The organism is Bradyrhizobium diversitatis, assembly GCF_016031635.1.
Lineage (GTDB): Bacteria > Pseudomonadota > Alphaproteobacteria > Rhizobiales > Xanthobacteraceae > Bradyrhizobium > Bradyrhizobium diversitatis.
This window is the reverse complement of sequence record NZ_JACEGD010000012.1, coordinates 225,523-282,469: the sequence shown is the minus strand read 5'-3', so window position 1 is coordinate 282,469 and position 56,947 is coordinate 225,523. Positions and strand designations below refer to the sequence as shown.

Below are 56,947 nucleotides of genomic sequence, written 5' to 3'. Positions count from 1 at the left end.
GGAAACCACCATCGACACCGGCACCAGTGAACTCCTCTGCGTTGTCCGCGACCGCGTCGCGATCATCACGCTGAACCGGCCGGAGGCGCGCAATGCGCTATCCGATAGCCTGACGCCGGCGCTGCGCACGATGATCCGGACCTGCGGCGAGGATCCCGGTGTCGGCGCGCTGCTGCTCACCGGCGCGGGCGAAGCGTTCTGCGCCGGCGGCAACGTCAAGGGCATGGGCGCGCATCGCGATCCGAAGAAGCTCGAAATGTCCTTTGACGACAAGGTTGCCGACCTTCAGGAGCGGCAACGGCTGCTGACCGGCGCGCTGGTGTCGGTGCGCAAGCCGACCATCGCCGCGCTGCCCGGTCCCGCGGTCGGCGCCGGGCTTGCCATCGCCATGGCCTGCGATATTCGCATCGCCGCACAATCGGCCTTCGTCGCGACCGGCTATGCCCGCATCGCGCTCAGCGGCGATTACGGCATCGCCTGGCTGCTCACCCGCCTCGTCGGCACCGCGCGGGCGCGCGAGCTGATGTTCACCGGCGATCGCGTCGATGCCGCGCGTTGCGAAGCCATCGGCCTCGTCAACCGCGTGGTGCCTGACGACACATTGCAGGCCGAGGCGTTCGCGCTGGCAAGATCGCTCGCCGAAGGCCCGCGCCTGGCGCTGCGCTACATGAAGGACAATCTCGACGAGGCCGTGCTGTTCGATTTCGAAACCGCCAGGGATCACGAAGCCGAGCGCCTGATCCGCCTGACCACGACCGCGGATCACAAGGAGGCGGTGCAGGCCTTCATCGAGAAGCGCAAGGCGGTGTTCACGGGGAAGTAGCGGCACTCCATCCGGGCTACGCGGTCCGAACCATTCGACCATTCCATATAGTAGAGACCCTATTTTGAGAGTGCTGAATGGATTGGTCTGAAGTGGTCCGAAAGGCCGCCATCCTGGCGGAGAAGACGGGCTATGTTACGTTCGATCAACTCAACGAGTTGATCCCGTCAGCTGAGGCGGAACCGGAAGACATCGATGCCATACTCACCGCTCTAAGCGAGCGGGGTATCTGGATCGAGGAAGAATAGGCCTCATCGTAGCTCGGATGGAGCGAAGCGTAATCCGGGAAGGTCTGCGCTTGGGGCCCGAATCCCGGATTGCGCTACGCTCCATCCGGGCTACGAAGAACAAAAAAAGCCCGGCTCTGGCTTTGCCAGGCCGGGCTGCAGTGGTGTCAGGCCGAGGCTGAGGGGCTGTCGGCCTGACGGGAAAGGGCGGCGAGGCGCCAGCTCGCGCAGGGAATGTCCTTCGGCGCGACGCTGATCTCCTTGTCGAAGCGCACCAGCTTCCAGTCGTCGGGATGGTTGACGAAAGCGAAGCCGGATTTGCGCGCGAGCGAGACCATCGCCTCGTTGGAACGCAGCGTGTCGCCGAACATGTGCTCGGCGCCAAGCGCGGCGGCGCGGCATTCGAGGTTCTTCATCAGCGCGGTGGCGATGCCGCGGCCCTGCCAGCGATCGTCGACCGACAGGCCGAACTCGAGAGTCGCGGTCTCGGCATGGAAGGCGTAGCGCGCTTCGGCCACGATGGTCTCGAAGCCGTCGACCATCATGGTCGCAACGATCGTGAAGCGCTCGCCCTCACCGACCCGAAGGAAGTCGTGCAGCAGGCCCTGCGGCAGCTCGCTGATCGCGCCGAAGAAACGGTTGTAGCGGGAACGGGTCGAGAGCGAGCGGAAATAGTGCTGGAGCTCGTCGGTGTCGCGCGGCTCGACGAAGCGAACGTTGAGCGCCGTGCCGTCGCTTGTGCGCAGCCTGTCCGAATATTGCTTCAGATCTTCGAGGCGAAGGATGCTCATGACACATGCCGTTCAAAAAGGGACCGCCGGCGCCCCACAGTCAGGCGGCGCCGGCCTGGCGGCCTATCAGGCCCGCCAGAAGGGCTTGTCGGCCTCGTAGGCAATATCGGACCAGGACAGCCCGACGTCGTGGAGGTCGCGGGCGGTCCAGTTGGTCAGCTCGCGCCGGGTCCGGTAGCGCTCGTGCCAGACATGGAGGACCTCGCCGATCTGGTAGAGGAGGCCGTGTGCATGATGATTTGTCATCGAATTGTCGGTCAATGTAGACATTTTCAGCTCCTGGAGCTAAGTTGACTGCTAATATCTGCCTTCTGCTGCGCCGCGACAAACGACAATTTGTACCTTTTCGCATGAAATAACGTCATGCATCCTGCTGCCAAATGACTGCCAGATTGCCCTCCCTGAACGGATTGCGAGCGTTCGAGGCCGCCGCGCGCCATCTCAGCTTCACGCTGGCAGCCAGTGAGCTGAACGTGACCCAGACCGCGATCAGCCATCAGATCCGCAGGCTGGAGGAGGAGCTTGGCATCCGCCTGTTCATCCGGCAGAACCGCGCGCTGGCGCTGACGCCGGAGGCGCGCGATTACCTGCCGGGCGTCCGCGCCGCCTTCAACGATTTGCGCCTGGCCACCGACCGCCTGTTGCGGAAGGAGGACGACAAGGTGCTGACGGTGTCGACGCTGGCATCGCTCGCGGCCAAATGGCTGCTGCCGCGGCTGACCGTTTTCCAGGAGCAGCACCCCGGCATCGACGTGCGCATCACCACCTCGACCAGCCTCGTCGATTTCCAGCGCGACAATGTCGATGCCGCGATCCGCTATGGCCGCGGCCAGTGGCCGGGCCTGCGCGCCGACTGGCTGATGGCGGACGAGCTGTTTCCGGTATGCAGTCCGTCACTGCTGCGCGGCGACAAGCCGCTGCGCCGGCCCGAGGATCTGCGCAACCATCCGCTGCTGCACACCTCGAACGCCAACAGCGACGACTGGCGGCTGTGGCTGACCGCGGCGGGCCTGCCGGCGGACATCGCGCGGCATCCGGGCATCACCTTCGACATGATCTTCATGACCATCCAAGCCGCGATCGACGGCATCGGCGTGGCGATGGGACGGACCTCCTACGTCCAGGACGACATCGCCAAGGGCCGCCTCGTTGTGCCTTTCAAGATCGCGCTGCCGGCCGATGCCGGGTTCTACCTGGTCGCGCCGGAGGGCCGCCGCGAGGCGCCGAAGCTTGCCGCGTTCCGGCAATGGATCGTCGCTGCAACGCAAAATAAAGTCTGAAAAATCACCAGCTTCCTCCGGAATACCGGTTGACTCGCTCCGCTGCGCGCGGGATGGGGTATGACAGATTGTCGCAGCATCAATCTGTCGCCTTGCCGTGCAATGCATTTCGGCCCGGCCGCGTCTTTCCAAGGGAGCAACGTCATGGCTGGACCAGCCGCCTCAACCAATCCGGCCGCGATCAAGTCGCGCGTTGGCGCTATCCTGCGCGCAACCAGCGGCAATTTCCTCGAACAGTTCGACTTCTTCCTGTTCGGCTTCTATGCCGCCGCGATCGGCAAGGCGTTCTTCCCCTCGACCAACGAGACCGCCTCGCTGCTCAACACGTTCGGCGTGTTCTGGCTCGGCGCCTTGATGCGACCGGTCGGCGCCATCGTGCTTGGTGCCTATATCGACCGCATCGGCCGCCGCCAGGGCCTGATCGTCACGCTCGGCATCATGGCCTTCGGCACGATCGTCATCGCGTTCTGCCCGAGCTATGCAACCATCGGCATCGCAGCGCCGATCATCGTGCTGATCGGCCGGCTGCTGCAAGGCTTCTCGGCTGGCGTCGAGCTCGGCGGCGTGTCGGTGTATCTCGCGGAGATCGCCACGCCCGGCAAGCGCGGCTTCTACACCTCGTTCCAATCGTCGAGCCAGCAGGTCGCGATCTTCGTGGCCTCGATCCTCGGCTACATCCTCTCCGAGGTGATGCCGGCCGACACCGTGGCCGCCTGGGGCTGGCGCATTCCCTTCTTCGTGGGATGCCTGATCATTCCGCTGATCTTCCTCCTGCGGCGGACGCTGGAGGAGACGCCGGCCTTCCTCGCCATGAAGAAGCATCCGACCGCGAACGAGGTGTTCGCCTCCGCGCTCGCCAATTGGCGCATCGTCGTTCTCGGGATGATGATCGCGATCCTGACCACGACGACGTTCTACTTCGTCACCGTGTACACGCCGACCTTCGGCAAGACCGTGCTGAAGCTGTCGACGCATGACGCGCTGCTGGTCACGCTGCTCGTCGCGGTGACCAACTTCATCTGGAATCCGGTCGGCGGCGCGCTCTCCGATCGCATCGGCCGCAAGCCGGTGCTGATTGCGATCGCCTGCCTGTCGCTGGTGACCGCCTATCCAGCATTGCACTGGCTGGTGGCGGCGCCGACCTTCGGCAAGCTGCTCGCAGTCGAGATGATGTTCTCGTTCTATTTCGGCGTCTACAGCGGCACCATGTTGGGTGCCCTCGTCGAGATCGTGCCGGCGCATGTCCGCACCACGTGCTTCTCGCTGGCGTTTGCGCTTGCCGCCGCCCTGTTCGGCACCTTCACGCCGTTCGCCTCGACCTGGCTGATCGAGCGGACCGGCGACAAGGCCTCGCCCGGCTTCTGGCTGATGTTCGCCGCCCTGCTCGGCATCATCGCGGCCTCGACCGTGTATCGCGGCGGCAAAGCGGTGCCGGCCTATGATGCGGTGCCGGAGCCGGTCGCGGGACGTTGATGGCTCTTCACCTCTCCCCGCTTGCGGGGAGAGGTCGGATCGCTCTTGCGATCCGGGTGAGGGGGTACAGGTCCGGCGGGAATCTCATGCGCGGAGAGAGGCCCCTCACCCCAACCCTCTCCCCGTAAGAACGGGGCGAGGGAGCGCACTGCCGGTGCAGCTACAATTCCACCACCACGTAATCGCTCTCGACACTCACCGGAATCGTCTCAGCGATGTAAGGCCCCTTCACCACGCTCGCGCCCGGCTCGACATGGGCCGGATAGGCCTTCACGCGGAAGCGGCGGGGGTCGCAGTAGGATTGGCCGGTGCGGATGTCGAATTCCCAGCCGTGCCAGGGACAGCGGATGATCTCGCCGAGTTTCGTGTACTCGATTTCGCCGGGATTGTTCGATTGCGCAAGCCCGATCAGCGGGCCCTCGCACAGCGCCGCGCCCTGATGCGGGCAACGGTTCATCAGGCCGAAATACTCGCCCTTGACGTTGAAGATTGCGATCGGCCGTCCGTCGATCTCCAGAAACTTTCGCGTGCCCGGCGGAAGCTCGTCGACCGGCGCGATGACGTGTCTTGCCATCAGGAAACGCCGTAAAGCTTCTTCGCATTGCCGAGATAGAACGCCTCGCGATTGGCTTCGCTGACGCCCGCCGGCAAGACGCGCGAGGGCTCATCGTAATCCCAATGCGGATAGTCGGTTGCGAACAGGAGCCGATCCCAGCCGATCCATTTGATGACGTCGAACAGGTCCTCGCGGCTTTCAGGATCCTCCATCGGCTGCGTCGTCCACCACACCTGCTCGCGGATATATTCCGACGGCGGCCGCTTCACATGCGGCACCTCGCTCCTGAGCCGCTGCCACGTCTTGTCGAGTCGCCACGCCAGCGAGGGCGCCCAGCCGAAGCCGGCCTCGATCATCACCATCTTCAATTTCGGGAAGCGCTCGAACACGCCTTCCAGCACGAGGCTCGCCAAAGCCGATTGCTGGCACTGCGAGTGGCCCACCATCTCCTCGATGTAGTAGGACGGCCAGCCCGAGGGCGTGATCGGGTTGCCGCCGAAGCCGAAGGCGTGGACGCCGACGGGAAGGCCTGCCTCCTCCGCGGCCTGGTAGATCGGCCAATAGCGGCGCTGGCCGAGCGGCTCGACATTGCGGCTGAGCAGCAGCACCTGCACAAAATTCTTGTCGCCGGCGCGCTCGCGGATTTCGGCGGCGGCCGAAAGGCCGTCCTCGTTGCCGACGACAATCGAGGCCTTCAGCCGCTTGTCCTTGCTCGTCCATTTGTCGATCTGCCAGTCGTTGATCGCCGAGCACAAAGCGGCCGAGAGCTCGTGATTGCGGATGCCCTGCCCGGTGTTGAGCGGATTGAGCACGCCCAGTTGCACGTTGTTGGGATCGAGCAGCTGCTTCTGCATAAAGGCGAGCGAGGAGCCCTGCGGTCCGCCCTCCGGCGGATAGGCATCGCGGCGCGAGGCGTTGGGCTGGGCCTTTGGATAGGGCGGGCCTTCCATCATGCCCTGATAGGCATGGACGCCGTAGACTTCGAGGTGATGCTGCCAGCGTTTGGCGAGGTAGGGGTAGAGCTCGGTGCGGGTGGCGCGTGCCGGATGGATGTCGCAGTCCGCGATCGCGGTTTTGACGGTCAGTGGGGAAGCGGCTTCTTGGTTCTCGCGGAACTGGATATTCATCGCCTTGCCTCCTTTGGCAGCGGGCTCATTTCAGGCGGGGATAGGTTGCATGCGGATTGTCGATCATGATCTTGCGCACGAGATCGGGGGACAGACCTTCGGGCAGCGCGTCCTGGCCGTCGAACTGCCAGTGCGGATAGTCCGTGGAGAATAGGACCAATTCGTCCGACTGCATATGATCAAACAGGCGAATTAATGTCTGAGGTTCCGGCGGCGCATCAAATGGTTGTAACGAGAAGCGGATGTTGCTGCGCACAATCTCCAGCGGCGCGCGATCGACCCATGGGGTCTCCATCCGCACCCCGCGCCAGAACTTGTGCAGGCGCCAGAGATAAGGCGAGATCCAGGACACGCCCGACTCCAGCAGCACCATTTTCAGCCGCGGATATTTGGCGAACACGCCTTCGACGATCAGGCTGGTGAGCTGGGTCTGGAACGCCTGGGCCTGCCCCACATAATCCTCGATGTGATAGGATCCCCACCCCACAGCGGTCGGCGGATTGTGATAGGCGGAACCGGCGTGGATGCCGACCGGGAGTTCCAGCCGCTCCGCGGTCTCGTAGATCGGCCACAGCGCGCGCTTGCCGAGCGGCGTGTCGCCCATCACCAGCATCAGGACCTGCACGAAGCGCTTGTCCAGGGCGCAACGCTCGATCTCGGCGACGGCCTTCTCGACGCTTTGCGTCGGGATCACGATCGAGCCGCGCAGCCGCGCATCGCGATCGAGCCATTCCTTCGCCAGCCAGTCGTTCAGCGCGCGGCAGAAGGCGGCCTGCATGTCCTCGGAGAACACCATCTGCACGCCATAGATCGGATTGCAGATGGCATGCTTGAGCTGGAAGGGATCGAGCACATGGCGCTGCATGTCCGCCACACTCTCGCCCGGCTTGCCCTGCTCGGGCCGCCAGTCGGGCCGTGCCGTAATCGGCGAGTTCTGCGGATAGGATTGCGAGACGAGGTCGACCATGCCGCGCGTCGTCACCTGATCGCGCCAATAATCGTTCAGGTACGGCAGCAGGCTGGTCAGATGCGGCACGGCCGGATGCACATCGCAGTCCACCCCGCCGGCGATCAGGGACGCCATGACGTCTCCTTCACGTTTCCTCGTCAATTCTTGTCTCGTGCCCGCATTCAAGCAGGCCTGCCCGCCGCCCGCAACTCAGCCGGGGCCGCCGGCATATGCTAGGAAGGCGCAGCTCGGTTGCGAAGGAATGAGAGGTTTCAGCGATGAAAGAGCTCGTCGACATTGCGGAACGGGTCGCGGCCCAACTAATCGCGCGCAAGCAGACCATCGCGGTTGCGGAATCATCGGCCGGCGGCCTGATCTCGGCCAGCCTGCTCGCAGTGCCCGGCGCCTCCGCCTACTACCTAGGCGGCGCGGTGGTTTACACCCGCGATGCCAGACGGGTGCTGATGGATATTTCGGATGACGGCATGAAGGGCTTTCGGTCGTCGTCGGAGCCCTACGCGCAGTTGCTGGCCGAGCAGATGCGCAGCCGCTTCAAGTGTGATTGGGGCCTGTCCGAGACCGGTGCCGCCGGCCCCACCGGCAACCGCTACGGCGATGCAGCGGGCCATAGCTGCATGGCGGTCGCAGGACCCGCCACGGAGGTGATGACGCTGGAGACGGGCAGCGATGACCGGTTTGCGAACATGCAGGTGTTCGCAGCGACGGCACTGAAGTTGCTGCTGAGGAAGCTGGAGGGGTGAGATGGTGTGCTGCGAGCGAAGCGAGACATTCTCACTACCAACACCACTGTCATCGTCCGGCTTGACCGGGCGATCCAGTACGCTGAGACCGTTGTAATTGAAACGATACGCCACGCGTACTGGATGCCCCGGTCAAGCCGGGGCATGACAACGGAATATATAAGCCTACTTTCCCAAATGCCGCATGAAAATCCGCACCACATAGCCGTGAAAGCGCGGCGCTTCGTCGTAGAGGTCCGACGCAATGCGTTCGATGGTTTCGCGCAGCGACAGGAATTGGGCCTGACGTGCGCTGCTTTCGGTGCCCTGCATGCCCGCGAGCTCGTCCATGGCAGCGTCGCTGATCTGGCACTGCACGACCTCGCCATCGTTCAGCATGGTGAAGCGAAAGGCCAGACGTTCGAGATCATGGCCAATGATCTTGTCGCGCGTGAGCGGCATTGCAAGCGTCCCGGTCGGCCCCCTCGCGGACAATGCGAAAAATTCTCCGGCTTGTCAGCAAAGATGAAAGGGGGCCCGACCTACTGGAACGCGACTTCGGCGAAACTGCGGAGCTTTCGCGAATGCAGGCGCTCCGATTCCTGCTGCTTGAGCCGCTCCAGCGCCTTCAGGCCGATCTCGAGATGCTGGCCGACACGGCGGCGGTAGAATTCGCTGGCCATGCCGGCGAGCTTGATCTCGCCGTGCAGCGGCTTGTCCGAGACGCAGAGCAGCGTGCCATAGGGGACGCGGAAGCGGTAACCGTTGGCGGCGATGGCGGCTGATTCCATATCGAGCGCGACCGCGCGCGATTGCGACAGGCGGCGGATCACTTCAGGCCCGGAAATCTCCCAGTTGCGGTTGTCGACGCTCGCCACCGTCCCCGTGCGCATCAGGCGCTTCAGCTCGAAACCCTCGAGCCCGGTGACATCCTCGACCGCCTCCTCGAGCGCGACCTGCATCTCGGCGAGCGCAGGAATCGGCACCCACAGCGGCAGCTCGCGGTCGAGCACGTGGTCCTCGCGCACATAGCCGTGCGCGAGCACGTAGTCGCCGAGCCGCTGCGTGTTTCGCAGGCCCGCACAATGGCCGAGCATGAGCCAGGCATGCGGCCGCAGCACGGCCACATGGTCGGTGACGTTGCGTGCATTGGACGGACCGGTGCCGATGTTGATCAGCGTGATGCCGCGATAACCTGGCGCGACCAGATGGAAGGCCGGCATCTGCGGTGTGCGCGCGGGGGCAGCGCCCGTCGTCACGCCGCCGCTGCGCGTGACGACGTTGCCCGGTGCGACGAAAGCGTCGAGGCCCGCCTCGCCGGACTGAAGACGCTGCTGGCAGAGCTGCGCGAAGGCGTCGACATAGAACTGGTAATTGGTGAAGATCACGAAGTTCTGGAAATATTCGGAATCGGTGCCGGTGTAGTGATAAAGCCGGCGCAGCGAGTAGTCGATGCGGGCGGCGCGGAACAGGGACAGCGGCTTGGGTGTCCCCGGCTGCAGCTCGAAGGTGCCGTCGGCGATCGCATCGTCCATCGTCGCGAGATCAGGCACGTCGAACGCATCGCGCAGCGATCGCGTGACGGCGGAATTCTCGCTGGTCGTGATGGCGGCTTCGATGTTGATGTCGCGGCGATAGGCGAAGTGGATCGGGATCGGCTCGGTGGATTCGCCGATCTCGACCGGCACGCCGTGGTTCTGGATCAGCAATCCGATCTGCTCGGTGAGATAGCTGCGGAACAGATCCGGCCGCGTCACGCTGGTCTCGTGCACGCCGGGCCCTGCGACGAAGCCGTAAGACAGGCGCGAATCCAGCCGCGCATGCGTCGCGGTAGTGATGCGGACAAAGGGATAATAGGCCCGCATTCGCGTCGTGACGGTCTCGCCATTGACATAGGCCTCGAACCGGTCGCGCAGGAACTTGGTGTTGCGCTCGTAGATCTCTTCGAGACGGGCGACGGCGAGGGACGCGTCGGAGAAGGATTCGGTGGCGATGGAGGGGGGAGATTGCATGGTTCGACCGCCGCTTTGCTTGAAACAAGCGCACTATAGCAGGATCGTAGCCAAGTCGTCATTGCGAGCGTAGCGAAGCAATCCAGAAATCCCACCGCGGAGACAATCTGGATTGCTTCGCTACGCTAGCAATGACGAAAGATGACGCGCGTTCGCGCGTCACTTCTCCCGGAAGGCGCGCATCAGCTGGTCGTGCAGCGGCTTCATCAGATAGGACAGCATGGTGCGGTCGCCGGTCTGGACGAAGGCTTCCACGGGCATGCCGGGGATCATCTTGACGTCGCCGAGCCGGGCGATCTCTTCCGGGGGCATCGAGACGCGGATGGTGTAGTAGCCCTGGCCGGTGCGCTGGTCGGTCGTGACGTCGGGCGAGACGCGGCTGACGACGCCGTTGAGCTCCGGCGTGGTGCGCTGGTTGAACGCGGAGAGGCGCAGCAGCGTCTTCTGGCCGATCTGGAGCTTGTCGATGTCGACCGGATTGACCTTGGCCTCGACCTGGAGATCGTCGGTCTGCGGCACGATCAGCATCAAGGTATCGCCGGCCGTGACGACGCCGCCGACGGTATGCACGGTCGATTGCAGCACCATGCCGTCCTGCGGCGCGCGGATGTCGATGCGGCGGAGCTGGTCTTCGGCAGCGACCTTGCGCTCGATCAGCTCGCCGATCTTGTCGTTGGTCTCGCGCAGGTCCTTGGAGACCTCGCTGACCACGTCCTTGTCGATCTGGATGATCTGGAGCTCGGTCTCGGTGATCTTGCCCTTGGCCTGGGCGCGCGAGGCGATGTACTGCGCGCGCTCGCCGTTGAGACGCGCCGAGTCGCGTTCGAGCTGGGTCAGGCGCGAGATCTGCACCAGGCGCTTTTCGTAGAGCTCGCGCACGCCGGTGAGCTCGTTCTGCACCAGCGCGATCTCCTGGTCCTTGGCCTTCTCCTGGGCGCTGAGACCGGAGATTTCCTCGTTGAGCTGCGTGATGCGCTCGCGCAGCTGCGCCTTCTGCCCGGTGCGGCCGTTGACGCGAACGTCGAACAGCTTGGTTTCGGCCGAGAGCAGCACCTTGACGTCGGGATCGCTGGTACGCTCGAGCAGCGTTTGCGGAAACTCGATGCTGTCGAGTCCGCGCTGCTCGGCCTGGAGTCGCGCCGCGCGCGCCTGCGCGGCGTCGAGATTCTTGGTGACGATGGCAAGGTTGGCCTTGGTCACGGTGTCGTCGAGCCGCACCACGATGTCGCCGGCCTTGACCCGATCGCCGTCGCGGGCGCGCACCTCGCCGACCACGCCGCCGGTCGGATGCTGCACCTTCTTGACGTTCGATTCGACCACGATCTGCCCCGGTGCGATCAGCGCGCCCGAGATCAGCACGGTCGACGCCCAGCCGCCGAGTCCGACGACCAGGACCAGCACGATGACGAGGCCGAGGACCAGATGAAACCTGATGGAATCACCTACAGTCTTCTTGGCGGGGGGCTTCGTTCCGCCGATAGCCAACGTGCTCATCTTTCACCTCTCCCCGCCTGCGGGGAGAGGATCGCGCAGCGATCGGGTGAGGGGGACTCTCCACGAGTCCAACTCTCACCTCCCCTGTCGAGACTCCCCCTCACCCCGACCCTCTCCCCGCAAGCGGGGAGAGGGAGAGGATAAACCAGTGATCGCAGCCTCATGATTTGGCCACTCCGCCTTCGCTGACGATCTTGATCGGTGCCGGCGGCGTCGCGCGCGGCTGCAGCACCTGGGCGAGCACCTGCTCCTTGGGGCCGAACGCCTGCATGCGGCCGTCGCGCAGAACCAGGATCTGGTCGACCGCCTCGACGCCGATCGGGCGGTGCGCCACCACGACGACGATGGCACCGCGTTCGCGCGCGGCACGGATGGCGCGGGTCAGCGCCTCGTCGCCTTCGGTGTCGAGGTTGGAGTTGGGCTCGTCGAGCACGACCAGGAACGGCCTGCCGTAGAGCGCGCGCGCCAGCGCCACGCGCTGCGCCTGGCCCGCGGAGAGCGCTGCGCCCTGCTCGCCCACCTGGGTATTGTAACCCTCGCGCATCTTGATGATCATATCATGCACGCCGGCTTCTTTCGCAGCCGCGATGATGTCCTCGGAGGTCGCCTCAGGATCGAACCGGCTGATGTTCTGCGCGATGGTGCCGCCGAACAATTCGACGTCCTGCGGCAGATAGCCGATGTGGCGGCCGAGCGCGTCGCTCGACCACTGATCGAGCGCCGCGCCGTCGAGCCGTACCTTGCCGCGCACCGGCTGCCAGACCCCGACCAGCGCGCGGATCAATGACGACTTGCCGGAGCCGCTCGGGCCGATCACGCCGAGGCCGTTGCCTGCGGCGAGCGCGAAGGTGACGTCCTGCACCACGAGCCGCTGATCGCCGGGAGGCACCATGGCGACGCCTTCGACCGAGAGCCGGCTGGTCGGCGCCTGCAACTGGGTCGGCATCGCCTGCGCCGGCATCTGCTCCAGCAGGCGGGTGAGGCGGTGCCAGCTCTGGCGTGCGGCGACGAAGGATTTCCAATGCGCGATGGCGAGATCGACCGGAGCGAGCGCGCGGGCGGAGAGGATCGAGCCGGCGATGATGATGCCGGCCGTCGCCTCCTGGTGGATGACGAGATAGGCGCCGACCGCGAGCACGGCCGATTGCAGCATCATCCGCAGTACCTTTGCGATCGCGCCGAGACCGCCGGCGACGTCGCTCGCACGCTGATTGCCGGCGAGATATTTTTCGTTGGCCTCGCTCCAGCGCTGGTTCATCCGTCCGGCCATGCCCATCGACACCATCACCTCGGCGTTGCGGCGGCTGGCCTGGGCGAGATCGTTGCGCTGGGCGGCGAGGCCCATCGCCTCCTTCGCCGGCTGGCGGGACATGAACTCGGTGACCAGCGTCAGGCCGACCAGGATGATGGCGCCGACCAGCGCGGTGACGCCGATCAGGACGTGGAAGGCGAAGCAGATGGCGAGATAAAGCGGCAGCCAGGGCAGATCGAAGAACGCGCTCGGGCCCATGCCGCCGAGGAAGGAACGGACGTTGTCAAGATCGCGCAGCGGCTGGAGGCCCTCGTTGCGGCTGCCGACCAGAAGCGGCAGGCGCACGATGGTGTCGAACACGCGCTTGTTGAGGGCCTCGTCGAGCGACGTACCGATCCGGCCCAGGATGCGGTTGCGAATCATGTCGAGCACGCCCTGCGCCATGTAGAGGAAGCTGGCGAGGATGATGAGGCCGACCAGGGTCGGGATGCTGCGGCTCGGCAGCACCCGGTCGTAGACCTCCAGCATGAAGATCGACCCGGTCAGATAGAGCAGGTTGATCATGCAGCTCATCAAGCCGACGCCGATGAATGCCGTGCGACAAGCGCGCAAGGCGTCACCGAGCTCCGAACGGCGGACGCCAGGGATGGCTGCCATCAGTCTGATCTCTTTCGACTAAGGGGGCAAAGCCCCTGATTTCACGGGCAATTCAGGGTACTTGCCCCGGATTAACATCATGTTTGCCCGGCGTCCAACGCAGCCAAGCTCATCCAGAGCCCTGATGAGGCCACATCTACCCCTGATGCCCCCCCGCGCAAGTCCGGAATTTCACAGGCTTGCGGCTTTTTCTTGCAGGCTTTCAGTCTCTTCCGGGAAAACGGCGGGGCTGGAAGTTCCCGCCGCCGAATGCGGGGCTAAAGCGCGATGCGATCAGGATGAATCGTCATCGCGCTTTAGCTTGTTGTTTAAGCATGATCTTTTCGGAAAACCGCTGCGCACTTTTCCGGATCGTGCCTAGAACCTGCCCCCGCCACGCACCAGGCGCACGACGACCAGCAGAATGACGGCGCCGATGGCGGAACGCGAACCGGGATGAATAGGTGTGAATACTGGCGGCAAGGCTCGCGCACCTGGCCCAACTCATCCGGGACTATGACACCACGGTGACCGGCTCCGCCAGCACGCATCTCGCCGCCCTGCCCGGTCCGACCTCGACATTCCCAGGCAATTGCTCCAGGCAGCGCGGCTCTGCGAGCTTGCAGCGGGGAGCGAAGGAGCAGTTGTGCGGCTTCTCCGCCAGCGAGGGCGGAGTGCCGGGAATGGTCTCCAGGCGGGCGCCGCGCTTGGCGCCGTGGATGGTCGAGGCGAGCAGGCCCTTGGCGTAGGGATGCACGGGCGAGCGGACGATGTCGCGAAGCGTGCCCTGCTCCACGATCTGGCCGGCATACATCACCGCGACGCGGTCGCAGATCTCGATGGCGACGCCGATGTCGTGGGTGACGAAGATGACGGACATGCCGAACTCGCGCTGCAGCTCGCGCAGCAAGAGCAGGATCTGGATCTGCACGGTGGCATCGAGCGCGGTGGTCGGCTCGTCCGCCAGCAGGATCTTGGGACGGCAGGCGAGCGCGAGCGCGATCATCGCGCGCTGACGCATGCCACCCGACATCTCGTGCGGATAGGCGTCGAGCCTTCGTTTGGCCGAGGGGATGCGCACGACCTCGAGCATCTCGAGCGCCCGCGCCCTTCCTTCCGCGAAACTCTTGCCTTCGTGGCGCACCACGCTTTCGGCGATCTGCGCGCCGATGGTGTAGACCGGATCGAGCGCGAGCGCCGGCTCCTGGAAGATCATCGACACGGTCTGGCCGCGAAACGACGACAGCTCCTCGTCGTTCATGGCGAGCACGTCGCGGCCCAGCACGTTGACCGTGCCCGTGATCTGCGTGCGCTTCTTCGGCAGCAGCCGCATCAGCGCACGCAGTGTCACGCTCTTGCCCGAACCGGACTCGCCGAGCAGGCCCAGCACCTCGCTGTTGCCGAGCGAGAGGCTGAGATCGTTCACGGCATAGACCGTGCGCTCGCCGGTGAAGCGGATGCTGAGGCCTGAGATCTCGATGAGCTTTGTCATGACGGCAGTTTCGGTAATCGATCGTGATAGTCGGTGGCGCGCTGGAAGGCCGCGCCGATGGTGAGCAAGGTCGCTTCGTCGAAGGAGCGACCGATCAGCTGCATGCCGACGGGCAAGCCGCTTCGGGTGAAGCCGGAGGGCACGGTGAGCGAGGGCAGGCCGAGGAAGTTCACCGGGCGGGTGAACAGCGTCAGCCGCTGCACCATGGCCGGCGCGCTCGGGCCGCCGCCGACATCGCTCTCCTCGATCGTCGGCGCCGGCACCGGCGAGGCTGGCGCGATCACCGCATCGACGCCTGATGTCGCCGCGTTGTGCGCGGCGAGCGCCGGCCCGCGCCAGCGCATCGCTTCGAGATAGGTGATGGCGGGAACGGCGAGGCCGTTCTGGAGCCGCATCAGGACCTGCGGGCCATAATCCTGCGGACGCTCGATCATCCAGCGCTTGTGGAAGGCGGCGGCTTCCGCGGCGAGCACGAGCTGGCTCGCCGAGGACAATTGCCGCTGGTCCGGCAGTTCGACCTTGACGATGTCGGCACCCTCGCGCTTGAGCACCGCGATGGTCTCGTCCAGCACGCGCGCAACCTCGCTGTCGAGATCGTCGACATAGAAGGAGACCGGCACGCCGATCTTGAGGCCCTTCAGCGCGCCTTTCGTCGCCCCGACGTAGTCCGACAGCGGCTCGTGGCTACAGGTCGAATCGGCGGGATCGGGGCCGGCCATCAGCCCCAGCAACAGCGCGCAGTCCTCGGCAGTGCGGGCCAGCGGGCCGACGGTGTCGAGCGATTGCGACAGCGGCATCGCGCCGGCACGGCTGACGCGGCCCACCGTGGTCTTGAGGCCGGTGACGCCGCAGAAATGCGCGGGCATGCGGATCGAGCCGCCGGTATCCGAGCCGAGCGCCGCATAGGTCAGGCGCGCGGCGACCGCGGAGCCAGAGCCGGATGACGACCCGCCAGTGATGTGGGCGACATTCCAGGGATTGCGCACCGGGCCGTAATGGGCGTTGTGCCCGGTCGGCCCATAGGCGAACTCGGCGAGATGCAGCGTGCCGAGGCGGACCTGGCCGGCGTCCTTCAACCGCTGCAGGGCCGTGGAGGTCACGGTCGGCACGAAGTCGCGGCGGATCAGCGAGCCACAGGTCGCGACGTGGCCCGCGTCGTAATACATATCCTTGTGCGCGAGCGGCACGCCGTGCAGCGGACCACGGACGTTGCCCTTGGCAAGCTCGGCATCGGCTGCATCGGCCGCCTTCAACGCAGCCTCCGCCTCGATCGACATGAAGGCATTGAGGTGCGGCTGCCACTGCGCGATGCGATGCAACAGCGCGCGCGTCACCTCATGCGAGGACAGCTGCTTCGTCGCGATCGCACGCGCGACCTCAGTGAGCGTCATCAATGCGGGTTCGGTGCTCATTTCGACACCTTCTGCGTCTGCGCGAGCACATAGCCGGCAGGCTCGAGGTCGAACGGCAGCGTGCCGGCGATGACCGCGAAGCCCTCGAAGGCAGGTCCGATGGCATTGGAAATGCGGGTTGCGATCTCGTCATCCACGGGCACGCCTGCAACCAGCGCGATCGGCTTGATGTCTTTCGGTGTCGGTCTCGTCATGCGGTCTTCTCCCTGGGCGCGCGGCTATGGCCTGAACCCGGTATCGCCATGTAGCACGCGGCCTCGTGGCCCATTCTATCGAGCGCGGTGAGCTTTGGTGTCGCGTTTGCGCAGAGCGGCTCCGCAAACGGACAACGGGTGTGGAAGCGGCAGCCCGGGGGCGGATCGATCGGATTGGGCGGATCGCCTGATATCGGCGGCGTCTCGGTACGCTTGTCGGGATCCGACGACGGCATCGCCGCGAGAAGGGCACGCGTGTAGGGGTGGGCAGGCGCGTCCCAGACCTGGTCGACCGGGCCGAGCTCGACGACCTCGCCGAGATACATCACCAGCACGCGATCGGAGATGTAGCGGACCACGTTGAGGTCGTGGCTGATGAACAGATAGGTCAGGCCGAACTCGCGCTTGAGATCGGCCAGGAGGTTGAGCACCTGCGCCTCGACGGATTTGTCGAGCGCCGAGACGGCTTCGTCCAGGATCACCAGCCGCGGCGACAGCGCCAGTGCCCGCGCGATATTGACGCGTTGGCGCTGGCCGCCGGAGATCTCGTGCGGATAGCGGTTGGCGAAGGTTTCCGGACGCAAGCCGACCTTGCCGAGCAGCTCGCGCGCGAGCGCGCGTGCCGCGGCGTCGGCCATGCCGTGCACCTTGGGGCCGAAGGCGATCGATTCCTCGATGGTGAGGCGCGGATTGAGCGAGGCGTAGGAGTCCTGGAACACCATCTGCATGCCGCGGCGCAATTCGCGCAGGCTCAGCGATTGGCCGACGGTCATGCCATCATAGATGATGTCGCCGGTATCGCGCGGCATCAGATGCATGAGGAGACGCGCCGTGGTGGACTTGCCGCAGCCGGATTCGCCGACGATGCCGACCGTCTCGCCCTTGGCGACGGTGAACGAGACGTTGTCGACGGCGCGCACGGTACGCTTGGCGGCGAACGGCCCACCGCGCACCGGGAAATGCTTCGTCAGGCCGTTCACCTGAAGCAGCGGCTGAGCGACGCCGCCAACGTCCTCGACCGGCTCCAGCATTTCGACGGATGTGCTGCTCTCGCTCATGGTCTAGTTCCTGATGTCCATGGCGCTGCGCAGGCCGTCCGAGAGCAGGTTGAAGCAGATCGAGACCGCGAAGATCATCGCGCCCGGAAGCGCGGCGACCCAGGGGTTGACATAGATCGCGGTCCGCAGCGTGTTCAGCATCAGGCCCCATTCCGGCTCCGGCGGTTTTGTGCCGAGACCGAGGAAGGAGAGACCGGCCGCCAGGATCATCGAGACCGAGATCAGGCTCGTGGCATAGACGAAGATCGCGCCGAGCACGTTGCCGAGGATGTGCACGCGCATGATGGTGAAGGGCCCGGCGCCGGAGGCGCGCGCGGCCTCGACGAAGTCCATGTTGCGCACGCCCGTCGTGACGCTCTCGGCGACGCGGGTGATCTGCGGCACGAACACCACGGTCAACGACACGATGGAATTGAGGATGCCGGCCCCGAGCGCGCCGGAAATCGCGATCGCCAGCAGCACGGACGGGAAGGCGTAGAACACGTCGACCGTGCGCATGATCGCGGTGTTGAGCTTGCCGCCGACATAGCCGGCAATGATGCCGAGCGAGGTGCCGATGCAGAAGGCGAGGATCACGGGCAGGATGCCAATGACCAGCGACAGCCGGCCGCCGTAGATCAGCCGCGCCAGCATGTCGCGGCCGAGTTCGTCGGTGCCGAGCGGATAGCCGGCCGTGCCGATGTGGCGCAGGCGGCGGACCATCGAGCCCTTGTAGGGATCTTCGAGTCCCAGCCATGGCGCAAGGACCGCGGAGAGGAAGATCAGCAGCAGCACCAGCGCGCAGGCCACGCTGACCTTGTCGCGCATGATGCGGCGGCCGACCGTCGCCCAATAGCCGCGCGCCTTGGTCGCCGGCGCGGCCTGCAGCGCGGCGTCGGCGGTGGCGTGAAGCGGAAAGTCGCTCATCGGCCGGCTCCCGGTGCGCATTGCTTCAATCGGTGCAAGCCGCGGGCTCGCTTAACCTCTCCCGCCTGCGGGAGAGGTCGGCGCTCCGGGCGATGCGAAGCATCGTCCCGCGCGCCGGGTGAGGGCTTCCTCCTCTTGGGGGTTCTCGATTGAGGAGCCACCCTCTCCCCGACCCTCCCCCGCTCGCGGGGGAGGGAGCGCACTGTTTTCGCGGCGATAGCTGGGCTCGATCCCATCTTCTAGCCCCGCTTGATGCGCGGGTCGATCGCGGCTTGGGCGATGTCGACCAGCAGATTGAGGAACACGAAGAACAGCGCGAGGATCAGGATCGTGCCTTGCAGCAGCGGCAGGTCGCGCTGGAAGATTGCCGAGTTGAGCAGGAAGCCCGAACCCGGCCAGGAGAATACGGTCTCGATCAGGATCGAGCCGCCGAGCATGTAACCGAGCTGAAGACCCATCACGGCAAGCGCAGTGGGCGCGGCGTTCTTGACGACGTGGCGGAATACGCCGCGCTCGTGCAGACCCTTGGCCCGCAAGGCTTCGACGAAGTCCTGCGAGAGAATGTCACCGGTGAGGGCACGCACCGTGCGGGTGACGATGCCCATGGGAATCACCGATGTCGTGATCGCCGGCAGCACGAGATATTTCAGATGCGCCCAATCCCAGGCCCAGGAATTGGAGCCGCCGGGCCCGGCGCCGACGGCGGGCAGCCAGTTCAGCTGAACCGAGAAGATGATGACGAGCAGCATGCCGAGCCAGTAATGCGGCACGGAGACGCCGGCGATGGCAAAGGACGTCGCGACCTTGTCGATCCAGGTCTCGCGAAAATAGCCGGCGATCAAGCCGAGCAGGATGCCCATCGTGAAGCCGATGATGGCCGCGGCAATCGCGAGCGTGACGGTGTTGCCGACCGCACGCATGACCTCGGCGAGCACGGGGCGTCCGGTCGCGATGGAATTGCCGAGATCGCCATGCAGCGCGCGCAAGAGCCACAGGCCGAACTGCACCGGCAGCGGCCGGTCGAAGCCATAGGCGGCGCGGAGCTGCGCGGCTAGCTCCTGCGAGGCATCGGCGGGCAGCACCGCGACGAGCGGATCGCCCGGCGTGATGTGCACGAGCAGGAAGCACACCAGCGCCACGCTGATGACGATGGGGACGACATAGACGATGCGTCGGGCGATATAGGTGAGCACGTTGTCTCTTTTCTTCCCTTCTCCCCTTGTGGGAGAAGGTGGCGCGAAGCGCCGGATGAGGGTTCTGGCCGCGGACACAGTCTTTACGAACGCGAGAGAGGTATCCGTGGAGAGAGACCCCTCACCCGGCTTCGCTAAAGCGAAGCCACCCTCTCCCACAGGGGGAGAGGGTGCAGCGAGTACGCGGCGCGAATTACTGCTTGATCGACACCGGCGAGAAGTCGATGAACCAGCTCTTCGGCTGCACGACGCCCGTCACCTTCGGGCTCATCGCGCGCGGGCCGACGTCGTGGGCGACGTAGAGGAAGGCCGCATCGTCGACGGAGGCCGCATGCAGTTCGGCGAGCGCGGCATCACGTGCGGCGGGATCGAAGGTCTGGCGCGCCTTCTTCACCAGCTCGTCGAATTTGGGGTTGTTGATGAAGCCCCAATTGTTCGAAACCGGCGGCGCCATGCCCGACTGCAGGAAGCGCACTAGCGCGAAGAACGGGTCCATCGCCGCGTAGGTGACGTTGGTCGCATTCGAGCCGTTGGCCGAGGGGTCCTTGGCGCCGCGGCGCCAGTTGGTGAACAGCGTGTTCCACTCGATGACGTCGAGCTTCACATCGAAATAGCATTCGGCCAGCGCCTGCTGGAGATATTCGTTCATCGCCAGCGGCTGCATCTGTCCCGAGCCCGACGCGGACGTCTGCGTCTTGACCGTCAGCTTCTTGTTGGGACCGAAGCCAGCTTCCTGCATCAGCTTCTGCGCTGCCGCCTTGTCATACTTGATCTCGAAGGTCGGCTTGCCGCGCCAGGGATGGCCGGGCTCGAAAGTGCCGGTCGCCGGCACCATCAGCCCCGCAAGCAGGCCGTCCTTGAGGCCTTCGCGATCGACGCAGAGGTTCGCCGCCTTGCGCACGCGGATGTCGTTCCAGGGCGAGCCCTCGACGCGCGAGAATTGCCACGGCCAGACGTGGGGCTGCTCGTTCGCGTAGAGCTTGAAGCCGCGCTGCTTGAGCTCGGGCAGCGCGTCGGGTGCCGGCGCCTCGACCCAGTCGACCTGGCCCGAGAGCAGCGCTGCGGTGCGCGCATTCGCCTCCGGCATCGGCAGGAGCACCATCTTGTCGATCTTGGGCACGCGCGCCTTGTCCCAATAGTTCGCGTTCTTGACCAGCTCAAGCCGTTCGCGCGGCGTGAAGCTCGACATCTTCCACGGGCCGGTGCCCGAGGCGTCCTTGGCGAACGCCGTCCAGGCGGCCTGCGACTTCGCCTTGGCATCGGCGCCTTCGGCCTTGTCGTAGAAGGCCTGCCACTTCGCCGGGCTCGCCATGAACAAATTGGTGAGGTTGATCGGCAGGAAGCTGTCGGGCTCCTTGGTGGTGAGCTCGACCGTCATGTCGTCGATCTTCTTCGCCGAGGCCAGCGTCGGCATGCGCGAGGCGGTGACGCCGACCTGGCTGGCGTCGAATTGCGGCGCGTCCTGCTTCAGCACCTTTTCGACGTTCCACACGACGGCATCGGCATTGAACGGCGAGCCGTCATGGAAAGTGACGCCGGGGCGCAGCTTGAACACCCACTTGGTCTTGTCGGCATCGTCGACCTTCCACTCGGTGGCAAGACCGGGGATCACCACGCTCGCCTTGTCGGCAGAGGACAGGTCCCAGCCGGTCAGCGCGTCGTACATGGTGAGGCCGGTGAAGCGATTGCCTTCAAAGCCCTGATCGGGCTGACCCAGGGTGCGCGGAATATCGGCAGCGGTCATGCCGATGCGCAGCACGGTCTCGGCACTGACCGCGCGCGGCCATGCGGCCACGCTCCCGAGCGCCAACAGCACGATCAGCGCCGCGCGGGTCTTGTTCTTCTTGATAAGCATCGCCTCAGTCCTTCTCCGGCTTTCGATGATTAATTTTGATGCACTCGTATGCAATGGCTATGCCAAGGAGAAACTTATTCTGCAAATTGCCCTCGGGACGACAAGTACTTGTGATGACGCACCGGCGAAATCGGCGCGCTGCCTATTCTGGCATCAAGATTGCAAGCTCGGCCCCAGATCCTCCCTGGAGCTTTGATTCATGCGTATTCGTCTGTCGACCTGTCTCGCCGTGCTTGCGCTGGCAGTTTCCGCAATCTCGGCGCGCGCCGAAACGGTGGTGCGTTACGGCATCTCGATGGCGGACATCCCGCTGACGACAGGCCAGCCCGATCGCGGCGCCGGCGCCTACCAATTCACGGCCTACACGATCTACGATCCCCTGGTCGCCTGGGAGATGGACGTCGCCGATCGCCCCGGCAAGCTGGTGCCGGGCCTCGCCACCGAATGGAAAGTCGACGATGCCGACAAGACCAAGTGGCGCTTCACGCTTCGCAAGGGTGTGAAGTTTCACGACGGCAGCGAGTTCAACGCCGATGCGGTGATCTGGAATCTGGACAAGGTGCTCAACGACAAGGCGCCGCAATTCGACAAGCGGCAGAGCGCGCAGGTGAAGACCCGCCTGCCCTCCGTCGCCAGTTACGCCAAGATCGACGACTTCACCGTGGAGATCACCACCAAGACGGTCGACTCCTTCTTCCCGTATCAGATGCTGTGGTTCCTGGTGTCGAGCCCGGCGCAGTATGAAAAGCTCGGCAAGGATTGGGACAAGTTCGCGAGCCAGCCCTCGGGCACCGGCCCATTCAAATTGACCAAGCTGGTGCCGCGCGAACTCGCCGAGCTGACCAAGAACCCCGACTACTGGAACAAGAAGCGGATTCCGAAGGTCGACAAGATCGTGCTGGTGCCGATGCCGGAAGCGTTGACGCGCACCAATGCGTTGCTTGCGGGACAAGTCGACCTGATCGAGACGCCAGCGCCGGATGCCGTGCCGCAGCTGAAAGCGGCCGGCATGAAGCTCGTCGACAACGTCACGCCGCATGTCTGGAATTATCATCTCAGCGTGCTGCCCGGCTCGCCCTGGACCGACATCCGCCTGCGCAAGGCGCTCAACCTTGCGATCGATCGCGAGGCGGTGGTCGGCCTGATGAATGGCCTCGCCAAGCCAGCCAAGGGCCAGGTTGACCCGTCGAGCCCGTGGTTCGGCAAGCCCAGCTTCGAATTGAAGTATGATCTCGCCGCCGCGAAAAAACTGGTCGAGGAGGCCGGCTACTCCAAGGCGAAGCCGCTCAAGACCACCTTCATCATTGCGCAAGGCGGCACCGGCCAGATGCTGTCGCTGCCGATGAACGAATTCCTGCAGCAGAGCTTCAAGGAGATCGGCATCGACATCGACTTCAAGGTGGTCGAACTGGAGACGCTCTATACGCATTGGCGCAAGGGCGCGGCCGACGAGATGAACGCCGGCATCACCGCCAACAACATCGCCTATGTCACCTCCGACCCGCTCTACGCCATCGTCCGCTTCTTCCACTCCGGGCAGATCGCGCCGGTCGGCGTCAACTGGGGCGGCTACAAGAACCCGAAGGTGGATGCGCTGATCGACGAGGCCAAGCAGACCTTCGACAGCGCCAAGCAGGACGCATTGCTGGCCCAGGCGCATGCGCTGATCGTGGACGATGCCGCGCTGGTCTGGGTGGTTCACGACACCAACCCGCACGCGCTGTCACCGAAGATCAAGCAATTCGTGCAGGCGCAGCACTGGTTCCAGGATCTGACGACGATCGGGGTGGAGTGAGGGGACGCCCTGCTTCCGCAAACACCACTGTCGTCCCGGGGCGCGACATAGTCGCGAGCCCGGGACCCAGCCACAGGAAGATGTTTGGCGAAGACTCGCGCTTGCCGATCTCGCGCCGCCCGGATCGGCGCGCGCCTTAGGCGCGCTTGCCCAGGACGACAGCGAGTGTGTGACCACTACTTCGTCAGCAGCGCATACGCGCCGGTCCAGCCCTCCGGCGGTGGATTGAGCTGGAAATCCTTGATCCTCGCCTCGTAGAGCCTGAACAGCTTCTCAAGCGTGTCGGCGTCCTCGCTGCGGCGGCCGCGCTCGATCGCGTCCAGTGCGCCCTGCCAGTTGCGGCTCCGGTAGCAGCCGAGCATCTCGATGGTGATGTTGCGCAGGCGCTGGAACGCGCCCGAATGCATCACGTCCTCGCGGCCGGCGATGGCGTAGATCACCTCCGGCTCGGTCTTGCCCTTGACCATGATGAAGTCGAGCTCGAGGATCGCGAACTTCTCCTTGGCCGCGAGCGCGGTCCTGGATCCCACGATGATCGGAAAGCCGTATTCCTTGGTTTGCCCTTCCAGGCGCGAGGCCAGGTTCACGCTGTCGCCAAGCACCGAATAGTTCTTCTTCAGGTCGGAGCCCATGTTGCCGACGACGCCGATACCGGTGTTGAGACCGATGCCGACGTTGAGCGGGATGTAGACGTGGCCGCCGTCGGCCGCTTCCTGTTCGCGCTCCTTGTTCACCATGTCGATCTGTTCCAGCATCTGGATCGCGGCCTCGCAGGCATTGACCTCATGCTCGGCATCGTCGAGCGGCGCGTTCCAGAACGCCATGATGGCGTCGCCCATGTATTTGTCGATGTAGCCCTTGCGCTCGATGATCACGTCGGTCAGCGGCGTCAGGAAACGGTTCATCAGCGCGATCAGCCCTTGCGGATCGTGCTTGTAGCTCTCGGAGATCGTGGTGAAGCCGCGCACGTCGGAGAACATGATCGTCATCTCGCGCTCCTCGCCGCCGAGCACGAGCTTTTCCGGCGACTGCGCCAGCTGCTCGACCAGCACCGGCGACATGTATTGCGCGAACATGCCGCGGATCTGCACGCGCTGGCGCTGCTCGCGCACGAAGCTGGCGAAGATCAGCGTCAGATAGATCGCCGTGGTCGAGAGCAGCGGATAGGTGAAGTCGATCAGGTAGCGGTACTGCGCGTAGAAGAACCAGGACGTGCCGACCAGAATCCCCGCGAAGGTCGCACCGGCGAGCACGAGGCGCACCGGCCCGAGATTCGGGGTGAAGATGATGACGAGCAGGCCGATGACGAGCGCGGCGATCAATTCGACGCCGAGCGCGTAGTTCGGCTGGGAGATCACCGCGCCGCTCAGCAGGCTCTCGAGCACCTGGGCATGGATCTCGACCCCGGGCATGGTCGAGGACACCGGCGTGGTCTTGATGTCGTTGAGCCCGACCGCGGAAGTGCCGACCAGCACCAGCTTGCCGGCGAGCCTGGCGGGCGGGACGGTGTTGTCGAGGACGTCGGCCGCCGAGACGTAGATCGAGGGGTCCTGGCGCGCATAGTGCACCCAGAGCTGACCGTTCTTGTCGGTCGGAATCTCGGCGCCCTTGAGGCGAATGGCCCTCACGCCGGTCTTGTCGGTCCGGATCAGCAGCGTCGGTGTGCCCGTGGCGACGCGCAGAATCTCGAGGCTCAGCGAGGGCATGATGTTGCCCTGGGCGCGCATCACCATCGGCACGCGGCGGATCAGGCCGTCGCGCTCGGTCTTGATGGAGAACAGGCCGCGGCCGGCCGCGACCTTCTCGATGACCGGCACGTTGCGGAGCAGGCCGGGGAATTCGAACAGGAAGCGCTCGGCGCCCTCCTCACCAACCATCGCGATGCCGGTGAAAGGCAGCGACTTGTCGATCTCAGAGGAGATCGCCGACTGTCCGGTCTCGCCCAGCACCACGCGCGAGCGCTTGATCGCATCGGCGAGAATCTGGTCGTTGGTCGGCAGCTCGCGCAGCTTGGCGCGGGTGGCATCGTCGAGAGAGCGCATCTGGCCCGCGACCAGATCCGGATTGAGCCGGTCGGGCTCAGAAAACACCACGTCGAAGCCGATCGCCACCGCGCCGTTGCTGGTGAGGTTCTGGATCATATCGGCGATCCGCGTCCGCGGCCACGGCCACTGGCCGAGCTTGGCGAGGCTCTTGTCGTCGATGTCGACGATGGTGACCGGCCGCGCCGTCTTGTGGCGCGGATCGATCAGCTGGAACATGTCGAAGGTGCGCAACCGCAATTCCTGGATCGGCGGCGGATCCCAGAGGCGAACGCCGGCAAACAGAACCAGCAGCGCAAGGCACATCAGCCGGGCAAAGCCAAGCTTCCGCGCAAACCACCGCCGCAGGATCTTGAGACGTTTCATTTCGATCGGACTTCCCGCCTCGCAACACGCCGGGCGCGCCGATCATGGAGCGTCGGCAAGCACTTGGCTATTCCCTGGATGCTGACGATTCCGGATTTTTTTACCGCCGTAAGATGCAAGCGGACATTGAGATCACGGCCAGCATCCACTAGGCGTTGTGGGTACCGAAGATAAAATCGCTGGATTGGAGATTTGCGACGGCGACATTCTTGAGCAGGATCGTCTCGTGGGTATCCAGCGTGAGCAACGTGCCGCCGTTCTGCTCGGTCGGCGTAAGCTCACTAAGGGAGCTGATGCCGCCGAACTGCCGCAGGTCGATCTTGTCTAGACCGAACTCGAAATCATCGACGGTGTGCTGAACCGCGGTCTGCGACGACGTCGGCGCGAACACGAACTGGTCCTTGGCACCACCACCAATCAGCGTGTCACTCGACTCCGTCGCGAAAATGACGTCCTTGCCGTCGGCGCCCGCAAGAGTGATATCCTGGCTGCTCGCTCCCTCGACGAAGATGAAGTTGACCGTGTCGGAGTGGCCGGCTGAGTCGGCGACGGTCAGCGTGATCCGGTCGGTCGCGGGCGGCTGCGGGTAATCATCGGTGCTGGCGCCTGTCGGGTCGTAGGCGACGCCGGCGCCGCTGGCGAGGCCAGTGTTGATTTGATCAAGCGAGCCCGTCGTCGGATAAACACTAACGCTGCTGATGTCCGGATGCGCGGTCGACAGCGTGACTGTGAAAGTGTCCGCCGCTGCGCCTGAATCGGTGTCGATGACGACAAGATCGGTGATGATGTCGTTGCTGTTCTCGGCGATGTGCTCGACCTGGAAGCTCTGGGTGTCGATAATCGGGCCGCCGGCGGGAGCAGTCACTTCCGTGCCAATGGTGGTGATATCCTGCGAGACTGGAGTTTTGCCGCCGGTGCCGGTGACCGAAAGATCAATCGTCGCCATCGACAGATCAGTCGTGATGGCGCCGGTATAGGTGTCGTCGAGTGCGTGGACTCCCAGCGTGCCCGGCGTCCCGGAAAAGCCATTGGCTGGCACGAACCGGATCAGCGTATCGGGGCTCAGCACCAGCGCGGTCGTGTCGCTGACCGATCCGATATCGACCCATTGATGCGTACCGGCCAGCGCGTACTGCCAGGTGCCCTGCGCAGCGGCGGCCGCATCCGACGTCACGGCGATGGCCTTGAAGGTCGCGCCGATATCGGCGTCCTGGAACTTGTTCGCAAAGAGATCGGCGAGCGCAGCTCCGCTCGGGTCGCTCTCGTTACCGGCGATCGCAGCCAGCGTGACGTTGCCGAGCGTCGGCGCGTCGTTCACGCCGTTGATCGTGACCGTCACGTCCTGAGAGACCTGGGCGCCATGATCGTCGGTGAACGTGACGGTGTAGACCTGGGTGATCGACTGCCCCTGCGCCAGCGACTGCAGCACCGGATTGCTGTTGTCGAGCGTGAAATGCCAGCCCAGCGCCGCACTGTTGTCAGTGTCGGTGTTGAGCTCGGCAACCGCGCAGTCGATCGTGAAGGCGCCGATGTTCGAATCGGCGCCGAATCCCGGTAGAGGCGAGCTGACGGACGACGACTTGAACACGGCTTCCGCCGTGTGGGTATCGATCAGGTCGAGATCCTGGATCGCCAGCGTCCCGCAGATCGCCAACGTCGCACTGGCATCCTCCGTCACCGCTCCAGTAGCATCTTCGGCACTGCTGGTGATGGTCGGCGCGTCGTTGGCGCCGTTGATCGTGACGGTCACATCCTGAGAGACCTCGGCACCGTTACTGTCGGTGAACGTGATCGTGTAGACCTGGGTGATGGTCTGCCCTTCGGCCAGCGACTGCAGCACCGCATTGCTGTTGTCGAGCGTGAAATGCCAGCCCAGCGTCGCGCTGTTGTCGGTGTCGGTGTTGAACTCGTCAACCGCGCAGTCGATCGAGAAGGTGCCGAGCGGCGTGCCCGTGGCGAAGCCCGGAAGCTGAACGCTCGACGTGGACGATTTGAAGACGGCTTCCGCCGTGTGGATATCGATCAGGTCGAGATCCTGGATCGCCAGCGTCCCGTCGATCGATAACATTGCGCAGGCGTCCTCAGTGACGCTCCCCGTCGCGGCGTCTGCGCCGCTCGTGATGGTCGGCGCGTCATTGGTGCCGGTGATGGTGACCGTGACGTCTTTGGTGACCGTCCCTCCGTGATGGTCGTCGACCGTCACGGTATAGACCTGGGTGATGGTCTGGCCTTCGGCCAGCGACTGGAGCACCGGATCGTTGTCGTCGATCGTAAAGGTCCAGCCCACCGATCCACGGGAGCTGACGCCCGGGCTCTCGCTCACCGCCGTCAGCGCGAACGTGCCGATATGCGAGGTCCCGCTGCTGAAGCCGGGTAGATGCGCGCTCGAATTCGTCGACTTCAGCTCGAAGCTTGCGGTGTGGGTGTCCGTGAGATCGGGATCGTTGAAGGTGATGGTGCCGTTCGCCGTCAGGGTTGCCGCATCCTCGGTCACCGCGCCGGTCGAGGTCGTGTCGTCCTCGATGATCGTCGGCACGTCGTTGGTGCCCTCGACATTGACGTCGGCACCATTGATGGAAACCGTGAGCGGCGTGCTGACAATGCCGCCGTGCCCGTCATCGACCTGCACCACGTAATTGAGGATCAGCTTCTCGTCCTCGGCAAGGAAGTCGAAGAGATGGTCGGGAACGCTGTAGGTCCAGGTGGCCGAGCCGTTGTTGCCGTTCCCTGCACCCTGCACCACCGTCAGCGGCACCTTGACGGCTGCGATCGCGGCGAGTTGCTGCGGCGTCAGCGTGGCGGTGATGTCATTGCCTTCGGCATCGAGATATTTGAACGGCTGGGTCGACGAGAGCTCAGCGCTCACGATCGGCCGGTCCGTCAGATCGACGTCGGTGAAGGTGACCGTGCCGGTGATGACGTCCAGAGCCTCGTTACCGGTCCCGACCTGCTCGATGACGGTGCCACCCGACGTCGCAACGGTAGGCTTGTCGTTCGTCCCCGTGATCGTGATGGTGATCGGGATGAACCTGGACTCGGGATTCACCACGAAATTGGTGTCGACCCGCACCATGTAGGTCAGCGTCAGGGTTTCGCCGGCCGCGAGGAAGTCGAAGACCTTGTCGGGGATCGTGTAGGTCCAGACCGCCGATCCGTTGTTCTCGTTGGCGGGGTCGGCAACGACGCTGATCTGGATCTGCGTCGCTGCGATGCCGTGCTTCTGGAGCTCGGTGAGCGAGCCGGTAACGTCCTGCTGGCCGGCGCTCTTGTAGACGTAGTTCGGCGCTTCGGCGAGGCTCACCGACACCGTCGGCCGGTCGCCGAGGTTTTGATCGACGAATCTGATCAGGCCGGTAACAGTATCGGCCGTCGTGTCGCCCGTCATGCCCGCGCGCTCAGTCAGCGCGAAGGCCGTCTTCAGATTCCCGCCGGCGTCGAAGCTTTGCACGATCGGCTGGCCGGGAACACGGGTGGCCTGCTGCGTTGAATTGCCGGAGCCGTCGCGTTGCGGCGCACTGATAGTGACGAATGTCGCGATTGCGGCGGTGCCGGACCCCGACTTGAACGCGAAGTCCAGGCTGATCGGCGTGATCGTGTCGGTGAAGTTCGTGGTCAGCTTGGTGTTGGTGTTGTTGTCGGTGAATTTCAGCGTGAACACGTCCGTGATCAGCTTCTGAATTTCCGGCGACATCAGCGCATTGCCGATCGAGACGTTGCCGCCGCTGATCTGGATCATCTGGCCGGCCTGGTTGACCGTCGCGATCGGCAGCAGCGTGATCTTGTCGAACAGGATGTAGGAGCCGGTCGTGCCGTTCGGCTCGACCAGCACCTGGAAGCTCGCCTGCGGCTGCGGATCGCCGCCGCCGGCGGGAACGACGAAGTTGATCTGGGTCAGCACTGCCGTGCCGCGGATGCCCATGGTGGCGACCGGCGTGTCGACCTTCATGTCGCCATGCTTGGCGGTCTCGCCGGCGACGAAGGTGATGGTGCCCGCAACCAGGCTGAGCAGCGAGGAGTTGCTCGACCCGTTGGGGTCGTAGACCATCTCGTTCAGCACCATCCGCGCATTGGAGGACAGGCCGAATACGGTGCCGTCGATGAAGGTGATGCCGAGCGTCGAATCGGCGCCGGTCGAGACCACGTCGCCCTTCTCGACATTGTCGCCGTTGTTCAGGATGACCGAGACGCCGTTGCGAATCGCGGTCGCACTGCCGGAGAGCTTCGTGACGTGGCCGATGACCTGGGCCGCAGCGGCGCCGGGCGCGGCCTGGGCAACCTGGACGTGGCCGGTGAGGGCATTGACGATGTCGCCGGTGAGGTGGGCTCCGTCGGGCGAGGCGACCGCGGCGCGCTTTTCGCCCCTGAAATAATCGTGAACCACGAACTCCTGACCTTCGTGGGACAGCACGAGATCGAGGCCGGCGCGCTTGAACTCGCCGTTGAAGATCAGGTTGGGGTCGGGAACAACGAACGCGCCATCAGGCACATGGCCATGTCCCTTTGCGATGAAGGGCTTGGCCGCAAGAGAATCGGCATGGACGAGGCCGGACGTACCGGAAACCTGGCCGTCCAAGGACGTCGCGGCGTCGAATTTGCCAGCGTAATTCAACCGGGGCACCGCAAAGGGTTAAAATTTAGGTAAGTATCAATTGCCTAAGCTTGCTTAGCATTACCAAGTCCTTGGCGAAACCATCTATTTGCTTGTGTGATTTCGCGTCACTTGGCCATAAGAGCCCCGCAGGCCGGCGCCCTCCCAGAGAAGCTGAAGTAATACGCCAAGCATTCTGAAGTCGAATTGAGCTTAGATGCACGCATTTCCCATCATCCCAAGTCGTTCACTGTAAAATTGGTCAAAGAGATACTTGCGTCATCTTCATTGCATGATGCCCTGCAATATCCTGCGCCAAATATGGAACTAGATCTGTGACCTAGCTAACAGAACCCGTGAAATAGCGCGCTGTTAGCCATAGGACGCAGAATCAGCCACCTTGCAACGCCTGCCTGCAACGGGATCCATATCACAGCAGCGCCCTCCTAGCCTCGGGATCGTAAAATTTTAGGCAATTTGGGCAGGCCTGCTTCAGCCTGTCCCACGGTTTTGGGACCGCTGCCGGGCGCGTTAAGCAGAACAAAACGGCCCGCCTCGCACTATCTCCAGGAAAGCAACACAGCCCGGCACGTCGAGATCGAGGGAGATCTCGCGAAGCCTGGGAAGGGGATGTCAGATGGAGACCGCTGCTCGCTCGCGCGCTTGGCGCGCAATCCTGATCTTATGCGGCTTGATCCTGCTCGGATCGGCCGCCGAGCTTCGCGCCGGCACACTGCTGTCGCCCGGCGCCGGCGTCCTCGTACGCAAATCCGCCGAACCGTTCGGCGTGTTCGCCTTCGCCATCTCATCCGGCAGCCTCCAGCAGAAATGGTCCACGCTGAAGGACAAGCTCGACGACGACATGGTGCAGCTTGCGCTGTGCGACGGCGACCGGGACAATTGCGTCTCGCCCGCGGCTCTGAAGCTGCTCGCCATCGTCGACCAGGCCCGCGCACGCGATGGCCGTGCGCGCCTCGGCGAGACCAACCGCGCCATCAATCTCGCCATCCACGCCGCCAACGACGGCACCGACGATGTCTGGAGCTCGCCGCTCGCGACCTTCGCGCGCGGTGCCGGCGATTGCGAAGACTATGCCATCGCCAAGCTGGCCGCGCTGCGGCTGGCGGGCATTCCTCCCGAAGACCTGCGCATCCTCGTGGTGCGCGACGCCCGCGCCGGCGAGGAGCACGCGATTGCTGCTGCCCGGCTCGACGGCCACTGGCTGATGCTCGACAATCGCCGCATGGCGATGGTCGAGGACGACGCCGAGCGGAGCTATCAACCGCTGTTCGTGCTCTATCAGTCGGCCGTGATGAAATATGTCGACGAGCCCGTGCGAGTCTCGATCGCGGCCGCCGAGGCGCGTTGATCCTTCTCGCAGGTCGGATTCAGCCCCACCACAAAGCCATTTCGCCGCGCGATCCCAGACGCTAGCATGCTGATTTCCATGCGGGGCGACCGGAATGCGATTGATCGTGCTGTCTGTGCTTGCGCTGCTGGCATTGCCGTCGGCGCCCGCCTCCGCCCAATCCGAACGCTCGATCGCCGACAGGCTGCCGCTGTTTGCCAAGAACAACTGCCAGCAGATTCGCGATCCCGGCAACCAATTATTCTGCGGTGACGCCGAGCTGGCCGCCGCCGCCGAGAAGCTGAGCACGGCGATCGAGGCGCGGCTCGCCCGCCTACCCGATCGCCTGCCTGCCATCGAGGAGAATGCGATCTGGATCCGTCAGCGCAATCTCGGCTGCGGCATCGTCGGCCAGACCGCAATCCGCCCTGACGATTTCGACCGGGTGAAGGCGTGTCTGCTCAAGGTGACCGAGGAGCGCGCCGCGATCGTGCGCGATCCTGATTTCGACTGCCTCGCGGCCAGCACCGCAGCGGGCGCGCTGATCTGCGCGGACCCGTCGCTGGCGCTCGCCGAAACCGAGCTCAACGGCCAGGCGCTCGGCCTGATCGGCAAATTGGACCCGACCGCGGCCCGCTTTGCCTTCGCCGAATATGGAAGGTGGACGCGAGAGCGCGACCGCAGATGCAATCTGGTCGGCAAGGAGAACGTGCCGCTGCAAGAGCTCGAATCCGCGGAGGACTGTCTCGCCGATCATTTGAAGCGCAAGACGGATGAAATCCGCGCGGCAAAGGGTGACCCCAAGAAGGTGTTCGGCCGGCAGGTCGCGGCCCGCTCACCCGACACCGACGCGGTGGATTTCTGCGCCGCGCGCATCCATGCGGCCAACTCCTGCGGCAACTTCCTGCGCATCAACCGCGTCTACGCCATCGACAGCCAAGTGACCGAGCAGGAGGCGCAGGTCACCGGCGAAATCGAGATGGCCGTGCTGGCGCCCTTCACCATGTGCAGCAAGATCGCCTCCACCTGCACCGGCACCTGCTGGAACGCGAGGACGGGGCGTCCGCAACCGGCAGCCGGCAACAAGGAGCGCTCCGCAGAAGCCTTCAACGTTACGCGCCGGCTCAGGATCCAGCGGACGTTCGCCTTCGTGAAAGCCGCCGACGGTTGGCGCTGCCGGGAAGACGAGCTCGCCCCGGTGAGCTCGGGCACCGCAGGCGGGGGATCGTAGGCCTTCTCGCCGCGCGCGGCTCTTTCTTCCTTCTCCCCTTGTGGAAGAAGGTGGCGCGCGCAGCGCGGCGGATGAGGGGTTCTTTCCGCTCACAAGACCGTTCGTGAGGAGAGATACCCCTCACCCGGCTCGCCGCTTTTGCGGCGATCCACCCTCTCCCGCAAGGGGAGAGGGTACACCGAGTTCTCCGCAAGAGAAGCATCAAAACATCAGATTGTCCTTGATCAGCACCCAGCGGCCGTTCTTGACCTGCTGCACCTGGGTGATGGTGGTGGCGAGATGGTTGGTCTTCGAGAACACCGTCGGCGGCGAATTGAAGATGTCCTGGAACTTGTCGCCGGACTCCAGCGCGTCGAGCATCTTCTGGCCAGTGAGATCCTTGCCAGCCTTGTTGGCATAATGCGCGAACGTCATCACCGCGTTGTAGCCGATGATGGCCTGGGTGTTGGCGTCGGTACCAAACATCTTCTTGTAGTGGACGAGCCAGTCCTTCACCTTTCCTTTCGCGGTGTCTTCATAGGGAATTTCGAAGTTCGAAGCGGAATACAAGCCCTCCACCACTTCCTTGCCGAGCGCCGGCACTTCGAGCACGTTAACGGGCGTGGCGCCGAGGAAGGTGACGTCCCATCCGAGCTTCTTCGCTTCACTCATGGTGCCGATCGGCTCACGGAGGACCGCGCCGAGCACGACGAGGTCGCAGCCGTCGGACTTCATCTTGGCGACCTGCGCCGAGAAGTCGGAGGCGCCGCGCTTGTAGCTCGTGATCGAGGCCGGCTGCACCTTCATGGCGGCGAGCTGCTGGTTAAAACCATCGAGCACGTTCTTTCCGTACTCGTCGTCCTGATGCATGATGCAGGGCTTCTTGAAGTTCTTTGCCTCAATCATGTATTTCAGCGCCGCCCGCGTGCTCTCGACGTAGGGCAGGAGGTTGTTGAACTTCAACCGCTCCTGCGGCTTGGCGGGATCGAACTTGAAGGTGAACTCGGCCGCCGTCAGCGGAAACAGCTGCAGCACGCCGGCGTCGAGCAGGATATCCTGCGCGGCGAGCACGGTAGGCGATCCCATCGGCCCAACCATCGCGAAGATCTTGTCGCGCTCGATCAGCTTCTGCGAGGCCAGCACGGCCTTCTTCGGATCGTAGCCGCTGTCCTCGACCACCAGGCGAATCTTGCGGCCGTTGATGCCGCCGGCGGCGTTAACCTCCTCGACCGCCATCTTCATGCCGTTGGAGACCGGCACGCCCCAACCCTTGATCGGACCCGACAGATCCTGGTGGGTGCCGATGACGATCTCGGTTGCCGAGATGCCATCGTTGGTGACCTTGGTTTGCGCTGCGGCCGGCAGACAGGTAAGCGCCACGGCACCCACAGCAAGGCCGAATGCGCTGAACGATCTCGACATTGACGTCTCCTCTCCTAAAGGCCCGTGTTGGACGAAGGGCGAGGGCCACGGCTCCTTCGCTTTCTCGAATGGGACTTTCCTTTTTGCGCATGCCCTTCTCGGAAAACCGGTTCCCACTTTTCCGGGGCATGCGCATGCGTCACGCCACTGCACGCTCGCGATACATCGCCTCGATCTCGGCGGCGTAGCGCTTGTTCACGAAGCCGCGCTTCAGCTTCATGGTCGGCGTCAGCTCCTCGTCCTCGGGGGTGAGCTGGCGCTCGATCAGATGAAACCTCTTGATGGTCTCGACACGGGCAAAATTGCCGTTGACCTGTTCGATCTCGCGCCAGATCAGGTCCTGGATTTCCCTCGCCCGGCACAGGCTGGCGTAATTGGTGAAGGGGATGTCGTGATCCTGGGCGAACTTCTCGACGTTCTCCTGGTCGATCATCACGAGGCAGGTGAGATACGGCCGTTTGTCGCCGATCACCACGGCGTCGGAAATGTAGGGCGAGAATTTGAGCTGGTTCTCGATCTCGGACGGCGTGATGTTCTTGCCGCCGGAGGTGATGATGATGTCCTTCATCCGGTCGGTAATGCGGACGAAGCCTTCGTTGTCGATGGTGCCGACGTCGCCGGTATGCAGCCAGCCGCGCGGATCGATGGTATCGGCCGTCTTCTCCGGCTGGTTCAGGTAGCCCATGAACAGGAAGTCGCCCTTGATCAGGATCTCGCCGTCGGGCGACAGCGCGACCTCGCCCCAGGGCACCGCGGTGCCGACCGAGCCGAGCTTGATCCTGCCCGCCGGCATCATGGTGGCGACCCCGCAATTCTCGGTCTGGCCGTAGACCTCGTGCATGTCGATTCCGAGCGCCAGATACCAGCGGATCAGCTCCGGTGCGATCGGCGCCGCGCCGGTGAACGCGATGCGGCAACGATCGAGCCCGATCATGCGGCGAATGTTGCGGAACGCGACCTGGTAGGCGATGCGGTTGGCGATCCGCAGCGACAGCGGCGGTGCCCTGCCCTCGAGCCGGCACTCGACCATGCGGTAGCCGATGCCGATCGCGCGCCGATAGACCCATTGCTGCAGCGGCGTCGCGTCCTTCAGCGCGATGGTGATGGCGGAATAGAACTTTTCCCAGACCCGCGGCACCGCCAGAAAGGCGGTCGGCTGCACTTCGCGCAGATTGTCCGGGACGGTTTCCGGGCTCTCGGCGAAATTCATCACCGAGCCGAGCGCGACGGAGATGTAATAGCCGCCGATGCGCTCGGCGACATGGCAGAGCGGCAGGAAGATCAACCGGTCTTCGTCCTCTCGCGCCGGGATGAAGTCGTTGGCATGGCGCATCTGATGCGTGACGCTGCGGTTGGCGTGCATCGCGCCCTTGGGCGGACCGGTCGTGCCGGACGTATAGACGAGGATGGCGAGATCGCCGGCGCCGCGGCTGTCGATCATCTCCCGCCACAGCTCTTCGCGGCCGACCATGTGGTTGCGGCCGAGCGCGCGAAGCTCGTCGAGCGACAGCACCATGTCATCGCAGAAGCCGCTGAGGCCCTCCATGTCGAACACGATGATCTTCTGCAGGGACGGACAGCGTGCGCGGCAGGTGAGAATCTTGTCGAGCTGCTCCTCATCCTCGGCGAAGATCACCCTGGTGCGGGAATCGTTGACGAGATACTCGACCTGGGACGCGGAATCGGTCGGATAGATTCCGGAGGAGACGCCGCCGGCGCACAGGATGCCCATGTCGGCATGGACCCATTCCGGGACGGCGTTGGCGACGATGGAGGCGACGTCGCCGGGCATGAAGCCGATCGCGCGAAGCGCGTAGGCGATCTCCTTCGAGATTTCCAGCCATTCGCGCCAGCTCGTCGGCTGCCAGATGCCGAACTTCTTCTCGCGGATCGCCGGCCTGTCGCCCCGCGTCTCGGCGGCGCGCAGGAAGCTCTTCGCGATCGTATCAGCGACCGTCAGCACCGCCGGTCGGGCCATGCGCCTCTCCTCCCTCCTTGTCGCCAGCCTCCGCTGCCTGCCTTGCCGGCGGTCTCTGTTGCGGATGGCAAGCTCATCTTACTGCCAGCTCTTCCTCACCGCCACGTCTTCTTCTTTTTCCAGCGCCGCTCGCCTCGCGCGCCCGCTTCCTTGGCGCCAAGGTAGAACTCCTGGATGTCCTGGGAATGCATCAAGCGGTCGCAGCTGTCGTTCATCACGATGCGGCCGATCTCCAGCACATAGCCGTAATGTGCCGTCTCCAGCGCCACCTTGGCGTTCTGCTCGACCAAGAGGATCGACATGCCCTGCTCCTCGTTGACCCTGCGGATGATGGTGAAGATCTCCTTCACCAGCAGCGGCGACAGGCCGAGCGAGGGCTCGTCGAGCAGCAGGAGCGTCGGCCGGTTCATCAGGGCGCGTCCGATCGCGAGCATCTGCTGCTCGCCGCCGGAGAGCTGGCCTGCCGGCTGGTTGATGCGCTCCTTCAACCGCGGGAAATAGCCGTAGACGCGCTCCAGATCCTCCGCAACGCCGTCCCGGTCCTTGCGCGGATAGGCGCCCATCATCAGGTTCTCGCGCACGGAGAGGAACGGGAACACCTCGCGCCCCTCCGGCACGTGGCTGAGGCCGAGCCGCACGATGCGGTCGGCCTCCATGCGCTGGATCGGCTTGCCCATGAACTCGATCGCGCCCTTCTGCGGATCGAGGATGCCCGAGATGGTCTTCAGCACCGTGGTCTTGCCGGCTCCGTTCGCCCCGAGCAGCGTGACGATTCGGCCGCGCGGCACTTCCAGCGAGATGCCCCGGATCGCCATGATCGGCCCGTAATAGCTCTCGACGTTGGAGAGCTTCAGGATGGTGTCCGGTGTCGTGGCGGCATCCATCGGTCAGGCTCCCAGATACGCGGCGACGACGTCGGGGTGCTGCTGCACCTCGGCGGGCGAGCCCATCGCCAGCACCCGGCCGTAGTTCAGCGCGATGACCCGATCGGAGACGCGATTGACCAGCGACATGTCGTGTTCGACCATCAGCACGGTGACGCCAAGCTCGTTCTTCAGGTCGCGGATCCAGAACGACATATCGTCGGTTTCCTCGACATTGAGGCCGGAGGACGGTTCGTCGAGCAGGATCAGTTTCGGCTCCGAGCACAGCGCGCGCGCCAGCTCGATCACCTTGCGCACGCCGTAGGGCAGGCCGGAGATCAGCTTGTCGCGATAGGGTTCGAGATCGAGGAATTCGATGACCTGCTCGACCCGGCGCCGGTGCACCTTCTCGTTGGCCCGCACGCTCGGCAGGAACAGCAGCTCCTGCCAGAGCTGGGTCGTGGAATGGCGATGACGGCCGACCAGGAGATTCGACAACACGGTCGCATTCTCGAACAGCTCGATGTTCTGGAAGGTGCGGGCGATGCCGAGCCTGGCGATGTCATAGGGCGGCTCTTCGGTAATGTCCTGGTCTTCGAAAAGGATGCGGCCCGAGGTCGGCCGGTAGATCCGCGAGATCAGGTTGAAGATCGAGCTCTTGCCGGCGCCATTCGGCCCGATGATCGAGAGGATCTCGCCCTTCTCGACCGCGAACGAGACCGCATCGACGGCCTTGAGGCCGCCGAAATGCAGCGACAGGTTCTCGGCGCGGAAATAGCTCATCGATTGCGCTCCGACTTCACATAGATCTTCTGCCGCTTGAAGGTGGCGCGCTTGTAGAGCGGGAACAGCTGGAAGAAGAGCTTGATCTTCAGCCAGCGGCCGTAGAGCCCGAGAGGTTCGAACAAGACGAACAGCACGATGATGATGCCGTAGATCGCGCCTTTCAGGCCGTTGAGCGATGCGAAAGCCGCGACGCTCGACTGGATATTGCCCGCAGTGGCCGTGCCGGCACCGAAGGTCGCGGCAATGCCGGCGATGATGCCGGGCATGTCGTCCTTGAGATAGGTCAGGAACGGATCGATCATCACGATGAAGATCGCGCCCAGCACCGCTCCGTGCAGGCTGAAAGTGCCGCCGATCAGGATCACGATGATGAACTCGATCGAGAGCTGCAGCGTGAACATCTCCGGCGAGATGAAGGAGAGCTTGTGCGCGAACAGCACCCCGGCAAAGCCGGTGATCGCCGCCGAGATGGCGAAGGACTTCACCTTGTAGAGCGCGACATTGACGCCCATGCTGCGCGCTGCCGTCTCGCTGTCGCGGATCGCGACGAAGGCGCGGCCGGTCGGCGAGCGCAGCAGATTGAGCGTGCCGACGATGGTCAGCACCAGCACGGCAAGACAGAGGTAATAGAAGGTCGGGCTGTCGCGCGGCACCGCGACGCCGAGCAGCGACAGCGTCTTGACCCGCATGCCCTCGTTGCCGTGGGTCACGCTCTCCCAGCGCGCCAGGATCTCCTCGACGATCAGAGCAAACGAGATGGTGGCGATGACGAGATAGATGCCGGTGAGGCGCAGCGCCGGAAAGCCGACCATGGCGCCGATGATACCGGTCAACAGCCCGGCGGCGAGGAAGTAGACAGGGAACGGCACGTTGTACTTCTGCAAGTACGCCGCGGTGTAGGCCCCGATCGCGAGGAACGCGGCGTGCCCGAGCGAAGCCTGGCCGGTGAAGCCGGTCAGGATCAAGAGCGCCACGCCCACGATTGCATAGATGCAGACGAAGACGAGCTGGCTCATCAGATAGCTGGACAGCACATGCGGTGCGATCAACAACAGGGCGAGCAGAACGCCGTAGGTGACGACGTAGCCCGAATGCGGAAACAGCCTGATATCGTCTTCATAATCGGTCTTGAACATGAAGCGCATGGCGTTCAGACCTTCTTGCGGACGTGGAGGCCGAACAGGCCTTCGGGCTTCAGGAGCAGCACCGTCAGCAGCACGACATAGGGCGCGACGTCCTTCCAGCCCTCCGGCAGGTAGAAGCCAGCCATGCTCTCGATCACCCCGATCAGGACGCCGCCGACCACTGCACCGGGGATAGAGCCGAAGCCGCCGAGCACGGCGGCGGGAAATGCCTTCAGGCCGAGCACGAGGCCGACATTGGAGTGGATGAAGGTGATCGGCGCCAGCAGCACGCCGGCACAGGTCGCGACCGCCGCGCTGATCGCCCAGACGACCGACACCACGCGCTTGACCGGAATGCCCATATAGTAGGCTGCCAGCATGTTCTCGGAACTGGCGCGCATCGCAGTGCCGAGCATGGTCTTGTTGAAGAACAGCCAGAGCAGCGCGCACAGGATCATCGTCGCCGCAATCACCGAGAGCTTGTCATAGGCGAGCACCAGCGAGCCCATGCGCAGCACGCCCCGGCTGAACGGCGTCTCGATCTTCAGGTCGTCGGTGCCCCAGATCATGCCGGCGACCGAGCGCAGGAAATAGCCCAGCCCGATCGTCGCCATGATGATCGAGAACTGCGGATAGCCGAGGATCGGCCGCACCACCACGCGCTCCGCCACCATGCCGAACAGCGCCATCGCGGCCACCGCACCGGCAAAGCCGATCCAGTAGTTCAGGCCCATCATGCCGATGAAGGTGAAGGCGAAGAAGCCACCCAGCATCATCAGATCGCCCTGGGCGAAGTTGACCACCTCGGTAGCCTTGTAAACGAGCACGAAGCCGAGCGCGATCAGGCCGTAAACGCAGCCGAGCGCAACACCGCTGACCAGCTGCTGAACAAAATCCAGCATCGACGCGTGTCCTCCCGATGCAACCCGCGGCTCTTCCCGACCGCCTTGCCGCATCTTGTGTCCAGTCGCTACGCAGTCGTTTCGCTGCGTTAGCGCCATTTGTCCCGGCGCCAATTCAGCCTGAACCATCAAGCGCTGTCAACAAACGGTGACTTGCCTTTGGTCGATCCCGGATGAGGAATTTGAGGCAAAGTGATTCACCGTGCCGAAATATCTTCGGGTCATGGTCTCGGGCGATGCAAAACCGGATGGTGTGGCCGTCATGAAGCCGGACAACTCGGCGCTGGAAGTCCTGGGGTTAACGAAGCGTTTTGACCGTCTGGCGGTGGACAGCCTCGATCTCACCATTCGCGCCGGAGAATTTTACGCGCTGGTCGGCCCCAACGGCGCGGGCAAAACCACGACTTTGCGCATGGTTGCAGGCCTGCTGCGCCCCGATGCGGGCGCCGTCTCGATCTTCGGCATCGACGCGCTGGCAGACCCCGTCGCCGCCAAGCAGGTGATGGCGTGGGTCTCCGACGAGCCGATGATCTACGACAAGCTGACGCCGCTCGAATATCTCGAATTCGTCGCCGGGCTCTGGGGCATCGCTCCGGCGGCCTCGGAGCCGGTGGCGCAAGAGCTGCTCGGCTCGCTCGGGCTCGAGCCGCACCGCCACGAGCGTTGCGAGGGTTTTTCCAAGGGCATGCGCCAGAAGGTCGCTCTCGCAGGGGCGCTGGTGCACGATCCCCGCCTCATCATCCTCGACGAGCCGCTGACGGGGCTCGATGCCGTCTCCGCGCGCCACGTCAAGGGCCTGCTCAGCGCGCGTGTCCGCGCCGGCTGCACCGTCATCATGACCACGCATATCCTCGAGGTCGCCGAGCGCATGGCCGACCGCATCGGCGTCATCGCCTCCGGTCGCCTGGTCGCGGAAGGCACGCTCGCCGAGCTGCGCCAGCAGAACGGTCATGCCGACACCAGCCTGGAAGATCTCTTCATCGCGCTGGTGACGCTTCAGGTCGCGGCATGAGCTCGGCAACCGCGCTGTCCTGGTTTGCCCGTCACGAGCTGCGGCTTGCCTGGCGCGAATGGCTCGCCATGATGACGGGCGGCCGGCGCAAGCGGACGCGCGCTGCCGTCATCGGCCTGCTCTGCTTCGCCGCGCTGCTGCACCTGCCGGCCTGGGCGGTGATCGGCCGTTTCGCCGGCCTGCAGCTGCCGCTCGACAAATCCTCGCTGATCGTGATTTCGGCGACGATCTTCCTCGCCTGGACCTTGATGCTGTCGCAGGCGATCGAATCGGTGACGCGGGTATTCTACGCCCGGGCCGATCTCGACCTGATCATGTCCTCGCCGGCGCGGCTCGCCAATCTGTTCTCGGTCCGCATCGCCGCGATCGCGCTGACCGTCACCGTGCTGGCGCTGCTGTTCTCGACGCCCTTCATCGACGTGCTGGTGATCGGCGGCGGCGCGCGCTGGCTTGCCGCCTTCGGCGTCGTCATTGCGATGGGTCTGTCGGCCGCGGCGATCGCGATCGCCGTCACCATTCTCCTGTTCCGGTTGGTCGGCCCGGCGCGGACGCGCCTGATCGCCCAGGTCCTCGCCGCGATCATCGGCGCGGGCTTCGTGATCGCGCTGCAGGTCGCAGCGATCATGTCCTACGGCACGCTGTCGCGCTTCACCATCCTGACCTCGGGCAGCCTCGCCGCCTACATGCCCGACGTGGACAGCATCTGGTGGTGGCCGGCGCGGGCGACCATGGGCGACACCGAGTCGTTGCTGCTGCTTCTCGCGCTCGCCCTGGTGCTGCTCGGCAGCGTGATGGCGATCTTCTCGCACCGCTTCGCCGACACCGCGATCGATGCGGCGGCGTACGGCGCGTCCGGCCGCGCCCGCGCGAAGGAGCGCCCGTTCCGCGGCAGATCGCGCCAGCAGGCGCTGCGGCGCAAGGAATTCATGCTGCTGTGGCGCGACCCCTGGCTGATCTCGCAGACGTTGATGCAGCTGCTCTATCTGGTGCCGCCGGCACTCCTGCTCTGGCGCAACTTTGCCGACAGCTCCGCAGCGCTGACGCTGATCACACCCGTCATCGTGATGGCGGCCGGACAGCTTGCCGGCGGGCTCGCCTGGCTGACGATCTCGGGCGAGGACGCGCCCGACCTCGTCGCCACCGCGCCGCTGACGTCGTCCAGCGTCATCCGCGCCAAGATCGAGGTGGTGCTGATCGCAATCGCCGTGATCTTCTGCCCGCTGGTCGCCGCGCTCGCCTTCGCCTCGCCATTCCAGGCGGCAATCAGCGCCGGCGCGATCATCATCAGTGCGGCCTCGGCGACCGCGATCCAGCTCTGGTTCCGGGTGCAGGCCCGTCGCAGCCAATTCCGGCGCCGCCAGACGTCTTCGCGGCTTGCAACCTTCGCCGAGGCCTTCTCCTCGATCGGCTGGGCCGCAACCGCCGCACTGCTGCTCGCTTTGCCACTTGCCGGCCTCATCAGCGGCCTGATCACAGCCAGCCTCGTCGCCGCCACCTGGAGGTTCAGCCCCAGGCGGGCGTGAAGGTGCGACACTGACGCGCTGTTGATCGCGGCCCATTGGCCACGCACTGTGTTGCGCGCTAGACTTGTTTCGAAGTCATCGGGGACGGATTCATGCGGCGACTGGTTTCGGCGGCCCTTGCGCTGTTCGGCGTATCCCTCGCACCTGCGCTCGCCCAGCAGCCATTTCAACGCAGCGAATGCTTGGCGATGGCCAACGCGGCGCCCCGCGTGATGCCGGCCGCATTCCGACACGCGGCGGCCGCGGCCGAAGTCCAAATCACCTATGCCGGCCATTCCACCTATTTCATCGACACGCCCGCCGGCTTGCGCATCGCGACCGACTATAGCGGCGCATATCAGGTGGGACGGCTGCCCGATGTCGTCACCATGAACCGGGCGCACAGCACGCACTATTCTTTATATCCCGACAAACGAATTCCCCATGTGCTGCATGGCTGGAGCGAGGACGGCAAGCCGGCGATCGTGTCGGAGCGCATCAGCGATACGTTCATCCGCAACGTCACGACGGACATCCGCCGCTATTACGGCGACGACGCCGGCAGCGACATGATCCGCGACGGCAACTCGATCTTCATCTTCGAGGCCGCCGGCCTTTGCATCGGCCATCTCGGTCACCTCCATCACAAGCTGGACGACAGCCATTTTGCCCAGATCGGGCGGCTGGACATCGTGATGGTGCCGATCGACGGCACCTATACCATGTCGCTGGACGGCATCTCCGAGATCACCAGGCGGCTTCGCGCCTCGGTGGTGCTGCCGATGCACCGCTTTGCCACCCCGCTCGACGACTTCATGCGCCGGATCGGCCAGCAATTCGAAATCGACCGGCGCCTCGAGCGATCGTTCCGGATGTCGCGGGATGCGCTGCCACCGAAGCCGACCGTGATCATCCTCGACGGGGTCTGAGGCGCAATTTTCTCCAAGCCCGTTGTTGGCGTTTGGTGTTGATCTCCCCGCGAGGAGATCGACATGACCGAGTTTGCTAGATTGTTGCACGCGGACGGACCGAATCCCGCGCACGCGGCGGCGCTTCAGCTTTATGGCCGCTTCGTCGGCGACTGGGATGCCGAGATCACGGCCCATGGACCCGGCGGAACGAAACACGTAGCGCCAGGCAATATCCATTTTGGCTGGGTGCTGGAAGGGCGCGCCGTGCAGGACGTCTGGATCATCCCCCGCGCTGCAGACGGGGCGGCCTTCCCGATCGCCGGAAACTGGTACGGCACGACGCTGCGCGTCTATGACCCCACCATTTCCGCCTGGCGGATCTCCTGGTTCGATCCCGCGCGCTGCGTGTTCCGCCAGCAGATCGGCCGTCCGCAAGGCGAGGACATCGTGCAGGAAGGCACGACCGAAGCCGGCGAGCTGACGCGGTGGAGCTTTACCGAGATCAGCCAGGACTCCTTCCATTGGCTCGGCGAGGCGAAGTCCGCAGCAGCGCAGGATTGGCGGCTGATGGTGGAGGTCAAAGCACGACGGCGCATGCCATAGGCATCGGCCGGCCATGATACTGAAACGAAAAGAGGGGCCGGGATGTTGATCCCGCCCCCTCTTCATCGTGGCCGCTGGGAAGCGTCCTTGAAACTATTTTGTCCGATTTAGCCGGCACCCATCAGCGAGGCCGGCCGGCGTTCGCCGGTGGGGGCGAACATCTTCTTCAGCTTATTGACGACGCGGATCAGGAAGCCGATCACCACCGGATTGGTCTTGCGGCAGAACGCGATCTTCTTGACGTGCCCTTCGACATGCCATTTGGCATGCGCGCCGTCACGGAAGAAAATGACATCGCCGGGGCCGTAGCGCTTGGGCGGCATGCCGTCGCTTTCGAGCACGATCGATCCTTCCATGATCATGATCGTCTCGTCGATGTCGTAGTACCAGTTGAAGCGCCCTTCGGTGCAGTGCCAGATGATGGTCTGGGCGGTGCCGTCGGCGCTGGTCGACAGGACGCGGGAGCTTGATACCGGATTGCCCTCGATGATCCAGGACGGCTCGATCGGCCGCAGCTCGAGATCCACATTGAAATTGCCGACTTCAATCAATGGCATCTGCTTCCTCGGGAAATGATATTTGCGGCCGAATCCCGGCCGGGAGTGTCTCGAAAGATGCTCGGACGCTAGTCGCCCGTTTCTAATTCTTTCTTACATCGATTTCGAAAATCTACCGGAAGCGACGGGTGCAAACGGTTAACGTCGCAATTCCCCTGCAAATCCGCGGACATGACCCGGTCCTTCCCGGGTGCGACAAAGCGCGCAACGGCACTGGGACGAAGCCCGGCAACGCCGTTGCGGCCGATGCGCCAGCCGCGGCTCGTCCGCTGCCGAAGAAAGTTATCGCAGGCTACTTCGCCCACTCGCCCTTGCGGAACACCGGCACCTTGCTGCCGTCGGCCAAAATACCGTCGATGTCGGTCTCGGCCGAGCCGATCATCCAGTCGATATGGATCAGGCTCTGGTTGCCGCCTTGCGCCGCGATCTGCTGTGGCGTGAGCTGGGCGCCGTTGACGAAGCATTTCGAATAGCACTGGCCGAGCGCGATGTGAGACGCTGCGTTCTCGTCGAACAACGTGTTGTAGAACAACAGGCCGCTCTGCGAGATCGGCGAGGAATGCGGCACCAGCGCCACTTCGCCGAGGCGCCGCGCGCCCTCGTCGGTGTCGAGCACCTTGTTCAGCACCTCCGCGCCGCGCGAGGCTTTTGCGTCGACGATCTTGCCGTCCTCGAAGCGCACGGCGATGTTGTCGATCAGCGTCCCCTGATAGGACAGCGGCTTCGAGCTTACGACATGGCCGTAGACGCGACGGCAATGCGGCGTGGTGAAGACCTCTTCGGTCGGGATATTGGCGTTGCAGCTGATGCCGTTCTTGGAGAGCGAGGCGCCGCCTTCCCATTCGTGGCCGTCGGCAAGTCCGATGGTGAGATCGGTGCCGGGACCCGAATATTGCAGCGCGCGAAAGCGCTGGCCATTGAGCCAGTTGGTGCGCTCGCGCAGCACCGCATTGTGGCTCGCCCAATTGCCCATCGCGTCCTCGCGATCGACTCGGGACGCTGCGAAAATCGCATCCGCGAGCTTGCCGACCGCGACGTCCTCGGGATCATCAGGGAACACCAGCTTCGCCCAGGACGGGCTCGGATAGGCGATGATGTTCCAGTTGGTGTCGAAATTGACGATCTTCTCCAGCGCGGGCTGATAGGCCATCGAATTCGCCTTGCTCGCGCGCGCCACCTTGGAAGGATCCTCACCCGACAGCAGCATCGGGTTGTCGCCGACGATGGCGAGCCGTGCAGTGTTGTCCGAGAAGGCCTTGGCCATGCCCTCGTAGAGCCAGCCGGCGGCGCGATCGAAACTGGCGTCGTGGCCGTGGCGGTAGCGCGCCAGCGTCATCTCCTCGTCCGACAGGATCGGCGTCACGAGGCCGGCGCCGGCCTTGTAGGCATGCACGGCGATCCGCCGCACCAGCGGCAGCGCGATCGCGGGCGCCGTCAGAAGCAGATCCTGTCCCGGCCGCAAGCCCAGGCCCACCTTCACCGCCACCTCGGCCAGCCGGTCGAGCTTCGCGGGATCGATGCGAGTGGAGGTGTTGCGCTGATCAGTCATGCCGGTCCCTCTGCCGAAAGTCTCTCGCTCAATCTAAGTCTAGCATCGCGAGACACAAGTGTGCGAGCGTCTTGCAACGCACGAAAGATACGCAGTTTCACGCATTTTGGTTTTCAACGTGTTGCCGATTTCAGCACCCGGTCGACCATGGCGGGCGCGAGTCCGAGGTAATTTTTCGGTGAGGTGAGCGCCTCGATCGTGGCACGGTCGATGCGGCTCGATATCCGTGAATCTGCGGACAGCGCATCGGCAAGGCTGATTCCCTTCTCGTTGGCCTGACGGCATGCATCATAGACCACGTCATGCGCCTCCTGCCGCCCGATCTGCGGCGCCAGCCCCATCATGACCGCTTCGGCCACAATCAGGCCGCGGCTGATGGCGAGATTGTCGTTCATCTTCGCTTCGTCCACGATAAGGCCTGCGAGCGCGAACTTCGCCTGGTGCAGGGCGCCGGCGGTCAGCACGAAGCTTTCGGGGATCGCCATCCATTCGGCGTGCCAGGGCCCCGTGGCGCGCTCGAAATCCTGCACCATGGCATCGAGCATCAGGCCGGCGTGCTGGCGCACCGCCTTGGACGCCGCAAGCATCAGTTCGGAGGAGATCGGGTTGCGCTTCTGCGGCATGGTCGAGGAGGCGCCGCGCCCCTTGACGAAGGGCTCGTAGACCTCGGCAAACTCGGTCGAGGCCATGATCATGATGTCGAGCGCGATCTTGCCGAGCGAACCGGTGACGAGTGCGAGGAAGTTCACCGCCTCCGCAAAGCCGTCGCGCGCGACGTGCCAGGTCGAGGCGGGAACGCCGAGCTTCAGCTCGGCGCAGAGCGCCGCCTGCACCTCGAACCCCTTGTCGCCAAGCGAGGCCAGCGTGCCGGCAGCGCCGGCAAACTGGCCGACCAGCACGCGCGGCTTCAGCTGCGCCAACCGCTCGGCGTGGCGATCGAACATCGCAAGCCAGATCGCGGTCTTGTAGCCGAAGGTCACCGGCAGCGCCTGTTGCAGATGGGTTCGCCCCGCCATCGCGGTATCGCGATGGCGCTTCGACAGATCGGCGAGGATCTTGCGCAACTCGGCGATGTCGCGTTCGACGATCTCGAGCGCGGCGCGCAGTTGCAACACCACGGCGGTGTCCATGACGTCCTGCGTGGTGGCGCCCCAATGCACGTAGCGGCCCGCCTCGCCGCATTGCTTCACCATCTGATGCACCAAAGGCAGGATCGGGTAGCCGACGACATCGGTCTCCTGCCTGAGCAGATCGAAATCGAGCGCGCCGATGTCGGTCCGCGCCGCGATCGCTGCGGCCGCCTCCTGTGGGATCACACCGCACTTCGCCTCCGCCTTCGCCAGCGCCACCTCGACCTCGGCATAGCGCGCGACCGTCGCGACGTCGGAGAACACCTCGCGCATCTCAGGCGTGCCGAAGGCGTCGCGAAACAGCATGGAGTCGAGCACGGTGGTGGAGGCGGGGAAAGCTGGCATGGGCGCTTCTTTGTGGTTGGTGTTTTGTGTGGCGGCAGCTTACGCAGGCCGCGCATTTCGGCAATGGACATTCACCGTTCGCCACATTTGCCGCACCACGACATTATGACGGCACGTCATCCTGTTACTCCGTCATCCCAAGGTGCAAAGCGTGCGATGCGCGGCAGCGCGGGAAGCCTCGGGATGACGGTGAGCGGCGAGCATGGTCCCGGCCCCGCGGCGATCCGCCGGCCACAACATTCCAGCTACGGTTGTATTCCCCGCCGGAAAGGGCATGGCTGCCCTCACGCAATCGCGATGAACCAAGCACCGCCTTCGAGAGACACACGGTTTTCGACCTAAATTTGATTTAGCCATTTCGCTTGCCCGATTTCACAATGAGGCCTGAGTTTTCGACGTGCAGTTTCTGTTCCGGGACCATCTTCTGGATACCGACCGGCGCGAGCTGAGCCGCGAGCAGGTTCCCATTGCCGTGGAGCCGCAGGTTTTCGACCTCGTGGTCCACCTCATGCAGAACCGCGACCGGGTGGTCAGCAAGGACGAGTTGATCGATAAGATCTGGCACGGGCGCAGCGTCTCCGAATCCACCCTGACCAGCCGGATCAACGCGGCGCGCAAGGCGATCGGCGACAATGGCGCAAGCCAGACGCTGATCCGCACCATCACCCGCAAGGGTTTTCGCTTCGTCGGTGATGTCCAGACACAGCTCGGCGCGGCCGCACCGGAGCCGGTTCGTGTCGCCCAGACCCAGGCAGCCTTTGCGCTGCCCGAGCGGCCCGCGATCGCTGTGCTGCCCTTCACGAATATGAGCGGCGAGGCCGGGCAGGATTATTTCTCCGACGGCATCAGCGAGGACATCATCACCGCGTTGTCGAAGCTGCGATGGTTCTTCGTCGTCGCGCGCAATTCCTCCTTCGTCTACAAGGGCCGCGCCGTGCACATCCACGAGGTCGCGCGGGAACTCGGCGTGCGCTACGTGGTCGAAGGCAGCGTGCGGCGGAGCGGCGATCGGGTGCGCATCTCGGCCCAGCTCAACGACGTCTCGACCGGCAGCCATCTCTGGGCCGAACGCTACGACCGGGAGCTCGCCGACATCTTCGCCGTGCAGGACGAGATCACCGAGGCGATCGTCGCCGCGATCGAGCCGCAGCTCTATGCCGCCGAAAGCTTCCGAGCCCAGCAGAAGCCGCCGGGCAGCCTGGATGCATGGGACCTCGTGATGCGCGCCCTGTCGCATTACTGGCGCATTACCCGCGAGGACAATGCCGCCGCGCAAGGGCTGCTGGAACAGGCCGTCACCATCGATCCCGCCTATGGCAAGGCGCTGGGCCTGCTTGCGACCAGCCATATGTTCGGCGCGCATATGGGCTGGGCCGACATGGCCGCGACCTTGCCGCTTGCCGAACGCGCGGCGCTCGCGGCGGTGGAGGCCGATCGCGAGGATGCCTGGGCCCATCACGGTCTCGCCTACACCTATCTGTTCCGCCGCCGCTTCGACGACGCGCTGGCGGAATTCGAATTGGCCCTGAGGCTCAATCCGAATTTCGCGATGGCGCATGCCTTTCACGGCGTGACGCTGTGCTATGCCGGACGATGGCAGGACGGCGATGCGGCCGCCCGTCGCGCGCTGCGGCTGAGTCCGCGCGACCCGCTCGCGGCGATCTATTGCGGGGTTGCGGCCTATGCCCGGTTCGTCGGCCGCGACTACGAGGGAGCCGTCCAGATGGCGCGGGAATCGATGCGCCAACGCGGAGATTTCGTCGGCGCGCACCGCGTGCTGACGGCCGCCGCCGGCATGCTGGGCGATCCGGCGCTCGCGGCGTCCGCCCTGGAAGGCCTCCTCCGCGCCCAGCCCGAGGTCTCGCTTGCCTGGATCACCCGCGAGCTGCCGATGCTGCGAGAAGAGGACCGTGCGCATTATCTCGAAGGCTTGATGCGCGCGGGCATGAGGTAATGGCGGGGCGACAATGACCGCGCACCTTCTCCCATTGCAGCTTGCTATCCTGGGCTAAGCGCTATCCTGGGCTAAGCGCTATTCGTCATCAGGCCCGAACAGCCTGATCTGCGGAAAGCCGCTGCGTGGCCGGCCTGCATAGTCGCGCGCATCGGAATCTTCGCGGACGTTGCGCGCGACGTCATCCCAATCGGTGCGGTCGCGCATGCCGCGCGGTTCGCGCAATTCATAGTGCCGGCGCTCGGCCCAGCGCTCGCGGCGCTCCGCCCTGCGCCGTTCGGTCGCCGCACGCTTCACGTCCGAATCCCTCGCCTTGGCATAGGCATTGTTCGAGGAGGCTGACGGCTCGGTCGAGGCCTGCTGCTCGGCAGGTCTTGCTGCCTGCGCGGACGCTGCCGGTGCCGGCCTGGGCGGCTCGACTGCAGCGGCTTGCGAAGGCTGCGGCGCCGGCGGTTCAGCATTCGCCTGCGTGGTTTGCGTGTCAGACTTTGCTTCGGCCCGCGCTGGCGCAGCGATCATCGCCCCGAAGGCTTGCGAGCCGGTGAGATAGTTCACGCGCTCCGAAGGCGCGTTCGTGGTCGCCGGCGTGGCGCCCTCGGTGCGCTGTGCCATCTTGCTGGTGTCCGGGCCCTGCCGGGGCGCGACCGGATGCATGATGTTGCCGGCAACGATACCGCCACCGAGACCAATGGCGATGGCCGCGATGATGGTTCCGGCACCGACAAAATAGGCTGTCGAGGCGCGCATTCATCCACTCCCTCTTTTGGAGCGGGCAACGCGTGGGGATTGCCGGATGTTCCTGATGGCCGCGGCTCCTGAAGCAGGAACCGCGCGGATCAGATCTGCTGCGCGACCTTCTCGAGCCCGATGAGGCGAGCGAGCTTGCGCACTTCTTCCTTCTGGTCGTCACGGAGCTGGAACAACAGCGGCATCGCGGCCGACTTCAACTGCTGCACCTCGTCGCAATTCGGATCGATCTGCGCGCTGGGCGGCGCATTCGGATTCGACAGCTTGTTCGCCTGGATCTTGCGGGCGACGTTGCGCAGCGCGGTCTCGACCGAGGGCCAGTAATATTCCTGCGACGACGACAGTTTCAGGCGGTCCCTGATGCCTGCGATCTGCCCGTCGGACAGCAGCGAATAGGCCTTCTGCGGTTGCGGCTTGGCGACGACCTTCGGCTTGGCCGGAACCTCGACGGCAGGAACCTCCGTCGCGGCGGGCGCCTCGTGCACGCTTGCCTTCGGCATCGGGAAATCGGAGGGCGTGGCGGCGGCGAAGGCCTGACGCAGCGGCTCGGTCAGGACGGGCGCCTGGGAAAGCTTGTCGGCGGCCACCTGGACCGGCTCGATCGCGGCCGAGGCCAGCGCGAGCGTCGGAACCAGACGGTCGGCCTTGGCGGCGCGGTTGGTTGCGAGCGGCTTGGCCGGGGGCGTCTGATCAATCATCTCGGCGCTGACGCTGGGCACGCTGTCGCGGCCGAGAATGGCGGTGGTGGCGGCGCCGAGGACGAGGAAACAGGTCAGCGCGACGATGGTGATGGCTTTGGACAAACGTCTCTCCGCGTCCGACTTCAAGTCCACGTGATCACTGCCCCGAAACTGGGCGATAAATAAGGCTTAACCGTGCCATTGCAGCGGCAATCGCGCGGACTGCGGCGACACGCGAAAAACTCAACGAAATCAGGCAGCTGCCGCGAGGTCATAGGCGTCCTGGATATCGGCCACGATCTCCGAGGCTTCCCAGACCGCGCGCGGCTCGACCGATTGCAGCGTCACCGTCCAGTTGCCGCCACGGCGGGTCCGGGGAACGCTGACGATGTCGAAGCGGACGTTGCGGCACAGCGGGTGGCGGGCCAGGGCATGGGCGACGCGGACGCGGATTTCGTCCATCGTCGCAGCTGTCTTGCTGTTGAGAAAATCGAAGTCCATCGCCTGTCCCCTCTCGGTCCTGGTTGGCGGCCGTGAAGGGGATTCTTGGCGGGCGATGGTTAATCTGCCGTTAAGTGCGGGCGCGCAGGGGCGCGCTCGATTAACTGTGATCGGGGCCCGCCTCTCGATATTCCGCACGCGTTCGCGCGACCAGATCGTCGACCGCGAGCACCTCCGTCACCCCAGATGCGGAGTGCCCGGCGCTCCAGATATCGCGCCAGCGCTTCGGCCGATTCTCGCGCGCGGCGATGTCGATGTCCTTGACGATGTCGATCGCGCCGCGCGCCGGCAGGTCGTCCGGATCAAGTCCGGCGGCGACGATCGACGGCCGCAGCATGCTGGTCTGCAAGCCCGTGAACGCGGTGGTGAGCAGGACGTCGTCGGCGCTGCTCTCGACCAGCATCCGCTTGTAGCGGTCGTCCGCCATGCTCTCCTGCGTCGCAATGAACTTCGTGCCCATATAGGCGAGATCGCAGCCGAGCACTTCCGCCGCATGCAGCGCATAGCCGTCGCTGATGCCGCCTGCCAGCACGATGATGCCATCGTAGAATATGCGCACCGCGCGAACGAAGGCGAACGGGTTGAGCCAGCCGGTCTGGCCGCCCGCTCCCGCCGTGAGCAACACGAGCCCGTCCGCGCCGGCTTCCGCCGCACGCTCGGCGTGACGGATCGAAGCGACATCCGCCAGCACCAACGCCCCGGCATCATGGAGCGGCCTCAACACCTGCGCCGGCGATCCGACCGAAGTGATGACGACCTCCGGCCCGTGCCGCAGCAGCACGGCGAGATCCTCTGCGAGCCGCGCATTGGAACGGTGCACGATCAGGTTCGGACAGAGCGGCGCGACCTTGCGGCCGGTCTGATCTTCATGCCGTCGCAGCCGCGTGCCGATCTCGGTGAACCATGCGTCGAGTTGTTCCGTGCTGCGGCAATTCGCGGTGGGAAAGCTGCCGATCACGCCGTTGCGGCAGGACGCGACCATGAGCTCGACGCCCGACACCAGGAACATCGGCGCCGCGATCAGCGGCAGCGCGAGACGATCGTGGAAGCGTTGCAGTCGATCCGATGGCATGCATGCCTCCCTGCGCGGGCTTTATCGTTTCCTCCCGCATTCGCTGTGCTAGCGTCATCGGCAACATTGGCACGCCAGAAGCCGGTGACAAAGCAACGAGGAAACATATGCCTGATCCGCTCCACGCATCGCCCCCTGCTTGTGCGCAGACGCTACGGGCGCTGTCGCGCTATCCCGATCGCACCGCTTTCGCCTGGCCCGAGGGTTCGCTGAGCTATGGTGGCACCATCGACCTGATCGGACGCATCCAGGGCGTGCTCATGCGGCTTGGATTGCAGCCCGGCGCGCGCGTCGCCTTCCTCACCGCGAACCGCGCCGATACCTGGTGCGCCGGCGTCGCCGCGCAATTGGCTCGGCTCTGCATCACCTGGCTGCATCCGCTGGGATCGCTGGAGGACCAGCTGTTCCAGCTCGAAGACTCCGAGGCGGAGATGCTGGTGGTCGATGCCGCCGCCTTCCGCGACCGCGGTGGCGAGCTCGCAGCCAAGGCCGGCCGGCTGAAGGCGGTCTTCACCATGGGGCCGGCCGGCTACGGCGTCGATATGCTGGCCGCCATCGAAAATGCCGGACATGCGAGCCCGCTGTGCCTTGCCGGCCCCGACGATCTCGCCACGCTGAACTACACCGGCGGCACCACCGGCAAATCCAAGGGCGCGCTGCGCTATCATCGCGAGAACAGCGGGGCTGCCGGCGCGATCCTCGCCGACTTCGAGATTCCGGAGGCTGCGCGCTATCTCACGGTCGCGCCGATCAGTCATGTCGCCGGGACGAAGGTGCTGCCGACCCTGATGCGCGGCGGCACCGTGCACATGCTGAAAGGCTTCGATCCCGAGACGGTGCTGACGACGATCGCGCGGGAGCGCATCAACTTCACGCTGTTCGTGCCGACCATGATCTATGTGCTGCTCGATCATCCCGCCCTGGACAAGACCGATTTGTCCTCGCTCGAGCTCTTGCTCTATGGCGCCTCCGCGATGTCGCCGAGCCGGCTGCTCGAGGGCATCGAACGCATCGGGCCGGTGTTCTCGCAGCTTTACGGCCAGACCGAATGCTATCCCGTCTCGGTGCTGCGCAAGGCCGACCACGATCCCAAGCGGCCGGAGCTGTTCCTGTCCTGCGGCTTCCCGATCTCGGCCTGCGAGGTCAGGATTCTCGACGACGACGAAGAGGTGAAGTCCGGCGAGGCCGGCGAGATCTGCGTGCGCGCCCCACACGTGATGGCGGAATACTGGAAGCGGCCGGACATCACCGCCGAGACGCTGAAGAACGGCTGGGTCCACACCGGCGACATCGCGCGCAGGGACGAGCGCGGCTACATGTTCATCCTCGACCGCAAGAAGGACATGATCGTCTCCGGCGGCTTCAACATCTTCCCGCGCGAGGTCGAAGATGTGCTGTCGCAGCACGCGGACGTGGCGATGGTCGCGGTCGTCGGCATTCCCGACGAGAAGTGGGGCGAGGCCGTCACCGCCATCGTCGTCCCGCGCGAAGGAGCGAAGCCCGATCCGGACGAGCTGATCAACCTGGTGAAGACGCGGAAGGGCTCGGCGCATGCACCGAAGCAGATCCAGTTCGCCAAGCAATTGCCGATGACCGGCGTCGGCAAGGTCGACAAGAAGGTGCTGCGGGCGGGCTTCTGGAGCGGGCGGGACCGGATGGTGGGATAAATACTCCGGAATTCTACGGTGTCGTTGTTGCATCGGCACCACAGCCTGCAACGGAGTCTACGACGGCGATGCCCGCGCAATTGCCGGCGAATCAGGGAATCAACTAGACCGCTGACGGGGCTGGGAAGCGGAGAGTGAAATGAGAGTCGCTTCCCTGGAAAGTGCAGTCGCCGCGATCACGTTGATCACGGCCATCATCGTGGTGCTGTGGGGGATCAAGATCTTCTACGGTGTGTGAACTGGCAGGATGCCCTGGCGAACACGACCTTGCATCCCTTCCGCGGCGGCGGAAGCCTGCCGTTCAATCCCGCGATGCGCGAGATAGCTTGCACACGATCGGTGTGTCGTCGCCCGGCGAAGACCGGGCGATCCAGTACGCCGAGACGGTTACGATTCAATCGAAAGGCCGCGGCGTACTGGATGCCCCCGCTTTCGCGGAGCATGACAGCGAAAATGACGCACGGACTTCGCGCCTCTCACCGCTTCTCGATCACCAGGCTCTGCACCGCGCGGCCGAAATAGCCCTGCTTGTCCGCCAGCCGCGACATCGCAAGGCCAGCGCCCTCGGGACCGATCCACGACTCGCCGTCGAGCAAGATCCACTCACCGATGGGTTGGCGCGAAAAGCTCACGGTGAGATCGGCGTTGATGTAGGTCCAGGCGCGGAAGTCGAGCGTCGAGGCGGTGCCGTTGGAGAAGTCGGCGGCGACCACGGCGCGCATCGCCTGCGAGACGGCCTCGCCTTCGATCAGCGGATGGTCGACGCGAAACCAGATCGCGCCGGCGCCGGCTTGGCCAAAGCGCCCGCGCGCGGCGCGCATCGAGACCGATCGCACGAACGGGCTGGTGGCCGCGTGACCGTCCTCGACCAGCGAATCCTCCGGCGACGGCAGCGTGACCGGCAGCTCCTCGACATCTTCAGGCAAGGTCAGCGCCTGGCGCCTGACCTTCAGCACGGTGGCGCCGACGACCTGTACGCCGTCGGCGAGCAGCTTGACCCCGCACAGCTGGATCTTGCGGCCCTCGCGCAGAACCTCCGTCGCGATCGTCAGCGGCGCGACCGGCACCGGCCGCATCAGATCTATGGTGACGCGCGCGACGTCCATCGGCGCCGCTGTAGGGATGCGCTCTGCCGCCCATGTCACCAGCGACGCTGGTGCCGAGCCGTGCTGCATGCGTCGGTCCCAGGGACCGGCTGCATCGGGGCTGGTGACGACGTCATTGCCGTCGACGCGATAGATGGCGGTCATCGTTTTCAACCAGTCTCAATCGACGTTCCCCGGACGCCACGCAGCGCGTAGCGGTGCGCTGCTGATCCGGGGTCCATGCGTTGCGGCGATGGGTCCCGGACGCGCTGCAGCGTTGCACGCTGCAGCGCGTCCGGGACACGAGAGCATTCACAACGGCGGATCGATCGCTTCGTCGTACTCCTTCTTGAAACGCGCGATCAACTCGGCCGCCGGCACGACCTTGTCGATGCTGCCGATGCCTTGTCCGCTTCCCCAGATCTCCTTCCAGGCCTTCGGCTTGGCGCGCTCGCCGGAGGCGTCGGTGCCGAAATTCATCTTGGAAGGATCGGAGGTCGGCAGATTGTCGGGATCCATGCCGGACGCGAGGATCGAGGGCTTCAGATAATTGCCGTGCACGCCGGTGAAGAGGTTGGAATAGACGATGTCGTCGGCCGACGAACCCGCGATCATCTCCTTGTAGCGCTCGACTGCATTGGCCTCCTTGGTCGCGATGAAGGCCGAGCCGATATAGGCGAAGTCGGCGCCGAGAATGCGTGCAGCGCGGATCGCCTTGCCGTTGCCGATCGCCCCCGACAGCGCGATCGGACCGTCGAACCATTTTCGCGTTTCGGCAACGAAAGCCAGCGGCGAGATGGTGCCGGCATGGCCGCCGGCGCCGGCCGCGACCAGGATCAGGCCGTCGGCGCCCTTCTCGATCGCCTTGTGCGCGAATTTCTGGTTGATCACGTCGTGGAAGACGATGCCGCCCCAGCCGTGCACGGCCTGGTTCAGCTCCTCGCGCGCGCCGAGCGAGGAGATGATCATCGGCACCTTGTACTTGGCACAGAGCTGCATGTCGTGGTCGAGCCGGTTGTTCGACTTGTGCACGATCTGGTTGACTGCGAACGGCGCCGACGGCTTGTCGGGATGAGCGCGGTCATAGGCCGCGAGCTCCTCGGTGATCCGCGCCAGCCATTCGTCGAGCAGCTCCGGCGGCCGCGCATTCAGCGCGGGAAACGAGCCGACCACACCCGCCTTGCACTGCGCGATCACGAGATCGGGCACCGAGATGATGAAGAGCGGCGAGCCGATCACCGGGATCGACAGGCGCCCTTTGAACAAGGCAGGCATGGACATTGCGGAACGATCCTCTGTTGGCCGGTCAATGGAAGGTTGGGCACCATACCAACAAGGCAATCTTTCCACTGTCAAGTATTGCGTTTTGGCGCCGTGGCAGGAGGCGCCAGCGATACTATTCCAAGGCGCGGAATTCTCTCGGCGTCATTCCGGGGCGCGCCGAAAGGCGCGAGCCCGGAATCCATCGGGCGTCAGTACGCGCGGCGAAATGGATTCCGGGTTCGCGCTTCGCGCGCCCCGGAATGACGAGAGGAGAGACCTGCCCCTACCCGATCATATCCGGATTGATCAGCCGCTCGAACGAGAACATCTCGTCCCACTTCTCCTGCGTGAGCAATTTGCGCTCGACCACGACGATCTGGTGCAGCGACTTGCCGCTTTTGTAACCTTCGCGCGCGATCTCGGCGCATTGCTTGTAGCCGAGCAGCGGCTTCAGCACCGTGACGATACCGAGAGA

The 56,947-nt window shown here is 64.6% G+C and carries 48 protein-coding genes and 1 pseudogene (2 of these 49 running past the window's edge); 14 read left to right on the top strand and 35 right to left on the bottom strand.

Going from position 1 to position 56,947, the window contains the following annotated elements:
• Nucleotides 1–823, top strand: partial view of an enoyl-CoA hydratase gene (locus H1B27_RS15415; RefSeq protein WP_197966628.1) — the 3' portion only. Its footprint begins 8 nt before the window's first position; 823 of the gene's 831 nt are visible here — the last part of the coding sequence; its start codon lies beyond the left edge, outside the window; the stop codon is at nt 821–823.
• A gap of 77 nt (nt 824–900) precedes the next feature.
• Entirely contained in the window at nt 901–1,071 is a 171-nt protein-coding gene (locus H1B27_RS15410; protein ID WP_197966627.1) for an RNA polymerase sigma factor region1.1 domain-containing protein, read from the top strand.
• Nucleotides 1,072–1,217: 146 nt separating this feature from the next.
• On the opposite strand, the gene H1B27_RS15405 is transcribed toward H1B27_RS15410, so the two are convergent.
• Both H1B27_RS15405 and H1B27_RS15400 read right to left on the bottom strand, forming a co-directional pair.
• Nucleotides 1,218–1,841, bottom strand: coding sequence for a GNAT family N-acetyltransferase (locus H1B27_RS15405; RefSeq protein ID WP_197966626.1), 624 nt, complete (start codon nt 1,839–1,841; stop codon nt 1,218–1,220).
• 66 nt (nt 1,842–1,907) lie between these two features.
• Complete coding sequence (locus tag H1B27_RS15400) at nt 1,908–2,111, bottom strand: DUF1127 domain-containing protein (protein ID WP_197966625.1); 204 nt, start codon at nt 2,109–2,111, stop codon at nt 1,908–1,910.
• A 110-nt stretch (nt 2,112–2,221) separates the two neighbouring features.
• Between H1B27_RS15400 and H1B27_RS15395 the strand changes: the two genes are divergently transcribed.
• Together H1B27_RS15395 and H1B27_RS15390 are read left to right on the top strand one after the other, a co-directional pair.
• Nucleotides 2,222–3,121 (top strand): transcriptional regulator GcvA, encoded by a 900-nt coding sequence (locus H1B27_RS15395; RefSeq protein WP_197966624.1) that lies wholly within the window; start codon nt 2,222–2,224, stop codon nt 3,119–3,121.
• 144 nt (nt 3,122–3,265) lie between these two features.
• Nucleotides 3,266–4,594, top strand: coding sequence for an MFS transporter (locus H1B27_RS15390; protein WP_197966623.1), 1,329 nt, complete (start codon nt 3,266–3,268; stop codon nt 4,592–4,594).
• Between the two features lie 160 nt (nt 4,595–4,754).
• On the opposite strand, the gene H1B27_RS15385 is transcribed toward H1B27_RS15390, so the two are convergent.
• From H1B27_RS15385 to H1B27_RS15375, 3 genes are read right to left on the bottom strand one after another with little or no spacing between them, the layout of a single operon-like run.
• On the bottom strand, nt 4,755–5,168 hold the full coding sequence (locus H1B27_RS15385; RefSeq protein ID WP_197966622.1) for a Rieske (2Fe-2S) protein: 414 nt from the start codon (nt 5,166–5,168) through the stop codon (nt 4,755–4,757).
• Nucleotides 5,168–6,277 (bottom strand): amidohydrolase family protein, encoded by a 1,110-nt coding sequence (locus H1B27_RS15380; RefSeq protein WP_197966621.1) that lies wholly within the window; start codon nt 6,275–6,277, stop codon nt 5,168–5,170. Before H1B27_RS15380 ends, H1B27_RS15385 begins: the two co-directional genes overlap by 1 nt.
• 25 nt (nt 6,278–6,302) lie before the next feature.
• Nucleotides 6,303–7,361: an amidohydrolase family protein gene (locus H1B27_RS15375; RefSeq protein WP_197966620.1), complete on the bottom strand. Its 1,059-nt coding sequence runs from the start codon at nt 7,359–7,361 to the stop codon at nt 6,303–6,305.
• A 143-nt stretch (nt 7,362–7,504) separates the two neighbouring features.
• Here H1B27_RS15375 and H1B27_RS15370 point away from each other — a divergent pair, with 143 nt between their 5' ends.
• Nucleotides 7,505–7,987: a CinA family protein gene (locus H1B27_RS15370; RefSeq protein WP_061881084.1), complete on the top strand. Its 483-nt coding sequence runs from the start codon at nt 7,505–7,507 to the stop codon at nt 7,985–7,987.
• A gap of 165 nt (nt 7,988–8,152) precedes the next feature.
• On the opposite strand, the gene H1B27_RS15365 is transcribed toward H1B27_RS15370, so the two are convergent.
• The 11 genes from H1B27_RS15365 to H1B27_RS15315 form a co-directional block, all read right to left on the bottom strand.
• The gene (locus tag H1B27_RS15365; RefSeq protein ID WP_061881085.1) at nt 8,153–8,428 is read right to left on the bottom strand and encodes a DUF1488 family protein; all 276 of its coding nucleotides are present in this window, start codon (nt 8,426–8,428) and stop codon (nt 8,153–8,155) included.
• Nucleotides 8,429–8,508: 80 nt separating this feature from the next.
• On the bottom strand, nt 8,509–9,978 hold the full coding sequence (locus tag H1B27_RS15360) for an AMP nucleosidase (protein ID WP_197966619.1): 1,470 nt from the start codon (nt 9,976–9,978) through the stop codon (nt 8,509–8,511).
• A gap of 159 nt (nt 9,979–10,137) precedes the next feature.
• Nucleotides 10,138–11,472, bottom strand: coding sequence for an HlyD family type I secretion periplasmic adaptor subunit (locus H1B27_RS15355; protein WP_197966618.1), 1,335 nt, complete (start codon nt 11,470–11,472; stop codon nt 10,138–10,140).
• Nucleotides 11,473–11,632: 160 nt separating this feature from the next.
• Nucleotides 11,633–13,381, bottom strand: a complete 1,749-nt coding sequence (locus tag H1B27_RS15350; RefSeq protein ID WP_197966617.1) for a type I secretion system permease/ATPase — start codon at nt 13,379–13,381, stop codon at nt 11,633–11,635.
• 493 nt (nt 13,382–13,874) lie between these two features.
• Complete coding sequence (locus H1B27_RS15345) at nt 13,875–14,852, bottom strand: ABC transporter ATP-binding protein (protein WP_197966616.1); 978 nt, start codon at nt 14,850–14,852, stop codon at nt 13,875–13,877.
• On the bottom strand, nt 14,849–16,264 hold the full coding sequence (locus H1B27_RS15340; protein WP_197966615.1) for an amidase: 1,416 nt from the start codon (nt 16,262–16,264) through the stop codon (nt 14,849–14,851). Before H1B27_RS15340 ends, H1B27_RS15345 begins: the two co-directional genes overlap by 4 nt.
• Nucleotides 16,261–16,458 (bottom strand): hypothetical protein, encoded by a 198-nt coding sequence (locus tag H1B27_RS15335; RefSeq protein ID WP_061881091.1) that lies wholly within the window; start codon nt 16,456–16,458, stop codon nt 16,261–16,263. Before H1B27_RS15335 ends, H1B27_RS15340 begins: the two co-directional genes overlap by 4 nt.
• A complete protein-coding gene (locus tag H1B27_RS15330) occupies nt 16,455–17,516 on the bottom strand; it encodes an ABC transporter ATP-binding protein (RefSeq protein WP_061881092.1) in 1,062 nt (353 codons plus the stop codon). Before H1B27_RS15330 ends, H1B27_RS15335 begins: the two co-directional genes overlap by 4 nt.
• Nucleotides 17,517–17,519: 3 nt before the next feature.
• Nucleotides 17,520–18,422: an ABC transporter permease gene (locus tag H1B27_RS15325; protein WP_197966614.1), complete on the bottom strand. Its 903-nt coding sequence runs from the start codon at nt 18,420–18,422 to the stop codon at nt 17,520–17,522.
• Nucleotides 18,423–18,661: 239 nt separating this feature from the next.
• The gene (locus H1B27_RS15320) at nt 18,662–19,615 is read right to left on the bottom strand and encodes an ABC transporter permease (protein ID WP_061881093.1); all 954 of its coding nucleotides are present in this window, start codon (nt 19,613–19,615) and stop codon (nt 18,662–18,664) included.
• Nucleotides 19,616–19,808: 193 nt separating this feature from the next.
• Nucleotides 19,809–21,470: an ABC transporter substrate-binding protein gene (locus H1B27_RS15315; protein WP_061881094.1), complete on the bottom strand. Its 1,662-nt coding sequence runs from the start codon at nt 21,468–21,470 to the stop codon at nt 19,809–19,811.
• A gap of 199 nt (nt 21,471–21,669) precedes the next feature.
• On the opposite strand from H1B27_RS15315, the gene H1B27_RS15310 reads away from it, so the two are divergent.
• Nucleotides 21,670–23,265 (top strand): ABC transporter substrate-binding protein, encoded by a 1,596-nt coding sequence (locus H1B27_RS15310; protein WP_197966613.1) that lies wholly within the window; start codon nt 21,670–21,672, stop codon nt 23,263–23,265.
• Nucleotides 23,266–23,441: 176 nt separating this feature from the next.
• Here H1B27_RS15310 and H1B27_RS15305 read toward each other — a convergent pair whose 3' ends face one another.
• The 3 genes and pseudogenes from H1B27_RS15305 to H1B27_RS41370 all read right to left on the bottom strand — a co-directional run.
• Nucleotides 23,442–25,673: a CHASE2 domain-containing protein gene (locus H1B27_RS15305; RefSeq protein WP_197966612.1), complete on the bottom strand. Its 2,232-nt coding sequence runs from the start codon at nt 25,671–25,673 to the stop codon at nt 23,442–23,444.
• A gap of 148 nt (nt 25,674–25,821) precedes the next feature.
• Complete coding sequence (locus tag H1B27_RS41375) at nt 25,822–27,960, bottom strand: VCBS domain-containing protein (RefSeq protein ID WP_446479873.1); 2,139 nt, start codon at nt 27,958–27,960, stop codon at nt 25,822–25,824.
• Nucleotides 27,961–28,557: 597 nt separating this feature from the next.
• A pseudogene (locus H1B27_RS41370) lies at nt 28,558–30,282 on the bottom strand (FecR family protein); the annotation flags it as partial.
• A gap of 616 nt (nt 30,283–30,898) precedes the next feature.
• On the opposite strand from H1B27_RS41370, the gene H1B27_RS15295 reads away from it, so the two are divergent.
• Both H1B27_RS15295 and H1B27_RS15290 read left to right on the top strand, forming a co-directional pair.
• Nucleotides 30,899–31,630, top strand: a complete 732-nt coding sequence (locus tag H1B27_RS15295) for a transglutaminase-like cysteine peptidase (protein ID WP_197966611.1) — start codon at nt 30,899–30,901, stop codon at nt 31,628–31,630.
• A gap of 94 nt (nt 31,631–31,724) precedes the next feature.
• Nucleotides 31,725–32,840 (top strand): lysozyme inhibitor LprI family protein, encoded by a 1,116-nt coding sequence (locus H1B27_RS15290; protein WP_197966610.1) that lies wholly within the window; start codon nt 31,725–31,727, stop codon nt 32,838–32,840.
• A gap of 201 nt (nt 32,841–33,041) precedes the next feature.
• Here H1B27_RS15290 and H1B27_RS15285 read toward each other — a convergent pair whose 3' ends face one another.
• The 6 genes from H1B27_RS15285 to H1B27_RS15260 form a co-directional block, all read right to left on the bottom strand.
• Nucleotides 33,042–34,241 carry an ABC transporter substrate-binding protein gene (locus H1B27_RS15285; protein ID WP_197966609.1) on the bottom strand — a complete coding sequence of 400 codons (1,200 nt, stop codon included), beginning with the start codon at nt 34,239–34,241 and terminating at the stop codon, nt 33,042–33,044.
• A 139-nt stretch (nt 34,242–34,380) separates the two neighbouring features.
• Nucleotides 34,381–36,219 carry an AMP-dependent synthetase/ligase gene (locus tag H1B27_RS15280; protein WP_197966608.1) on the bottom strand — a complete coding sequence of 613 codons (1,839 nt, stop codon included), beginning with the start codon at nt 36,217–36,219 and terminating at the stop codon, nt 34,381–34,383.
• 95 nt (nt 36,220–36,314) lie between these two features.
• Nucleotides 36,315–37,103 carry an ABC transporter ATP-binding protein gene (locus tag H1B27_RS15275; RefSeq protein WP_197966607.1) on the bottom strand — a complete coding sequence of 263 codons (789 nt, stop codon included), beginning with the start codon at nt 37,101–37,103 and terminating at the stop codon, nt 36,315–36,317.
• Between the two features lie 3 nt (nt 37,104–37,106).
• The gene (locus H1B27_RS15270) at nt 37,107–37,865 is read right to left on the bottom strand and encodes an ABC transporter ATP-binding protein (protein ID WP_061881102.1); all 759 of its coding nucleotides are present in this window, start codon (nt 37,863–37,865) and stop codon (nt 37,107–37,109) included.
• Nucleotides 37,862–39,013: a branched-chain amino acid ABC transporter permease gene (locus tag H1B27_RS15265; protein ID WP_061881103.1), complete on the bottom strand. Its 1,152-nt coding sequence runs from the start codon at nt 39,011–39,013 to the stop codon at nt 37,862–37,864. Before H1B27_RS15265 ends, H1B27_RS15270 begins: the two co-directional genes overlap by 4 nt.
• 5 nt (nt 39,014–39,018) lie before the next feature.
• Complete coding sequence (locus H1B27_RS15260) at nt 39,019–39,894, bottom strand: branched-chain amino acid ABC transporter permease (RefSeq protein ID WP_197966606.1); 876 nt, start codon at nt 39,892–39,894, stop codon at nt 39,019–39,021.
• A 262-nt stretch (nt 39,895–40,156) separates the two neighbouring features.
• Between H1B27_RS15260 and H1B27_RS15255 the strand changes: the two genes are divergently transcribed.
• From H1B27_RS15255 to H1B27_RS15240, 4 genes are all read left to right on the top strand, one after another.
• On the top strand, nt 40,157–40,906 hold the full coding sequence (locus H1B27_RS15255; protein WP_061881242.1) for an ABC transporter ATP-binding protein: 750 nt from the start codon (nt 40,157–40,159) through the stop codon (nt 40,904–40,906).
• Nucleotides 40,903–42,429 (top strand): permease, encoded by a 1,527-nt coding sequence (locus H1B27_RS15250; protein WP_197966605.1) that lies wholly within the window; start codon nt 40,903–40,905, stop codon nt 42,427–42,429. The genes H1B27_RS15255 and H1B27_RS15250 overlap by 4 nt, the downstream gene beginning before the upstream one ends.
• A gap of 92 nt (nt 42,430–42,521) precedes the next feature.
• The gene (locus tag H1B27_RS15245) at nt 42,522–43,337 is read left to right on the top strand and encodes an MBL fold metallo-hydrolase (RefSeq protein ID WP_061881105.1); all 816 of its coding nucleotides are present in this window, start codon (nt 42,522–42,524) and stop codon (nt 43,335–43,337) included.
• Between the two features lie 63 nt (nt 43,338–43,400).
• Nucleotides 43,401–43,922, top strand: a complete 522-nt coding sequence (locus H1B27_RS15240; RefSeq protein ID WP_061881106.1) for a hypothetical protein — start codon at nt 43,401–43,403, stop codon at nt 43,920–43,922.
• A 107-nt stretch (nt 43,923–44,029) separates the two neighbouring features.
• On the opposite strand, the gene H1B27_RS15235 is transcribed toward H1B27_RS15240, so the two are convergent.
• From H1B27_RS15235 to pcaB, 3 genes are all read right to left on the bottom strand, one after another.
• Nucleotides 44,030–44,479: a cupin domain-containing protein gene (locus H1B27_RS15235; protein ID WP_197966604.1), complete on the bottom strand. Its 450-nt coding sequence runs from the start codon at nt 44,477–44,479 to the stop codon at nt 44,030–44,032.
• Between the two features lie 292 nt (nt 44,480–44,771).
• Nucleotides 44,772–46,028 (bottom strand): aminopeptidase, encoded by a 1,257-nt coding sequence (locus H1B27_RS15230; protein ID WP_197966603.1) that lies wholly within the window; start codon nt 46,026–46,028, stop codon nt 44,772–44,774.
• Between the two features lie 113 nt (nt 46,029–46,141).
• Entirely contained in the window at nt 46,142–47,503 is a 1,362-nt protein-coding gene (gene pcaB, locus H1B27_RS15225) for a 3-carboxy-cis,cis-muconate cycloisomerase (protein WP_197966602.1), read from the bottom strand.
• A 397-nt stretch (nt 47,504–47,900) separates the two neighbouring features.
• Here pcaB and H1B27_RS15220 point away from each other — a divergent pair, with 397 nt between their 5' ends.
• Complete coding sequence (locus tag H1B27_RS15220; RefSeq protein ID WP_197966601.1) at nt 47,901–49,457, top strand: winged helix-turn-helix domain-containing tetratricopeptide repeat protein; 1,557 nt, start codon at nt 47,901–47,903, stop codon at nt 49,455–49,457.
• Nucleotides 49,458–49,535: 78 nt separating this feature from the next.
• Here the strand turns inward: H1B27_RS15220 and H1B27_RS15215 are convergent, their stop codons facing one another.
• The 4 genes from H1B27_RS15215 to H1B27_RS15200 form a co-directional block, all read right to left on the bottom strand.
• Nucleotides 49,536–50,204: a hypothetical protein gene (locus tag H1B27_RS15215; RefSeq protein ID WP_197966600.1), complete on the bottom strand. Its 669-nt coding sequence runs from the start codon at nt 50,202–50,204 to the stop codon at nt 49,536–49,538.
• An 89-nt stretch (nt 50,205–50,293) separates the two neighbouring features.
• Nucleotides 50,294–51,007 carry a hypothetical protein gene (locus tag H1B27_RS15210; protein ID WP_061881243.1) on the bottom strand — a complete coding sequence of 238 codons (714 nt, stop codon included), beginning with the start codon at nt 51,005–51,007 and terminating at the stop codon, nt 50,294–50,296.
• 129 nt (nt 51,008–51,136) lie between these two features.
• Nucleotides 51,137–51,385, bottom strand: a complete 249-nt coding sequence (locus H1B27_RS15205; RefSeq protein ID WP_028179079.1) for a hypothetical protein — start codon at nt 51,383–51,385, stop codon at nt 51,137–51,139.
• Nucleotides 51,386–51,485: 100 nt separating this feature from the next.
• Nucleotides 51,486–52,457: an NAD(P)H-dependent flavin oxidoreductase gene (locus H1B27_RS15200; protein ID WP_197966599.1), complete on the bottom strand. Its 972-nt coding sequence runs from the start codon at nt 52,455–52,457 to the stop codon at nt 51,486–51,488.
• A 107-nt stretch (nt 52,458–52,564) separates the two neighbouring features.
• On the opposite strand from H1B27_RS15200, the gene H1B27_RS15195 reads away from it, so the two are divergent.
• The gene (locus tag H1B27_RS15195; RefSeq protein ID WP_197966598.1) at nt 52,565–54,124 is read left to right on the top strand and encodes an AMP-binding protein; all 1,560 of its coding nucleotides are present in this window, start codon (nt 52,565–52,567) and stop codon (nt 54,122–54,124) included.
• Between the two features lie 476 nt (nt 54,125–54,600).
• On the opposite strand, the gene H1B27_RS15190 is transcribed toward H1B27_RS15195, so the two are convergent.
• The 3 genes from H1B27_RS15190 to H1B27_RS15180 form a co-directional block, all read right to left on the bottom strand.
• Nucleotides 54,601–55,374, bottom strand: coding sequence for a thioesterase family protein (locus H1B27_RS15190; RefSeq protein WP_197966597.1), 774 nt, complete (start codon nt 55,372–55,374; stop codon nt 54,601–54,603).
• A 147-nt stretch (nt 55,375–55,521) separates the two neighbouring features.
• Nucleotides 55,522–56,490 (bottom strand): NAD(P)H-dependent flavin oxidoreductase, encoded by a 969-nt coding sequence (locus tag H1B27_RS15185; RefSeq protein WP_061881114.1) that lies wholly within the window; start codon nt 56,488–56,490, stop codon nt 55,522–55,524.
• A gap of 265 nt (nt 56,491–56,755) precedes the next feature.
• A protein-coding gene (locus tag H1B27_RS15180) for an aspartate ammonia-lyase (RefSeq protein ID WP_197966596.1) crosses the window boundary here: on the bottom strand, nt 56,756–56,947 show its 3' portion. Its footprint extends 1,209 nt past the window's final position; only the last 192 of its 1,401 coding nucleotides appear in the window; the start codon falls outside the window, past its right edge — the gene reads right to left on this strand; its stop codon occupies nt 56,756–56,758.

Excerpts from the sequence above, each read along its gene's own strand:
- H1B27_RS15410 (WP_197966627.1), top strand. The coding sequence starts at position 901 with ATGGATTGGTCTGAAGTGGTCCGAAAGGCCGCCATCCTGGCGGAGAAG.
- H1B27_RS15405 (WP_197966626.1), bottom strand. The coding sequence starts at position 1,841 with ATGAGCATCCTTCGCCTCGAAGATCTGAAGCAATATTCGGACAGGCTG.
- H1B27_RS15400 (WP_197966625.1), bottom strand. The coding sequence starts at position 2,111 with ATGTCTACATTGACCGACAATTCGATGACAAATCATCATGCACACGGC.
- H1B27_RS15395 (WP_197966624.1), top strand. The coding sequence starts at position 2,222 with ATGACTGCCAGATTGCCCTCCCTGAACGGATTGCGAGCGTTCGAGGCC.
- H1B27_RS15390 (WP_197966623.1), top strand. The coding sequence starts at position 3,266 with ATGGCTGGACCAGCCGCCTCAACCAATCCGGCCGCGATCAAGTCGCGC.
- H1B27_RS15385 (WP_197966622.1), bottom strand. The coding sequence starts at position 5,168 with ATGGCAAGACACGTCATCGCGCCGGTCGACGAGCTTCCGCCGGGCACG.
- H1B27_RS15380 (WP_197966621.1), bottom strand. The coding sequence starts at position 6,277 with ATGAATATCCAGTTCCGCGAGAACCAAGAAGCCGCTTCCCCACTGACC.
- H1B27_RS15375 (WP_197966620.1), bottom strand. The coding sequence starts at position 7,361 with ATGGCGTCCCTGATCGCCGGCGGGGTGGACTGCGATGTGCATCCGGCC.
- H1B27_RS15370 (WP_061881084.1), top strand. The coding sequence starts at position 7,505 with ATGAAAGAGCTCGTCGACATTGCGGAACGGGTCGCGGCCCAACTAATC.
- H1B27_RS15365 (WP_061881085.1), bottom strand. The coding sequence starts at position 8,428 with ATGCCGCTCACGCGCGACAAGATCATTGGCCATGATCTCGAACGTCTG.
- H1B27_RS15360 (WP_197966619.1), bottom strand. The coding sequence starts at position 9,978 with ATGCAATCTCCCCCCTCCATCGCCACCGAATCCTTCTCCGACGCGTCC.
- H1B27_RS15355 (WP_197966618.1), bottom strand. The coding sequence starts at position 11,472 with ATGAGCACGTTGGCTATCGGCGGAACGAAGCCCCCCGCCAAGAAGACT.
- H1B27_RS15350 (WP_197966617.1), bottom strand. The coding sequence starts at position 13,381 with ATGGCAGCCATCCCTGGCGTCCGCCGTTCGGAGCTCGGTGACGCCTTG.
- H1B27_RS15345 (WP_197966616.1), bottom strand. The coding sequence starts at position 14,852 with ATGACAAAGCTCATCGAGATCTCAGGCCTCAGCATCCGCTTCACCGGC.
- H1B27_RS15340 (WP_197966615.1), bottom strand. The coding sequence starts at position 16,264 with ATGAGCACCGAACCCGCATTGATGACGCTCACTGAGGTCGCGCGTGCG.
- H1B27_RS15335 (WP_061881091.1), bottom strand. The coding sequence starts at position 16,458 with ATGACGAGACCGACACCGAAAGACATCAAGCCGATCGCGCTGGTTGCA.
- H1B27_RS15330 (WP_061881092.1), bottom strand. The coding sequence starts at position 17,516 with ATGAGCGAGAGCAGCACATCCGTCGAAATGCTGGAGCCGGTCGAGGAC.
- H1B27_RS15325 (WP_197966614.1), bottom strand. The coding sequence starts at position 18,422 with ATGAGCGACTTTCCGCTTCACGCCACCGCCGACGCCGCGCTGCAGGCC.
- H1B27_RS15315 (WP_061881094.1), bottom strand. The coding sequence starts at position 21,470 with ATGCTTATCAAGAAGAACAAGACCCGCGCGGCGCTGATCGTGCTGTTG.
- H1B27_RS15310 (WP_197966613.1), top strand. The coding sequence starts at position 21,670 with ATGCGTATTCGTCTGTCGACCTGTCTCGCCGTGCTTGCGCTGGCAGTT.
- H1B27_RS15305 (WP_197966612.1), bottom strand. The coding sequence starts at position 25,673 with ATGAAACGTCTCAAGATCCTGCGGCGGTGGTTTGCGCGGAAGCTTGGC.
- H1B27_RS15295 (WP_197966611.1), top strand. The coding sequence starts at position 30,899 with ATGGAGACCGCTGCTCGCTCGCGCGCTTGGCGCGCAATCCTGATCTTA.
- H1B27_RS15290 (WP_197966610.1), top strand. The coding sequence starts at position 31,725 with ATGCGATTGATCGTGCTGTCTGTGCTTGCGCTGCTGGCATTGCCGTCG.
- H1B27_RS15285 (WP_197966609.1), bottom strand. The coding sequence starts at position 34,241 with ATGTCGAGATCGTTCAGCGCATTCGGCCTTGCTGTGGGTGCCGTGGCG.
- H1B27_RS15280 (WP_197966608.1), bottom strand. The coding sequence starts at position 36,219 with ATGGCCCGACCGGCGGTGCTGACGGTCGCTGATACGATCGCGAAGAGC.
- H1B27_RS15275 (WP_197966607.1), bottom strand. The coding sequence starts at position 37,103 with ATGGATGCCGCCACGACACCGGACACCATCCTGAAGCTCTCCAACGTC.
- H1B27_RS15270 (WP_061881102.1), bottom strand. The coding sequence starts at position 37,865 with ATGAGCTATTTCCGCGCCGAGAACCTGTCGCTGCATTTCGGCGGCCTC.
- H1B27_RS15265 (WP_061881103.1), bottom strand. The coding sequence starts at position 39,013 with ATGCGCTTCATGTTCAAGACCGATTATGAAGACGATATCAGGCTGTTT.
- H1B27_RS15260 (WP_197966606.1), bottom strand. The coding sequence starts at position 39,894 with ATGCTGGATTTTGTTCAGCAGCTGGTCAGCGGTGTTGCGCTCGGCTGC.
- H1B27_RS15255 (WP_061881242.1), top strand. The coding sequence starts at position 40,157 with ATGAAGCCGGACAACTCGGCGCTGGAAGTCCTGGGGTTAACGAAGCGT.
- H1B27_RS15250 (WP_197966605.1), top strand. The coding sequence starts at position 40,903 with ATGAGCTCGGCAACCGCGCTGTCCTGGTTTGCCCGTCACGAGCTGCGG.
- H1B27_RS15245 (WP_061881105.1), top strand. The coding sequence starts at position 42,522 with ATGCGGCGACTGGTTTCGGCGGCCCTTGCGCTGTTCGGCGTATCCCTC.
- H1B27_RS15240 (WP_061881106.1), top strand. The coding sequence starts at position 43,401 with ATGACCGAGTTTGCTAGATTGTTGCACGCGGACGGACCGAATCCCGCG.
- H1B27_RS15235 (WP_197966604.1), bottom strand. The coding sequence starts at position 44,479 with ATGCCATTGATTGAAGTCGGCAATTTCAATGTGGATCTCGAGCTGCGG.
- H1B27_RS15230 (WP_197966603.1), bottom strand. The coding sequence starts at position 46,028 with ATGACTGATCAGCGCAACACCTCCACTCGCATCGATCCCGCGAAGCTC.
- pcaB (WP_197966602.1), bottom strand. The coding sequence starts at position 47,503 with ATGCCAGCTTTCCCCGCCTCCACCACCGTGCTCGACTCCATGCTGTTT.
- H1B27_RS15215 (WP_197966600.1), bottom strand. The coding sequence starts at position 50,204 with ATGCGCGCCTCGACAGCCTATTTTGTCGGTGCCGGAACCATCATCGCG.
- H1B27_RS15205 (WP_028179079.1), bottom strand. The coding sequence starts at position 51,385 with ATGGACTTCGATTTTCTCAACAGCAAGACAGCTGCGACGATGGACGAA.
- H1B27_RS15200 (WP_197966599.1), bottom strand. The coding sequence starts at position 52,457 with ATGCCATCGGATCGACTGCAACGCTTCCACGATCGTCTCGCGCTGCCG.
- H1B27_RS15195 (WP_197966598.1), top strand. The coding sequence starts at position 52,565 with ATGCCTGATCCGCTCCACGCATCGCCCCCTGCTTGTGCGCAGACGCTA.
- H1B27_RS15190 (WP_197966597.1), bottom strand. The coding sequence starts at position 55,374 with ATGACCGCCATCTATCGCGTCGACGGCAATGACGTCGTCACCAGCCCC.
- H1B27_RS15185 (WP_061881114.1), bottom strand. The coding sequence starts at position 56,490 with ATGTCCATGCCTGCCTTGTTCAAAGGGCGCCTGTCGATCCCGGTGATC.